General features: G+C 41.2%; 59 protein-coding genes (2 of these 59 cut by a window edge). 51 read left to right on the top strand and 8 right to left on the bottom strand.

The genetic code is table 11. The features are described 5' to 3' along the window. From lepA to H9631_RS00830, 14 genes are all read left to right on the top strand, one after another. Positions 1–289 carry the end of a translation elongation factor 4 gene (gene lepA, locus H9631_RS00890; RefSeq protein ID WP_191809362.1) on the top strand. It extends 1,550 nt beyond the left edge of the window, so 289 of the gene's 1,839 nt are visible here — the last part of the coding sequence; its start codon lies beyond the left edge, outside the window; it ends in the stop codon at positions 287–289. Between the two features lie 91 nt (positions 290–380). Continuing rightward, on the top strand, positions 381–1,511 hold the full coding sequence (hemW, locus tag H9631_RS00885) for a radical SAM family heme chaperone HemW (RefSeq protein ID WP_191809361.1): 1,131 nt from the start codon (positions 381–383) through the stop codon (positions 1,509–1,511). Between the two features lie 114 nt (positions 1,512–1,625). Next, entirely contained in the window at positions 1,626–2,657 is a 1,032-nt protein-coding gene (gene hrcA, locus H9631_RS00880) for a heat-inducible transcriptional repressor HrcA (protein WP_191809470.1), read from the top strand. Between the two features lie 269 nt (positions 2,658–2,926). After that, the gene (gene grpE, locus H9631_RS00875) at positions 2,927–3,532 is read left to right on the top strand and encodes a nucleotide exchange factor GrpE (RefSeq protein WP_318246750.1); all 606 of its coding nucleotides are present in this window, start codon (positions 2,927–2,929) and stop codon (positions 3,530–3,532) included. 34 nt (positions 3,533–3,566) lie between these two features. Beyond that, complete coding sequence (gene dnaK, locus H9631_RS00870; protein WP_191809360.1) at positions 3,567–5,408, top strand: molecular chaperone DnaK; 1,842 nt, start codon at positions 3,567–3,569, stop codon at positions 5,406–5,408. A gap of 215 nt (positions 5,409–5,623) precedes the next feature. After that, a complete protein-coding gene (dnaJ, locus tag H9631_RS00865; RefSeq protein ID WP_191809359.1) occupies positions 5,624–6,745 on the top strand; it encodes a molecular chaperone DnaJ in 1,122 nt (373 codons plus the stop codon). Positions 6,746–6,762: 17 nt separating this feature from the next. Beyond that, the gene (gene prmA / locus H9631_RS00860) at positions 6,763–7,695 is read left to right on the top strand and encodes a 50S ribosomal protein L11 methyltransferase (protein WP_191809358.1); all 933 of its coding nucleotides are present in this window, start codon (positions 6,763–6,765) and stop codon (positions 7,693–7,695) included. Positions 7,696–7,710: 15 nt separating this feature from the next. Next, the gene (locus tag H9631_RS00855; protein ID WP_191809357.1) at positions 7,711–8,463 is read left to right on the top strand and encodes a 16S rRNA (uracil(1498)-N(3))-methyltransferase; all 753 of its coding nucleotides are present in this window, start codon (positions 7,711–7,713) and stop codon (positions 8,461–8,463) included. 4 nt (positions 8,464–8,467) lie between these two features. Continuing rightward, positions 8,468–9,817 carry a tRNA (N(6)-L-threonylcarbamoyladenosine(37)-C(2))-methylthiotransferase MtaB gene (gene mtaB, locus H9631_RS00850; protein ID WP_191809356.1) on the top strand — a complete coding sequence of 450 codons (1,350 nt, stop codon included), beginning with the start codon at positions 8,468–8,470 and terminating at the stop codon, positions 9,815–9,817. A 63-nt stretch (positions 9,818–9,880) separates the two neighbouring features. Continuing rightward, positions 9,881–10,537: a deoxyribose-phosphate aldolase gene (gene deoC, locus H9631_RS00845; protein ID WP_191809355.1), complete on the top strand. Its 657-nt coding sequence runs from the start codon at positions 9,881–9,883 to the stop codon at positions 10,535–10,537. A gap of 100 nt (positions 10,538–10,637) precedes the next feature. Continuing rightward, positions 10,638–11,579, top strand: a complete 942-nt coding sequence (locus H9631_RS22665; protein WP_318246749.1) for a LytS/YhcK type 5TM receptor domain-containing protein — start codon at positions 10,638–10,640, stop codon at positions 11,577–11,579. Positions 11,580–11,650: 71 nt separating this feature from the next. Further along, entirely contained in the window at positions 11,651–12,376 is a 726-nt protein-coding gene (locus H9631_RS22660; RefSeq protein ID WP_318246753.1) for a sensor histidine kinase, read from the top strand. Next, positions 12,360–13,091: a LytR/AlgR family response regulator transcription factor gene (locus H9631_RS00835; RefSeq protein ID WP_191809354.1), complete on the top strand. Its 732-nt coding sequence runs from the start codon at positions 12,360–12,362 to the stop codon at positions 13,089–13,091. The genes H9631_RS22660 and H9631_RS00835 overlap by 17 nt, the downstream gene beginning before the upstream one ends. Before the next feature lie 152 nt (positions 13,092–13,243). Beyond that, on the top strand, positions 13,244–14,695 hold the full coding sequence (locus H9631_RS00830) for a carbon starvation CstA family protein (RefSeq protein ID WP_191809353.1): 1,452 nt from the start codon (positions 13,244–13,246) through the stop codon (positions 14,693–14,695). A gap of 277 nt (positions 14,696–14,972) precedes the next feature. Here H9631_RS00830 and H9631_RS00825 read toward each other — a convergent pair whose 3' ends face one another. Further along, positions 14,973–15,893: a Na/Pi symporter gene (locus tag H9631_RS00825; RefSeq protein WP_191809352.1), complete on the bottom strand. Its 921-nt coding sequence runs from the start codon at positions 15,891–15,893 to the stop codon at positions 14,973–14,975. Between the two features lie 169 nt (positions 15,894–16,062). Here H9631_RS00825 and rpsU point away from each other — a divergent pair, with 169 nt between their 5' ends. The 27 genes from rpsU (at position 16,063) to H9631_RS00690 (ending at position 43,231) form a co-directional block, all read left to right on the top strand. Then, positions 16,063–16,236: a 30S ribosomal protein S21 gene (rpsU, locus tag H9631_RS00820; RefSeq protein ID WP_039238310.1), complete on the top strand. Its 174-nt coding sequence runs from the start codon at positions 16,063–16,065 to the stop codon at positions 16,234–16,236. Positions 16,237–16,248: 12 nt separating this feature from the next. Further along, positions 16,249–16,695, top strand: coding sequence for a GatB/YqeY domain-containing protein (locus H9631_RS00815; protein ID WP_120114931.1), 447 nt, complete (start codon positions 16,249–16,251; stop codon positions 16,693–16,695). A 479-nt stretch (positions 16,696–17,174) separates the two neighbouring features. Beyond that, the gene (locus H9631_RS00810; protein ID WP_191809351.1) at positions 17,175–18,476 is read left to right on the top strand and encodes an NfeD family protein; all 1,302 of its coding nucleotides are present in this window, start codon (positions 17,175–17,177) and stop codon (positions 18,474–18,476) included. Between the two features lie 340 nt (positions 18,477–18,816). Further along, a complete protein-coding gene (gene floA / locus H9631_RS00805; RefSeq protein WP_191809350.1) occupies positions 18,817–19,812 on the top strand; it encodes a flotillin-like protein FloA in 996 nt (331 codons plus the stop codon). A 147-nt stretch (positions 19,813–19,959) separates the two neighbouring features. After that, positions 19,960–20,454 carry a hypothetical protein gene (locus H9631_RS00800; protein ID WP_191809349.1) on the top strand — a complete coding sequence of 165 codons (495 nt, stop codon included), beginning with the start codon at positions 19,960–19,962 and terminating at the stop codon, positions 20,452–20,454. A 210-nt stretch (positions 20,455–20,664) separates the two neighbouring features. Beyond that, on the top strand, positions 20,665–20,949 hold the full coding sequence (yqfC, locus tag H9631_RS00795; RefSeq protein ID WP_191809348.1) for a sporulation protein YqfC: 285 nt from the start codon (positions 20,665–20,667) through the stop codon (positions 20,947–20,949). 12 nt (positions 20,950–20,961) lie between these two features. Continuing rightward, positions 20,962–22,140 (top strand): sporulation protein YqfD, encoded by a 1,179-nt coding sequence (yqfD, locus tag H9631_RS00790; RefSeq protein ID WP_191809347.1) that lies wholly within the window; start codon positions 20,962–20,964, stop codon positions 22,138–22,140. Between the two features lie 12 nt (positions 22,141–22,152). Next, positions 22,153–23,127, top strand: coding sequence for a PhoH family protein (locus H9631_RS00785; RefSeq protein WP_191809346.1), 975 nt, complete (start codon positions 22,153–22,155; stop codon positions 23,125–23,127). Positions 23,128–23,242: 115 nt separating this feature from the next. After that, positions 23,243–25,414: an HD family phosphohydrolase gene (locus H9631_RS00780; protein ID WP_191809345.1), complete on the top strand. Its 2,172-nt coding sequence runs from the start codon at positions 23,243–23,245 to the stop codon at positions 25,412–25,414. Next, positions 25,411–25,884 (top strand): rRNA maturation RNase YbeY, encoded by a 474-nt coding sequence (gene ybeY / locus H9631_RS00775; protein ID WP_191809344.1) that lies wholly within the window; start codon positions 25,411–25,413, stop codon positions 25,882–25,884. The genes H9631_RS00780 and ybeY overlap by 4 nt, the downstream gene beginning before the upstream one ends. Beyond that, positions 25,814–26,257: a diacylglycerol kinase family protein gene (locus tag H9631_RS00770; protein WP_318246748.1), complete on the top strand. Its 444-nt coding sequence runs from the start codon at positions 25,814–25,816 to the stop codon at positions 26,255–26,257. The genes ybeY and H9631_RS00770 overlap by 71 nt, the downstream gene beginning before the upstream one ends. 300 nt (positions 26,258–26,557) lie before the next feature. Further along, a complete protein-coding gene (locus tag H9631_RS00765; protein WP_318246752.1) occupies positions 26,558–26,995 on the top strand; it encodes a cytidine deaminase in 438 nt (145 codons plus the stop codon). Positions 26,996–27,011: 16 nt separating this feature from the next. Next, entirely contained in the window at positions 27,012–27,911 is a 900-nt protein-coding gene (gene era / locus H9631_RS00760; RefSeq protein WP_191809468.1) for a GTPase Era, read from the top strand. Positions 27,912–28,004: 93 nt separating this feature from the next. Next, a complete protein-coding gene (locus H9631_RS00755) occupies positions 28,005–28,151 on the top strand; it encodes a YqzL family protein (RefSeq protein WP_160705464.1) in 147 nt (48 codons plus the stop codon). A gap of 61 nt (positions 28,152–28,212) precedes the next feature. Beyond that, positions 28,213–28,965 (top strand): DNA repair protein RecO, encoded by a 753-nt coding sequence (gene recO / locus H9631_RS00750; protein WP_191809341.1) that lies wholly within the window; start codon positions 28,213–28,215, stop codon positions 28,963–28,965. 646 nt (positions 28,966–29,611) lie between these two features. Then, positions 29,612–30,505 carry a glycine--tRNA ligase subunit alpha gene (gene glyQ / locus H9631_RS00745; RefSeq protein WP_120115107.1) on the top strand — a complete coding sequence of 298 codons (894 nt, stop codon included), beginning with the start codon at positions 29,612–29,614 and terminating at the stop codon, positions 30,503–30,505. Continuing rightward, complete coding sequence (glyS, locus tag H9631_RS00740; RefSeq protein ID WP_191809340.1) at positions 30,498–32,564, top strand: glycine--tRNA ligase subunit beta; 2,067 nt, start codon at positions 30,498–30,500, stop codon at positions 32,562–32,564. Before glyQ ends, glyS begins: the two co-directional genes overlap by 8 nt. Positions 32,565–32,807: 243 nt before the next feature. Continuing rightward, positions 32,808–33,443, top strand: a complete 636-nt coding sequence (locus H9631_RS00735; protein WP_191809339.1) for a helix-turn-helix transcriptional regulator — start codon at positions 32,808–32,810, stop codon at positions 33,441–33,443. A 26-nt stretch (positions 33,444–33,469) separates the two neighbouring features. Beyond that, on the top strand, positions 33,470–34,276 hold the full coding sequence (locus H9631_RS00730) for a pyruvate, water dikinase regulatory protein (protein WP_191809467.1): 807 nt from the start codon (positions 33,470–33,472) through the stop codon (positions 34,274–34,276). A gap of 435 nt (positions 34,277–34,711) precedes the next feature. Then, complete coding sequence (locus H9631_RS00725; RefSeq protein WP_318246751.1) at positions 34,712–35,167, top strand: YaiI/YqxD family protein; 456 nt, start codon at positions 34,712–34,714, stop codon at positions 35,165–35,167. 24 nt (positions 35,168–35,191) lie between these two features. Beyond that, the gene (gene dnaG / locus H9631_RS00720) at positions 35,192–37,000 is read left to right on the top strand and encodes a DNA primase (protein ID WP_191809338.1); all 1,809 of its coding nucleotides are present in this window, start codon (positions 35,192–35,194) and stop codon (positions 36,998–37,000) included. A gap of 34 nt (positions 37,001–37,034) precedes the next feature. Then, entirely contained in the window at positions 37,035–38,168 is a 1,134-nt protein-coding gene (gene rpoD / locus H9631_RS00715; protein WP_191809337.1) for an RNA polymerase sigma factor RpoD, read from the top strand. Between the two features lie 616 nt (positions 38,169–38,784). After that, positions 38,785–39,927 carry an acyl-CoA dehydrogenase gene (locus H9631_RS00710; protein WP_191809336.1) on the top strand — a complete coding sequence of 381 codons (1,143 nt, stop codon included), beginning with the start codon at positions 38,785–38,787 and terminating at the stop codon, positions 39,925–39,927. Between the two features lie 147 nt (positions 39,928–40,074). Continuing rightward, a complete protein-coding gene (gene cccA, locus H9631_RS00705; RefSeq protein WP_191809335.1) occupies positions 40,075–40,431 on the top strand; it encodes a cytochrome c550 in 357 nt (118 codons plus the stop codon). Between the two features lie 65 nt (positions 40,432–40,496). Further along, positions 40,497–41,195 carry a tRNA (adenine(22)-N(1))-methyltransferase gene (locus H9631_RS00700; protein ID WP_191809334.1) on the top strand — a complete coding sequence of 233 codons (699 nt, stop codon included), beginning with the start codon at positions 40,497–40,499 and terminating at the stop codon, positions 41,193–41,195. Beyond that, positions 41,192–42,310 carry a Nif3-like dinuclear metal center hexameric protein gene (locus H9631_RS00695; RefSeq protein ID WP_191809333.1) on the top strand — a complete coding sequence of 373 codons (1,119 nt, stop codon included), beginning with the start codon at positions 41,192–41,194 and terminating at the stop codon, positions 42,308–42,310. The genes H9631_RS00700 and H9631_RS00695 overlap by 4 nt, the downstream gene beginning before the upstream one ends. 519 nt (positions 42,311–42,829) lie before the next feature. Beyond that, positions 42,830–43,231 (top strand): GNAT family N-acetyltransferase, encoded by a 402-nt coding sequence (locus H9631_RS00690; RefSeq protein WP_225220772.1) that lies wholly within the window; start codon positions 42,830–42,832, stop codon positions 43,229–43,231. Positions 43,232–43,526: 295 nt separating this feature from the next. Here H9631_RS00690 and H9631_RS00685 read toward each other — a convergent pair whose 3' ends face one another. Together H9631_RS00685 and vrrA are read right to left on the bottom strand one after the other, a co-directional pair. Further along, a complete protein-coding gene (locus H9631_RS00685; protein WP_191809332.1) occupies positions 43,527–44,483 on the bottom strand; it encodes a 4-hydroxy-3-methylbut-2-enyl diphosphate reductase in 957 nt (318 codons plus the stop codon). A gap of 117 nt (positions 44,484–44,600) precedes the next feature. After that, a complete protein-coding gene (gene vrrA, locus H9631_RS00680) occupies positions 44,601–45,134 on the bottom strand; it encodes a VrrA/YqfQ family protein (protein WP_191809331.1) in 534 nt (177 codons plus the stop codon). Between the two features lie 371 nt (positions 45,135–45,505). Here vrrA and H9631_RS00675 point away from each other — a divergent pair, with 371 nt between their 5' ends. After that, positions 45,506–46,822, top strand: a complete 1,317-nt coding sequence (locus H9631_RS00675; RefSeq protein ID WP_191809330.1) for a DEAD/DEAH box helicase — start codon at positions 45,506–45,508, stop codon at positions 46,820–46,822. Positions 46,823–46,851: 29 nt separating this feature from the next. Next, positions 46,852–47,757: a deoxyribonuclease IV gene (locus H9631_RS00670; protein ID WP_191809329.1), complete on the top strand. Its 906-nt coding sequence runs from the start codon at positions 46,852–46,854 to the stop codon at positions 47,755–47,757. 42 nt (positions 47,758–47,799) lie between these two features. Here H9631_RS00670 and H9631_RS00665 read toward each other — a convergent pair whose 3' ends face one another. Continuing rightward, complete coding sequence (locus H9631_RS00665; RefSeq protein ID WP_191809328.1) at positions 47,800–48,054, bottom strand: DUF2624 domain-containing protein; 255 nt, start codon at positions 48,052–48,054, stop codon at positions 47,800–47,802. Positions 48,055–48,204: 150 nt separating this feature from the next. On the opposite strand from H9631_RS00665, the gene H9631_RS00660 reads away from it, so the two are divergent. From H9631_RS00660 to H9631_RS00650, 3 genes are all read left to right on the top strand, one after another. After that, entirely contained in the window at positions 48,205–48,942 is a 738-nt protein-coding gene (locus tag H9631_RS00660; RefSeq protein ID WP_191809327.1) for a metal ABC transporter ATP-binding protein, read from the top strand. Between the two features lie 210 nt (positions 48,943–49,152). Continuing rightward, on the top strand, positions 49,153–50,004 hold the full coding sequence (locus tag H9631_RS00655) for a metal ABC transporter permease (RefSeq protein WP_191809326.1): 852 nt from the start codon (positions 49,153–49,155) through the stop codon (positions 50,002–50,004). A 9-nt stretch (positions 50,005–50,013) separates the two neighbouring features. Beyond that, positions 50,014–50,442, top strand: a complete 429-nt coding sequence (locus H9631_RS00650; RefSeq protein WP_160705481.1) for a Fur family transcriptional regulator — start codon at positions 50,014–50,016, stop codon at positions 50,440–50,442. Here H9631_RS00650 and H9631_RS00645 read toward each other — a convergent pair. Continuing rightward, complete coding sequence (locus H9631_RS00645; protein WP_191809325.1) at positions 50,439–51,023, bottom strand: 5' nucleotidase, NT5C type; 585 nt, start codon at positions 51,021–51,023, stop codon at positions 50,439–50,441. The genes H9631_RS00650 and H9631_RS00645 overlap by 4 nt on opposite strands. Before the next feature lie 149 nt (positions 51,024–51,172). Here H9631_RS00645 and H9631_RS00640 point away from each other — a divergent pair, with 149 nt between their 5' ends. After that, entirely contained in the window at positions 51,173–51,496 is a 324-nt protein-coding gene (locus tag H9631_RS00640; RefSeq protein ID WP_191809324.1) for a hypothetical protein, read from the top strand. Positions 51,497–51,911: 415 nt separating this feature from the next. On the opposite strand, the gene ispG is transcribed toward H9631_RS00640, so the two are convergent. The 3 genes from ispG to H9631_RS00625 form a co-directional block, all read right to left on the bottom strand. Next, a complete protein-coding gene (ispG, locus tag H9631_RS00635; RefSeq protein ID WP_225220771.1) occupies positions 51,912–53,033 on the bottom strand; it encodes a flavodoxin-dependent (E)-4-hydroxy-3-methylbut-2-enyl-diphosphate synthase in 1,122 nt (373 codons plus the stop codon). A 119-nt stretch (positions 53,034–53,152) separates the two neighbouring features. After that, the gene (locus H9631_RS00630) at positions 53,153–53,497 is read right to left on the bottom strand and encodes a hypothetical protein (RefSeq protein WP_191809323.1); all 345 of its coding nucleotides are present in this window, start codon (positions 53,495–53,497) and stop codon (positions 53,153–53,155) included. A 66-nt stretch (positions 53,498–53,563) separates the two neighbouring features. Next, positions 53,564–54,073 (bottom strand): DUF1189 family protein, encoded by a 510-nt coding sequence (locus H9631_RS00625; protein ID WP_191809322.1) that lies wholly within the window; start codon positions 54,071–54,073, stop codon positions 53,564–53,566. Between the two features lie 168 nt (positions 54,074–54,241). Here H9631_RS00625 and H9631_RS00620 point away from each other — a divergent pair, with 168 nt between their 5' ends. The 4 genes from H9631_RS00620 to H9631_RS00605 all read left to right on the top strand — a co-directional run. Then, positions 54,242–54,727: a DUF456 domain-containing protein gene (locus tag H9631_RS00620; protein ID WP_191809321.1), complete on the top strand. Its 486-nt coding sequence runs from the start codon at positions 54,242–54,244 to the stop codon at positions 54,725–54,727. Between the two features lie 104 nt (positions 54,728–54,831). Further along, a complete protein-coding gene (gene sodA, locus H9631_RS00615; protein WP_191809320.1) occupies positions 54,832–55,437 on the top strand; it encodes a superoxide dismutase SodA in 606 nt (201 codons plus the stop codon). A 157-nt stretch (positions 55,438–55,594) separates the two neighbouring features. Further along, on the top strand, positions 55,595–56,809 hold the full coding sequence (locus H9631_RS00610; RefSeq protein WP_191809319.1) for an MFS transporter: 1,215 nt from the start codon (positions 55,595–55,597) through the stop codon (positions 56,807–56,809). A 141-nt stretch (positions 56,810–56,950) separates the two neighbouring features. Continuing rightward, a protein-coding gene (locus tag H9631_RS00605) for a peptidoglycan D,D-transpeptidase FtsI family protein (protein ID WP_191809464.1) crosses the window boundary here: on the top strand, positions 56,951–57,671 show its 5' end (the start). Its footprint extends 1,322 nt past the window's final position; 721 of the gene's 2,043 nt are visible here — the first part of the coding sequence; its start codon is at positions 56,951–56,953; its stop codon lies beyond the right edge, outside the window.

Genomic DNA, 57,671 nt, shown 5'->3' with positions numbered 1-57,671 from the left:
AGGGAAAGTAATAGTGGAAAAATTGAAAGATCTCATTCCGCGCCAACAGTTTGAGGTTCCTGTTCAAGCGGCAGTCGGTCAGAAAATTGTTGCAAGATCCACCATCAAAGCCATGCGGAAAAATGTTCTCGCGAAATGTTACGGTGGTGACATTTCCAGGAAGCGGAAGCTTCTCGAGAAACAAAAAGAAGGAAAGAAACGTATGAAACAAATAGGGTCTGTTGAGGTTCCACAAGAGGCGTTCATGGCTGTGCTGAAAATGGATGACTCCGGGAATAGCTCTAAATAAAATTATTGGCGCATGAAGAGAAAGGGAAAGTAATCTTTTACTTGTGCCCTTTCTTTTTGCTGCAAATCAAGTTTAACAAGGTTGTGACAAAATGAATTCAGCCTATATCCATATACCTTTTTGTGAACACATCTGCCATTACTGTGATTTTAATAAATTTTTTATGAGCGGACAGCCGGTTGATGAGTACCTGCAGCTCCTCGAAAAAGAGTTTGACTTATATCGGGCTCAATTTCCGGACATGAATCTGAAAACGATATTTGTGGGGGGCGGCACGCCAACAGCCTTAAATGTACAGCAGCTTGACGCCCTATGCTCAGCAATACGAAAAAAACTTCCTTTCTCTAAGGACGGGGAATTTACTTTTGAAGCCAATCCGGGAGACTTGACGTTAGACAAGCTTCATGTTCTTTCAAATTATGGTGTCAACAGGCTCAGTTTTGGTGTTCAATCCTTTAATGATGAATTGTTGAAGAGAATTGGACGGTCCCACGAGGTGAAAGATGTTTATCGCTCTATCAGACATGCACAGCAGGCCGGTTTTTCAAATTTAAGCATTGATTTAATCTACGCATTGCCAGGCCAGACAGTGGAAGATTTTTCAGACACTGTACAAAAGGCGATTAAACTAGACCTGCCGCATTATTCGGGATATTCCTTAATCGTTGAGCCGAAGACTGTTTTTTATAATCTGATGAGAAGGGGCAAGCTTAAATTGCCAGGAGAAGATCAGGAAGCAGCCATGTACGAGATGCTAATGAACCAAATGGAAAAAAACGGGTTTCAGCAGTATGAAATAAGTAATTTTTCCAAGCCGGGATTTCAGAGTATCCATAATCTCGTTTATTGGAACAATGAAGAGTATTATGGGTTTGGTGCGGGAGCACATGGATATATGAAGGGGGTCCGTTACTCAAATTATGGACCTTTGAAAAAATATATGGAACCACTGGAGAAGGGTGTACTCCCAATATTTGAGCAACACCAAGTGACTGATCGTGAAAAAATGGAAGAAGAAATGTTTCTCGGTTTAAGAAAAAGGATTGGAGTCAATATTCCCGATTTTATTAAGAAGTTTTCTATTAATCCAATGGTGCTATTCCAACAGCAGATAAAAGATTTGACTGCAAAAGGCTGGATTGAAGAGAAAAACGACAGCATTCGACTTACCCGCCAAGGCCTTTTTCTTGGAAATGAAGTGTTTCAAACCTTTCTTATTTAATCAAAAGTCACAAGTGAAACGAGGATAAATTCGTTGACATCAATAGGTCATTTTGTTACTTTTATATTAGATTTAGCACTCATGCTGATAGAGTGCTAACAGGGGTGATGAATGGTGCTTACAGATCGGCAATTACTCATACTGCAAGCCATTATTGACGAATTTATCAGATCAGCCCAGCCCATCGGATCGGGAAAATTGTCCAAAAGAGAAGAAATAAATCTAAGCTCTGCAACAATACGGAATGAAATGGCTGACCTGGAGGAGTCTGGGTATATTGAAAAAACCCATACTTCATCAGGGCGGATACCTTCCGAAAAAGGGTATAGATATTATGTAGATCATCTCTTGGCACCAAAAATGCTTCACGCTCATGAAAGACAGCTAATCCATTCTATTTTTGCGGAGAGAATATATGAATTGGAAGACGTTGTTCAGCGATCTGCCAGCGTGTTGTCAGAACTGACAAATTACACGACTATCCTTCTTGGCCCGGCTGTCAAAGAAAATAAGCTGAAGCGTCTGCAAATTGTTCCCCTTTCTGGAGGAATGGCTGTCGCAGTGATCATAACAGATACCGGGCATGTGGAAAATAAGCTTTTTTCATTACCAGAAAACCATCCACCCGAAAATATTGAAAAACTGGTTAATATTTTGAATGAAAAACTGGCCGGAGTACCAATTTCAGAGTTGCGGGTTAAAATTGAGTATGAAGTGGCGGAGATTCTGAGACAGAATATCCATCAATATGATACTTTGCTGAAATCCATTTTAAAAACACTGGACGTTCCAGGCAATGAAAAAATATTTTTCGGTGGAAAGACAAATATGCTTAATCAGCCGGAATTCCACAATATTAATAAAGTCCGATTATTAATGAACATGATTGAAAAAGAAGAGGGGATTTATGAACTTTTTAAACATATTCCCCATGGGATACATGTTACGATTGGAAAAGAAAATAAAAATATGGCCATGGAAGATTGCAGTCTGATAACGGCCACATACTCCATCGGCCCAGAGCCCGTCGGGTCAATCGCCATATTGGGGCCGACTAGAATGGAATATTCCAGAGTGATCGGTTTGCTTGATTTTTTAAGCAGGGATATGAGCGAAGCATTGACGAGGATGTTTAACGAAAGTTAAACAAACCGGAATGGAAATTAGCTCTACTGCTAATTTCCCTTATTATTGAATAGGCGCTTACGCTTTTCGATTGTCTAGCTTTAGGCGGCAGGGGCTCGAGGTCGCTTCGGTCAGACCAATGAAGTCAAAAAACAACTTCACTGGTCTGCCCTCCGACGGATAGGATGTGCTAGTGCCACCGATGCGACAGGACGTCGCGATCTGAGGCGGCCAGCGCTTGTCGCCCCTAAGCGCCGCCTATCGCATTTTAATTTAAGGAGGTGAAGACATTGCAAGAAGAATCAAAAGAAACACTGAAGCCGGAAGATTTGAATCAAGAAAATACGGCAGAAAATAATGATGTAAAGCATGAGGAGCTTAGCGGACAAGAGATTGAGCAAGCTGATGATGTTCAGTCTTCAAATCAAGAAAATGAGCAAGAGCTGGCGAATAAAATCAAAGAGCTCGAAGCGCAGCTTGAGGAGAAGGAAAGCCGCTATTTGCGCCTGCTTGCTGATTTTGACAATTTCCGCCGCAGAACTAAGCTTGACAGGGAAGCGGATGAAAAATATAGAGCGCAGCACTTGATCACGAATCTTCTTCCTGCAATCGATAATTTTGAAAGAGCCATGCAAATCGATCCTGATAATGAGCAGACGAAGGCGTTGCTTGAAGGCGTTGGAATGGTTTATAGAAGCATCATTGAAGCTTTAAAGACCGAGGGCGCGGAGCAAATTGAGGCTGTTGGCAACCAATTCGATCCAAACCTTCACCAAGCGGTAATGCAGGCTGAGGAAGAAGGAACGGAAGAGAATGTTGTCTTGGAAGAATTCCAAAAGGGATATTTACTGAAAGATCGAGTCATAAGACCATCAATGGTTAAAGTGAGCAAATAGTCAAGATACATATTGTTAAGGAGGTCATATAGGCATGAGCAAAATTATAGGTATTGACTTGGGAACTACAAACTCATGTGTGGCAGTGCTTGAAGGCGGGGAGCCAAAAGTTATTCCGAATCCGGAAGGAAATCGTACTTCTCCTTCAGTTATTGCTTTTAAAAGTGGAGAGATTCAAGTAGGGGAGGTTGCTAAACGTCAGGCAATCACTAACCCGAATACAATCATGTCCATCAAGCGTCATATGGGCACAGACTTTAAAGAAGAAATTGAGGGAAAAGAATATACTCCTCAAGAATTATCTGCTATGGTCCTTCAGTATTTGAAGTCATACGCTGAAGATTATCTTGGAGAAAAAGTGGATAAAGCAGTTATCACTGTTCCAGCTTACTTCAATGATTCACAGCGCCAGGCAACAAAGGATGCCGGAAAAATAGCTGGTCTTGAAGTGGAAAGGATCATTAACGAACCGACAGCTGCAGCTCTTGCTTATGGTTTAGAAAAAACAGATGAAGACCAAACGATTTTAGTATATGACCTTGGTGGTGGTACTTTTGACGTTTCCATTCTTGAACTTGGGGATGGCGTATTTGAAGTATTAGCGACTGCAGGGGATAATCGCTTGGGCGGAGATGATTTTGACCAAGTCATTATTGATTATCTAGTACAAGAATTTAAGAAAGACAATGGAATTGACCTTTCTCAAGATAAAATGGCTTTGCAAAGATTAAAGGACGCAGCAGAAAAAGCGAAAAAGGATTTATCTGGAGTTACACAGACACAAATCTCTCTTCCTTTTATCACAGCAGGAGAAGCGGGACCGCTTCATCTTGAAGTCACTCTAACTCGTGCGAAATTTGAAGAAATGTCTTCTGTTCTTGTAGAAAAGACAATGGGGCCAACTCGTCAAGCTATCAAAGACTCCGGAAAATCAGCTGCTGAAATTGATAAGGTTATCCTTGTTGGTGGATCTACACGGATACCAGCTGTTCAGGAGGCTATTCGCAAAGAAACAGGTAAGGAGCCTCATAAGGGCGTAAATCCGGATGAAGTAGTAGCAATGGGTGCGGCCATCCAAGGCGGTGTCTTGTCTGGAGATGTTAAAGATGTCGTACTTCTTGATGTTACACCATTATCACTTGGAATCGAAACAATGGGCGGCGTCTTCACAAAATTGATCGAAAGAAATACAACAATCCCAACATCCAAGCAACAGGTATTTTCTACTGCAGCGGACAATCAGACAGCTGTTGACATCCATGTATTGCAGGGTGAGCGTCCGATGGCTGCAGACAATAAGACGCTTGGAAGATTCCAATTGTCTGATATTCCACCTGCGCCACGAGGCATTCCACAAATCGAAGTCAAATTTGATATCGATAAAAACGGTATTGTCAACGTAAGCGCGAAAGACCTTGGAACAGGTAAAGAGCAAAACATCACTATTAAATCTTCTTCAGGACTTTCAGAAGAAGAAGTTGATCGCATGATCAAAGAAGCCGAAGAAAATGCGGAAAAAGACAAGCAGCGCCAAGAAGAAGTAGAGCTCAGAAACGAAGCCGATCAATTAATTTTCACAACCGAAAAAACGTTAAAAGAACTTGAGGGCAAAGTGGACGAAGCTGAAGTTAAGAAAGCGGAAGAAGCGAAAGATGCTTTAAAAGCAGCTGTAGAGAAAAATGACACAGCTGATATCCGTGAAAAGAAAGATGCTCTTCAAGAAATTGTTCAAAACCTCTCCGTTAAGCTGTATGAAGAAGCAGCAAAACAAGCTCAGGCTGAGCAGGGAGACGGGGAAGGAACAAATGCCGGCGGAGACGACAACGTTGTTGACGCAGAATTTGAAGAAGTCGATGACGATAAAGAATCAAAATAAACATGTCTTGAAAGTCAAAGCCCGTCCGAACCGGGCTTTGACTTTTATTCATGGGGTTTTTTTACACAGGTAATCGGAAGCAACAGCATACTGAAAGGCGCTTGACTGGAATCGTTTTATAATAATGAGGCTAACAAAAGTCTCTTGCGCTTTTCTTACATAGATCTAATATGATAAAATGAACGTTATGTGAAAAGATTCGGGAGTGTGGAAACATGAGCAAAAGGGATTATTATGAAGTGCTTGGCGTTTCGGAAGATGCTTCGAAAGAGGAAATCAAAAAGGCATATAGAAAGCTTTCGAAGAAATATCATCCGGATATAAATAAAGAGCCGGGTTCCGATGAGAAGTTCAAGGAAATAACGGAAGCTTATGAAGTGTTGAATGATGATCAAAAGAGGGCTCAATATGACCAATTTGGTCATGAAGGACCACAAGGTGGATTTGGAGGCTTTGGTGGCGGGTCTGATTTTGGTGGTTTCAGCGGATTTGAGGATATTTTCAGCAGTTTCTTTGGCGGCGGCCGCAGAGACCCTAATGCGCCTAGGCAAGGGGCTGACTTACAATATACGATGACTCTAACTTTTGAAGAAGCCATCTTTGGAAAAGAAACAGTCGTTGAAATTCCTCGCGAAGAAACGTGCGAGACCTGTAATGGATCAGGTGCGAAACCTGGAACAACACCTGAAACGTGCCAGCATTGTCACGGAACAGGTCAGTTAAATGTGGAACAAGAAACGCCTTTCGGAAGAATCGTTAACCGCCGGGTATGTCATCATTGTCATGGAACTGGAAAAATTATTAAAGATAAGTGTGTGACATGTCATGGGGAAGGCAAAGTCAAGAAAAGGAAAAAAATCAATGTGAAAATTCCTAAAGGCATTGACGATGGCCAACAGATGCGTGTATCCGGTCAAGGGGAACCAGGTGTCAACGGAGGGCCTCCTGGAGATCTCTTTATCGTCTTCCATGTAAGACCACATGAATTCTTTGAACGGGACGGGGATGACATTTATTGTGAAATGCCGATAACCTTTGTCCAAGCTACACTGGGAGATGAAATAGAAGTTCCTACATTGTATGGTAAAGTGAAGTTGAAAATTCCAGCTGGCACTCAAACAGGAACAAGGTTCAGACTGCGTGATAAAGGTGCTCAGAATGTCCGTGGCTTCGGTAAAGGCGATCAGCATGTCCTTGTGAAAATTATCACTCCGTCAAAACTGAACGAAAGACAAAAAGAGTTGCTTCGCGAATTTGCAGAAATAAGCGGAAACGTTCCTGATGAACAGAACGAGAGCTTTTTTGGAAAAATGAAACGTGCTTTTAAAGGCGATTAAATGAATGGAGCAGTCAAATGAATTGGACTGAAATCAGCATACTCACTGCCAATGAGGCTGTGGAAGCGGTTAGCCATATTTTATACGAGGCAGGAATCAGCGGACTGGTAATTGAGGATCGAGCTGACTTTTTGCGAGTGAGAGAAAATCGGTTTGGGGAAATATATGAACTGGATCCCGATGATTTTCCAGAAGAGGGAGTCATCATCAAAGCTTATCTTGCCAAAACGTCACTTTTACATGAGACGCTTGATGAAATTAAAAAGAATATTGCCAACCTGAAGAACTTTAATATTGACATAGGAGAAAATAAACTCGGCCTTTCAGATGTTAAAGAAGAGGATTGGGCAACAGCTTGGAAGAAATATTACCATCCTGTCAATGTTTCTGAGCGGTTTACAATTGTACCTACCTGGGAAGATTATACACCTTCTGATGAAGAACTCATTATCGAACTTGACCCAGGGATGGCATTTGGAACTGGCACTCATCCGACAACTGTTATGTGCATACAGGCACTTGAGAAAACAGTGAAAAAAGGTGACAGTATTATTGATGTGGGGACAGGTTCCGGGGTATTGAGCATAGCTGCGGCACTGCTTGATGCAAAGGAAGTAAAAGCACTGGATCTGGATGAGGTGGCTGTGGAAGCCGCGCGCCAAAATATTTCTCTAAACCGTGTGGCGGAAGTAGTAACAGTTGAGAAGAATGACCTTTTAAACGGTATTACTAAACAAGCAGATATCATTGTTGCGAACATTTTGGCGGAAGTAATCATTTCCTTTGCTAATGAGGCCGCAAAAGCAGTTAAAAAAGGTGGCTTTTTCATAACCTCAGGCATTATTGAGCAAAAGTGCGAGGAAGTAAAGACAGTGCTTCAAGATGCCGGCTTTACCATTGAAGAAACGATTAGAATGGAAGATTGGGCAGCATTTATTGCCAGGCGTTGAACTAGAGGTGAAGAAATGCAGCGGTATTTTATAGATGAGCCATTTAATGGCCAGGAACGGGCAATTATTTCTGGAACAGATTTCCATCATATCACCCGCGTCATGAGAATGAAGCAGGGTGATACCCTTTATGTGGTTTTTGAGAGTGGGGAAGCAGGAACAGGGGTTATCGAAGGAATAAGAGAGTCTTCGGTAGAAATTCGAGTGGCTGAATGGGAAGCAAAAGTAAAGGAGCTCCCAGTCCACGTGACGATTGCGAGCGGGTTGCCAAAAGGGGATAAATGGGAGTGGGTCATACAAAAAGGCACCGAACTGGGCGCTTCACAATTTGTCCCTTTCATTGCTGCTCGCTCCGTTGTAAAATGGGAAGAGAAAAAAGCCTCGAAAAAGCTTGAAAGATGGAAGAAGATAGCCAAAGAGGCAGCAGAGCAATCACACCGGCAAAGAATTCCGGAAGTTTCGCAGCCTCTCTCATTCAAACAACTTCTTACTTTTAGAGACAGCTTTGACTATACGGCGGTTGCATATGAGGAAGCAGCGAAAAATGGAGAAAAGAGCGGCTTGGCACGAATGCTTGCTTCAGCTGAACCCGGTAGCCGTATTTTATTCGTTTTCGGCCCGGAAGGCGGGTTTGCAGAATTAGAAACCGAGCAACTAAAATCTCATGGTTTTGATCTGGTTGGATTGGGACCGAGGATTTTAAGGACGGAGACAGCTCCATTATATGTATTATCCGCTGTTTCCTATCATTTTGAATTAATGAGGTGATATGATGTCCCATGTGGCATTTCATACATTAGGCTGTAAAGTCAACCACTATGAAACGGAAGCTATTTGGCAACTGTTTAAAAAAAATGGATATGAGCGGGCGGAATTTGAGGATACCGCCGACGTTTATGTCATCAATACATGCACCGTCACCAATACTGGTGATAAAAAAAGCCGTCAGGTTATCCGCCGTGCAATCCGTAAAAATCCTGATGCTGTTATTTGTGTGACAGGGTGCTATGCTCAAACTTCACCTGCGGAAATTATGGCAATTCCTGGTGTTGATGTTGTAGTCGGGACACAGGACAGGGTAAAAATGCTTTCTTATATTGAGCAGTATAAGAAAGAGCGCCAACCGATTAACGGTGTGGGCAACATTATGAAAAATCGTGTGTATGAGGAATTGGATGTTCCGGCATTCACTGACCGTACACGGGCTTCCCTTAAAATTCAGGAAGGTTGCAACAATTTCTGTACATTTTGTATCATTCCATGGGCGCGAGGCCTTATGCGTTCCCGTGATCCCCAGGAAGTCATCCATCAGGCACAGCAGCTTGTAGATGCAGGGTACAAAGAAATCGTACTGACTGGCATTCATACAGGTGGCTACGGTGAAGACATGAAGGATTACAATCTTGCTGGTTTGCTTCGCGATTTGGAAGCAAACGTCAAAGGATTGAAAAGACTTCGAATATCTTCCATTGAGGCCAGCCAGTTAACAGACGAGGTAATTGATGTTATCGACAAGTCTAAGCTTGTGGTAAGGCATTTGCATATACCTCTCCAATCTGGTTCAAATACTGTATTAAAGAGAATGCGCCGTAAGTATACAATGGAATTTTTCGCCGAGCGTCTGGAGCTTTTAAAGAAAGCATTACCTGATTTGGCGATCACTTCAGATGTGATTGTCGGTTTTCCAGGTGAGACGGAAGAAGAATTCATGGAGACTTACAATTTTGTAAACGAGCATAAATTTTCGGAGTTACATGTATTTCCTTATTCTATGAGAACAGGCACTCCGGCAGCCAGAATGAAAGATCAGATTGACGAAAGCGTGAAGAATGACCGCGTTCATCGCTTGATTTCACTTTCGGATCAGCTGGCTAAAGAGTATGCTTCCAAATTCGAAGATGAGGTCCTTGAAGTCATTCCCGAGGAGCCGTTCAAAAATAATCCAGATAGCGGCCTGTATGAAGGATACACAGACAACTATCTAAAAGTTGTGTTCCCAGCGACCGAAGAAATGGTCGGCAAGCTTGTAAAAGTCAAAATAACAAAAGCGGGATATCCGTATTGTGAAGGACAATTTGTCCGTATAATGGATGAAGATGCCCCTGCTTCTATGGTAGTATAAATTAAACTGCAGCGCATCGCTGCAGTTTTTTTCAATAATAAAAACAGGAGAGGATTAGAAAACATGCTTCCAAAAAATATTGCTCAGATGATTGATCATACTTTGTTAAAGCCCGATGCAACGAAAGAACAAATTAAAGCTTTGTGTGAAGAAGCCAAAGAATACCAATTTGCTTCTGTTTGTGTAAACCCAGTGTGGGTGGAAACAGCGGCAGTCTCTTTAAAAGAAACGGATGTAAAGGTTTGTACAGTTATTGGATTTCCGCTGGGAGCTTCCACATCTGATGTGAAAGCATTTGAGACTAAAGATGCAATAGACAAGGGTGCGCAGGAAGTGGATATGGTAATCAATATCGGGGCCTTAAAGAGCCGAGACCTTGATATTGTGAAAAAGGATATCCAAGCTGTCACGGCTGCGGCAAAAAATAGGGCGCTTGTTAAGGTGATCATTGAGACCTGTCTTTTGACTGATGAAGAGAAACAGATCGCTTGTGAAATCTCCAAACAGGCTGGAGCAGATTTTGTAAAAACCTCCACTGGGTTTTCAAGCGGAGGTGCTACAGAACAGGATGTTGCACTCATGAGGAAAACAGTCGGAAGTCAAATGGGAGTGAAGGCGTCTGGCGGCGTTCGGTCACAGGAGGATGCCGCGAAGATGATAGATTCTGGAGCAACAAGGATAGGGGCAAGCTCAGGGGCTAAGATTGTAAAGGGAAATTAATAATTTTATACCGAAGCTGACATAAAAAACTCCAGACCGGATTGATAACAGCCGATGATCAGATATTAAGTGTCTATTATCATTAAAAAGGAGCGTTTTTATGTTCGAACTGTTCATTACGATGCTGGAACGGCTGGGTATTATCGTAACAATCGCCTTTATTTTAACGCGTTTTAAGTTTTTTAGAAATATGGTTTACCTGGAGAAGCTTGATCGCAAACAGCAGCTCACAGCGATTATCTTCTTCGGGTTTTTTGGAATCATAGGAACATATACTGGTTTGAGACTGAGCACAGAGACTTTGAACATTGACCGCTGGGTTATTGATCTTTCTGCAGATGAAGCCATCGCGAATTCTCGGGTGATCGGTATTGTCCTAGCGGGGATGCTTGGTGGATACAGGGTTGGAATCGGTGCTGCGCTAATTGCGGCCATTCATCGCTTTACATTGAGTGGTTTTACAGCGCTTTCATGCGGTCTTGCTACTATTTTTGCCGGGGTGCTGGCCGGTATGTTTCACAAGAAAGACAAGCAGGTAAAACTAAAATCAGCTTTTATGATTGGAGCACTTGCCGAAGCGATTCAAATGCTGATTATTTTACTTATTTCCCGACCGTTTGAAAGGGCTTTAGCTTTGGTAGAAGTAATTGGCATGCCCATGATTATTGCAAATGGATTGGGCTGTGCCCTTTTTCTGCTTATCATAAAAAATGTGATAAATGAAGAAGAGAAGGCTGTGGCATTACAGGCGCAAAAAATTTTGCGCATTGCCGACCAGACACTTGTCCATCTTCGCGATGGTATTACAGCTGCATCGACACGTGCAGTCTGTCAAATTATACATAATGACATTCAGACGAGCGCTGTTGCCATGACAAACCTGACCAATATATTGGCCCATGTCGGCGTGGGGGAGGATCAGCGGAGAGAAGGTCCCGTAGAAAAAGCGTTTATAAAGAATGCTATAAAAAGGGAGAAATTATTGTCGAGCAATATAAGGAGAAAGGCAACCAATTCGGTGCTGCGGTCATTGCTCCCTTAAAAATAAGAGAAGATACAGTTGGAACCCTCATCTTTTATTTCCGTTCCGAAAAGGAAGCCAACCATGTGGTGATGGAATTGATTTCGGGACTGAGTATGATCATCAGTAACCAGCTTGAAATGGCAGAAGCGGATAAAGCCTATCAACTGGCGAAGGAAGCAGAAATTATTTCCTTGCAAGCACAAATCAGCCCGCACTTTCTATTTAATACACTAAATACGGTTATTTCTCTTATTCGCAATGACCCTTCCAAAGCAAGGAAATTATTAGTCTCTCTTTCTCACTTTTTAAGGCAGAATCTTTCCGTTACGACAACCAGCATGACAACTCTTGAACAGGAATTAAAGCATACAAAGGCCTACCTTTCGATAGAGCAGGCCCGATTTGTCGATAAACTAAAGGTTTTCTATGTTATAGATGAAGATATACTCTTGCACTCCATCCCGCCGATCACATTGCAGCCGCTTGTAGAAAACTCTATTAAGCACGGATTTAAAAACAAGGAACGTGATTGTCTTTTAAAAATTTTAATCAAACAGGATAATTGCAATATTTACATTGCCGTCGAGGATAATGGAAGTGGAATGAGTGAAGAACGCAGGGAGCAAATAGGTATGGCGCCAATTGAATCCGAGAATGGAAACGGTTTGGCTTTATACAATGTGAACCGCAGATTAATCATGACTTTTGGTAAGTCGGCAGCATTAAAAATCAACAGCAGTGATGGCAAAGGCACAAGTGTTGCATTTTTCATTGAAAATGAAGGGGAAGCGATTACGAATGGACAGGCCCATTAAAGCAATCATTGTCGATGATGAATTATATAGCCGCGATGAATTGAAACACTTATTAAGTGCTTTTAAGAGCATACAAATAGTTGGTGAAGCCGAATCAGGGGAATCGGCTGTCATAAAAGCTTTGCAATTTCAGCCGGATGTTGTGTTTTTGGATGTTGAGATGCCAAAGATGAATGGAATGGAGACTGCCAAGGCGTTAAGGAAATTAAAAAAGGCTCCTTTAGTGGTCTTCGCGACAGCTTACCCTCAGTTTGCAGCAGAAGCTTTCCGCTTTGATGCAATTGATTACTTGCTTAAACCATATGACGAAGATCAGCTTCAAGAAACGATTGAGAGAATTGAAAAAAACTTTGTTTCTGCAAAAAGGATTAATCAAGGAATATATACAGGAAAGCTTGCTGTTGAGGCCAATGGAGAGATTGACTATCTAGAGCCGAAAGAGATCCTTTATCTCTTCAGGGATAAAAAGTTAACCAGAATTATTGCGAAAAACGGAGAATACGTCTTAAAAACTTCATTGAAGGACTTAGAAAGCCGTCTTAATCCATACTGTTTCTTTCGAATTCATAAAAGCTACCTAGTCAACCTAGAATATGTTTCTCGCTTAACACCATGGTTTAATGGGGCTTATCAGCTTGAACTGGAGGGCAGAAAAGAACTTTTGTCGGTAAGCCGAAATTATGTAAAGGCATTAAGGGGCAAATTAGAAATTTAAAACATGGAAGTTTGCACCTTAATGGGCTATGTAAGCATCTTAATCCAATATATCCACCTTTTATTCTGATATCCAACTTCGTTTTCCTTTTCTCTATTATACTATGTATGTAAACGCATTCATATTTTAATAAAGAAGGGGGAGGCAGGCAAATGTATACATTTTTTGCGGGAATCGTACTTTTGATCATAGGATATTTTACCTATGGGAAATTTGTTGAAAAGGTTTTTGGTGTGAAAAATGAACGGGATACACCTGCATATGTGAATGCTGATGGAGTGGACTACATTCCAATGAGCACTTCTAAGAACTCCATGATTCAGCTTCTGAATATTGCTGGTACCGGACCCGTTTTTGGTCCGATCATGGGAGCTCTGTATGGGCCTGTTGCTTTTATCTGGATTGTCATCGGAGCGATCTTTGCTGGAGCTGTGCACGATTATTTGACAGGGATGATTTCCATCCGTAATCGGGGAGCTCATTTACCTGAACTAGCAAGCAAATTTTTAGGAAAAGTGATGAAGCATGTTGTTAATGTGTTTGCGGTTTTGCTTCTTCTTTTAGTTGGTACTGTTTTTGTTTCAACTCCAGCCAGCCTGCTTCATGTTTTAATGAATGGAAAAGTAGCGCTTGGTGTCATTATCGGAGCCGTTTTCCTTTATTATATTTTGGCTACCTTAATGCCTATTGATAAAATTATCGGACGATTTTATCCTTATTTTGGCGCGTTGCTTTTAATCAGTGCTGCTGGGGTGGGTGTCGGTCTAGTTGTTACCGGGGCACCGATTCCTGAGCTGTCTTTGAAAAATTTTCACCCAGATCATTTACCCGTTTTCCCGTTAATCTTTTTTACGATTACATGTGGAGCACTTTCAGGCTTCCATGCAACACAAACGCCGATTATTTCGCGTACAACAAAAAAGGAAAATCAAGGGCGTAAAATTTTTTACGGCATGATGATTGCTGAAGCGATTATCGCAATGATTTGGGCAGCTGCCGGGATGAGCTTGTTTGGCGGATACGAAGGTTTGAATGAAGTATTGGCTGCAGGCGGCCCTGGTGCTGTTGTAAGTGACGTTTCTGTGGCTATGCTTGGAGCAATTGGGGGAACTCTTGCTATCTTAGGGGTTGTGGTTTTGCCGATTACATCCGGTGACACTGCTTTCCGGAGTGCGCGCATGATCATTGCAGAATATTTTAATATTGCTCAGAAAAAATTCAGCAGCCGTCTGTGGATTGCTATTCCACTTTTTGCAATATCCGTTATTCTGACACAAATTGATTTTAATGTGCTATGGAGATATTTTAGTTGGGCAAATCAGTCAACTGCTGTCATTGCCTTATTTGTCGGAGCCATGTATCTCTACGTAGCAAAGAAAAATTACTTTATTTCTCTTGTACCAGGAACATTTATGCTTGTCATGGTCATTACCTATATTTTAAATGCACAAATCGGCTTTAATCTTCCAATGAATATTGCGTGGGTTGGCGGTTTTATCGGTACTGCCATACTGTTGGTTCTGTTCTTTGTTGCCGCGAAGAAAAATCGAGCAAATCAGCTTCCGCTTGATGAGGATATCTCTGATTGGAATAGGGTAGCTTAATGGGGTGCTGTGGTCCAGAATATCGCAAACTGGTTAATAAGAAAGAAAAAAGATTGAACGCAAAGGGAAGGGAATCTCTCCCTCCCTACATTAAGATTCTAAGTCTTGCTATACTTGTCGGAGCCATCGGGCTAATCATTATCTTATAAAAAACATGTTTTCCTGTAAAAAATGCGCGCGAATTACCGCGTGCATTTTTGGGAATGATATTATACAGACAAGGTGGCATAGAAAAAGCCAATGAAGCGAGCTAGTGCGCATTTTCTCTTCCTTAAGGTTACTTTTTATGAAGCTTCATGATGAATTGTCCGAACTGGCGGGCAAACGGAAGTACGGCCAATGAGCAGATAATATTGAATATTACGCTTGCGTGTGCTAACTGAGTTTCCGGGTTTTCTGTCAAGGAGATGCTCCAATCAGCCAGGTTCGCTATGAACGGCAAAAAGACTAGGACGCCTATAATATTTAGCCATAAATGGGCATAGGCAGTGAGTCGAGCTTCATTTCCCGCACCGATGCTTGCCAAAAGGGCTGTAGAGCAGGTGCCGATATTGGAGCCCATCATAATGAGGATGCCAGTTTCTAAACTGAAGACTCCAGATCCGATAAAACTCATGGCAATTCCGGTAACAACGGTTCCAGACTGAATAATAGCGGTCAATAACCCCCCCATTATAAAGGCGAAAAAAATATTTCCCTCCATATTTTCAATCAAACCATGCACATGGTCAATGTTTGTCAGTGGACTGGATAGCCAACCAAAGCCGTTCATAGAAGCAAAAATGATTCCGATTCCCATAAAAATAAAACCGGTGCTTCTAATTTTTGCGCTTCGAAAAAAAAGACAGACAGTACCGGCAGCAAGCAGTGGAAAAATAATGACGGATAAATCAAAGGACAGAATTTCCAAAGTCACTGTAGTCCCAATATTTGTACCGAGGACTATCCCGATTGTCTGCGGAAATGTTAGAATTCTTGCAGAGACAAGGCCAACCGCGATGACAGTTACGGCTGAACTACTTTGAAGGGCAACTGTCATGAAAATACCAGCAATAAAACTTTTTACCGGCGTGCTGGTTACATTCCGGAGCCAGAGTTCCAAACTGCTCCCAGATAAATTGAAAAGCCCTATTCTCATCCAGGTCATGCCCAGCAAGAAACATCCGGCTAAAATAAAAAATAAAAGAATGTAGAGCATGTCCTCACCTCTATTGAATGATATGGGATTAAATCTTCGGACATGCAAGAAAATCTAAATCAGATATACAATCCATTGACCTTAAATAATTGTTATAATATAATTGCTAAGTACATGGATTTTGTTCCATTGGCATGTGATTGCTACGTTCGGAGGGAGGGAAAGTTAGATGTCAAAAACAGTAGTTCGCAAAAATGAATCTCTTGAGGATGCTCTTCGCCGTTTTAAGCGTACTGTTTCTAAAACAGGGACTTTGCAAGAATATAGAAAACGCGAGTTTTATGAAAAACCAAGCGTAAAACGGAAGAAGAAATCTGAAGCAGCAAGAAAACGCAAATTTTAAGAGGGTGGACCAATGAATCTTCTCGATCGTTTAAACGAAGATATGAAGCAGGCAATGAGAAATAAAGAAAAAGAAAAGCTCTCTGTCATTCGCATGCTCAAGGCTTCATTACAAAACGAGGCAATTAAGCAGGGCAACAAGCAATTATCAGAAGATGAAGAGTTGACAGTCCTTTCTCGCGAAGTGAAGCAGCGTAAAGATTCCCTCCATGAATTTGAAAAGGCTGGACGTGAAGATCTCGCACAGAAAACTAGAGAAGAGCTTGAATTTGTAAGTTACTATATGCCCGAACAATTGTCCGAAGAAGCAGTGGAAGAGCTCGTTCGTAATGCGATTGCTGATACAGGAGCTTCATCCAAGGCGGATATGGGCAAAGTGATGGGAGCTTTGATGCCAAAGGTAAAAGGTAAGGCGGACGGAGCACTTGTCAGCAAACTTGTTCAAAGGCATCTGTCATAAACAGGAATAAAAGCCGGAAAGCAGCGCTTTCCGGCTTTGTTACGTGCGCTTAGTAAAGGGATGTAAAATCCTAATCCTGAATGATGAAATGCGCAACAGTTCATGGATAAATGGAATTTGAAGAAGTGGTCTGCAAATGTTCGGTCTGAGGAATACAACTTTTCGAAAAAAACAAAACTCTTTCGCGTTATTGAGGTGCTGAACCATTACGTTGGTATTCAGAGACCTGAGGTAGATGAGGGAAGCAATAAAACAGGGATAGCTTTTCACAAAGCTTTATGACCAGCCAAAGGCCCCGTGAAACAGTTTCGCTCATCTCATCTAGGCATAGAAAATAGGCTGGTCGCTGGAAAAAACTAATTACCGTAGATCTTTGCGCAATTCCTTGAAGTTTTAGATATAATATAATTATAGATATTGAAACTTTTTCCCTTGCAAATCGTAATGTAAATGACGGGTTTTTGAAGGGAGGGGATATTGTGAAAAGGATTTTTGCTTCTATTTTTCTCGTTTTGGCGGGGCTCATCATCATTCTTCCCGTTCAAGCTGAGGGCAAGGAAAAGAATGTACACGTCATCCCGATAAAAGATGAAGTAGAAAAAGGCCTTTATGCTTTTTTGGACAGGGCTATCACTGCAGCAGAGAGGGACGATGCGGATCTGATCGTTTTTGACATGAACACTCCGGGAGGAGCAGTGGATGCTGCTCGTGATATTGGAAATAGGATTGCCAATACGGAGGTGAAAACGGTCACATTTGTAAATTCATGGGCCATCTCAGCAGGTTCGTATATAGCCCTTCATACTGATTATATCTATATGACGCCAAATGCCGTCATGGGAGCGGCCGCAGTCATTGACCAGCAAGGCAATACTGCCGGGGAAAAAGCAGAGAGCATGTGGCTTGCGGCAATGGAGGCAGCAGCGAAAAGAAGTGAGCGCGACCCCGAAATCGCCAAGGCGATGGCTAGTAAGAAGGTCGATCTCCCTGATCTGAAGGAAAATGGGAAACTCCTGACACTTGAAGCTGATCAGGCATTTAAGGTAGGCTATTCTGAAGGAACCGTCAACAATTTGGATGAATTGCTCAAAGAATTGAATATGCAGGATGCTAAGGTTCATACAACCAAACCAGCTTTTGCAGAATCGCTTGCAAGGCTGATTACTAATCCTGTTGTAGTTCCGATTTTGCTGACGATTGCAAGTCTTGGACTTGTACTTGAACTATATACCCCTGGTTTCGGATTGCCTGGAGGAATGGGCATCTCCGCATTGCTGCTTTTCTTTTATGGACACTATGTCGCAGGTTTTGCAGGGTATGAAGCCATTCTATTGTTTGTTGCCGGGCTGATTCTGATTGCGGCTGAAATTTTTGTTGCAGGTGGAATTTTGGGAATCCTGGGGACGGTGGCAGTCATTGGGAGTATGTTTCTAGCGGGTGAAAATGTCGTCCAAATGGGAATGTCGATTGTCACGGCGCTGATCCTTGCGTTCATATTAATTATTATTATGTTAAAGGTGTTTGGTAAAAGAGTGAATATATTTAGAAAATTCATACTGAATGATTCGACGAATACTGAAAGTGGCTATGTTTCAAATGTCAACAGATTGGAATTAATCGGTCGTGAAGGAGTGACAGTCACGCCTTTAAGGCCATCCGGAACAGTTAAGATTGATGATGAACGCCTTGATGTCGTTGCAGAAGGCAGCTTTATTGAAAATGATACTGCAGTGAAAGTTGTGAAAGTGGAGGGGTCCCGAATAGTAGTCCGCCCTATATAACTTCATTTAGCAGAAGTCTCCTACTTCTGTAGTGGTGAGATGAATGCATATTTGTTGTTCCATTCAGTAGGGGTTCAACCCCCGGCTGAGTAAAGTCAGGGCCTCCGGCGGATGCCGCAGATTTTCAGAGAAAATGTATCGAGCGAAAGCTCGATACAATCTGGGCGTATACGCCAAGGCGCATTTGATAAAGAATGTTCGAAAGTTCCAAATGATAAACGTCGAAATTCTTTGCTGGCCTGTTTCAGCGTTACTCATGATAACATTGTCTTCCGCTTGCTTGGCTTTTGTTTCTGCACTTTGAACACACACACTAACGCAAAAATGAGGAGGAAAATGAATGCTTGGTGCTGACACACTGTTTTTATTAGTTATAATCGTAATAGCGATTATTGTAGTTTCTGTTTTAATCACCTTTGTTCCGATCGGGCTCTGGATTTCTGCCCTGGCCGCAGGAGTAAAGGTTGGTATTTTCACTTTGATCGGTATGAGATTGAGAAGAGTTATTCCAAGACGTGTTGTTGAACCGTTGATCAAGGCACATAAAGCGGGTCTTCCGGTCGCAACAAATCAGTTGGAAAGCCATTATTTGGCTGGAGGTAACGTGGATCGTGTTGTTAATGCCCTGATTGCAGCTCAGCGGGCAAATATTGAATTAACCTTTGAACGTGCCGCGGCTATTGACCTTGCCGGCCGTGACGTGCTTGAAGCGGTTCAGATGAGTGTTAACCCTAAGGTTATTGAAACACCATTTATTGCTGGTGTCGCCATGGACGGTATTGAAGTTAAGGCTAAGGCAAGAATTACTGTGCGCGCCAATATTGATAGGTTAGTCGGGGGAGCAGGGGAAGAAACTGTTATCGCCCGTGTAGGTGAAGGGGTTGTTTCCACAATCGGTTCTAGTGACAACCATAAGAAGGTCCTTGAAAATCCTGATATGATTTCTCGGACAGTTTTAGCTAAGGGACTTGATGCAGGAACTGCATTTGAAATCCTTTCGATTGATATCGCTGATGTTGATATCGGGAAAAACATCGGTGCCCAGTTACAGACAGACCAAGCAGAAGCGGATAAGAAGATTGCCCAGGCGAAAGCCGAAGAAAGAAGGGCAATGGCTGTAGCGAACGAGCAGGAAATGAAGGCTCGCGTCGAAGAAATGAGAGCGAAAGTGGTAGAGGCCGAAGCCGAAGTACCGCTTGCTATGTCCGAAGCGCTTAAGTCAGGAAACTTGGGAGTAATGGATTACTTATCACTGCGCAATATTGATGCAGACACAGATATGCGGGATTCCATCGGAAGAATGACAAAGCCGAAGGATAACAATAAGCCGGAGTAAGTTCTTAATTATTAAAGGATAGGAAAGCTCAAGCAATACAAAGACGACACTACAGTTACTGAGAACCAGATCCTAGGGAATCGTCTTGTTTGCTAATGTTTAAACAATCGCTTATGGGTTTCTTTCAATTGAAAGGGGGTAACTCCTTTGGAACAATTTTTGCCGATTATTATCATTGCTTTAATCAGTTTCTTTGTAAACAAGGCAAGTGAGCAGAAAAAACGGGCTGCCAATCAAGAAAAGCCTAAGGGCTCAAACAGCAGACCGGTGCAGCCTAGACAACAGGAAAGGCCGGTATCTCCTGTCAATCCTAAGCCGATCCATGAAAAGCCACAGCCTGTACGTGTTGAGAGGCCGCGCAGCCTAAAAGAGGCGGCAGAGATATTACTGTCTCAAATGCAGCCTCAGGTTGAGGAAAAAAAGGCAGAGGCAGAAAATAAAATGGAGGAGCTCAAAAAAGAGGCAGCAGCTTATAAAGAAAAGGCTATTGAGATTCAAAGAAGAGCGGAAGCCGTCAAAGAGAAAAAGCCGGCAGACGCTCAGAACGAACCTTTTTTTCAACAGAGCGATATTGTCAAAGGAATCATCATGTCAGAGGTTCTGGGGCCTCCAAGAGCTAAAAGAAGATATAGACAGCATTAAACAATAAAAGTGTAGGACGCTGTTCATTGGCGTGCGTGACAACCAAGCTGGCAATTATCCAACTACGCTGGGAATTGTTTTCATGCATGGAGGACTGACGTTTTGCTTAGATAGATCTGATGATTAAAAAATTCGATACTTTTCTTTAACGTTAAAGTGATGAAACCCCCTTTCAACTCATACATATGAGATGAAAGGGGGTTCTTTTTCATGGCGAAAAAATGGACACACCGATTTCGCAAGTGGGCGTTAGAAAAAATGGAATTGCCGCCCGATGTAATGATGGACCTCCCTCGTGTAACGATCATTGGTCAATTGCACATATATATCGAGAATCATCGGGGGCTTCTCGCATTTTCAGATAATGAGGTTCGGCTGCTTCTTAAGCAGGGGCAGATTCTGATAAAAGGTAACTCCTTTATCATCAAAACAATCCTACCTGAAGAAATACTGCTGGAAGGAAAAATAAGTGAAGTTTTGTACTTGAAAGAATAGGAGTGGCACAATATGAAGAACCGTTGGATCACATTTCTATCAGGACGGGTACTGGTTAAAGCAGATGGACAAGGATTGGAGCTTCTGCTGAATAAAATGACGAGGGACGGAATTGCGATATGGAGAGTGAAACGGTTTAAAACGGGTGCAATGCTTTTTTATATTTCACTTCAAGACATACATAAATTAAGGAAAGCTGCACGCCCATTTGAGTGCCGGATTTCCTTCGTACGCGGCGAAGGATCTCCTTTTTTATTGAAGAGATTATTCAAAAACAGTGGTTTTTTCGGAGGAATGATCATATTTTTTATTTTGATCACTGTACTTTCCAACATCACGTGGGGGATAGATATTAAAGGGGCCAACCCCGAAACGGAACATAAAATCAGAAAGGAACTTACAAAACTGGGAATCAGTGTCGGTACCTCTCACTTTTTAAATCAAGATCTGGAAAAAATACAGCGTAAATTAACTGAACGTGTTGATAATATTACCTGGATTGGTGTTGAGTTGAAGGGGACAACCTTTCATTTTCAAGTAGTGGAGAAAACAGAGCCTGAAGAACAGGAAGCGCGCTCCCCGTCCCATCTTATCGCGACAAAAAAAGCGGTTATAGAAAAGCTGTTTGTTGAAAAGGGCAAGCCGCTGGTTAAAGTGAATCAGTTTGTTGAAAAGGGGCAACTTCTTGTTTTGGGAACGATAGGAAAAGGGGACACAAAGAAAACAGTTTCGGCACGAGGAGAGGTTTGGGGAAAAACATGGTATCAAACGCATGCCGAATTCCCAATCCAATCAACTTTTCAAGTCTTTAGCGGAGAAGAAAAAAGAACACATGCCTTAAAATTCGGTTCTTTTTCAGTGCCGGTTTGGGGATTTGGGAAGACAGGATTCAAAAATTTTGAAGTGGAGACAGAAGTGTATCCAGTTCGTTTTCTCGGCTGGGAGCTTCCGATTGCTTATGTGGAGAAAACGACAAGAGAAACAGAAGAATATGAACGATCACTTACAAAAAAGCAAGCTCGGGAGGCTGCCAGAGAGCTGGCAAGAAGGGACCTGATCAAAACTATTGCAGAAGATGCCCGTATAGACGACGAGATTATTTTGCATGAAGAGGTAGAGAATGGTAAAGTTAAGCTGACAATCTATTTCCAAGTGATAGAAAATATTGCAAAAGAAAAACCGATCACTTAAGGAGATTTACAAATGACAAAAGAATTCATAACAAATCAAATACAATTGGACAGCGATGATGAAACACCTGTTTTATTTGGAAATGGTGACAGCAATTTAAAGATGCTTGAAGATGCATTTGACGTAAAAATCGTGACACGTGGAGAAACGCTGAATGTTACGGGAGCACCTGAAGCCGCATCCCTCGCAGAGGAAACGATCAAGCAGCTGCTCGCTGTAATGAGGAGCGGTATTCGAATCGGTCCAAGGGACGCTGCTTACGCTTCTCAAATGGCAAAGCAAGGAAAAATAGAGTATTTTTCGGAATTGTATAGTGAAGAAATTACCCGAAATGCAAAAGGCAAACCTATTCGCGTAAAAACACTTGGTCAGCGTCACTACATCGAAGCAGTCCGAAAAAATGATTTGGTTTTTGGCATAGGTCCTGCGGGTACTGGAAAAACATATCTGGCTGTTGTGATGGCTGTGGCTGCATTGAAAAGCGGGAAGATCAACAAGATCATATTAACTCGCCCAGCGGTAGAAGCAGGAGAAAGTCTTGGCTTTTTGCCAGGGGATTTAAAAGAAAAAGTAGACCCTTATCTGAGGCCGCTTTATGATGCCCTGCATGACGTGTTGGGAGCTGAACATACTCAAAGGCTTATTGAAAGGGAAACAATCGAAATAGCACCCCTAGCCTATATGAGAGGGCGTACACTTGATGATGCCTTTGTCATATTGGATGAAGCTCAAAATACTACCCATGCACAAATGAAAATGTTTTTAACAAGACTTGGCTTCGGGTCAAAGATGGTCATAACGGGAGATTCGACACAGGTGGACCTTCCGCCAGGAGTAAAATCCGGTCTTGCGACTGCAGAAGTCATTTTACAGGGAGTAAAGGGCATTGCCTTTCTTCATTTTGAAGAGGGAGATGTTGTCCGCCATCCTCTTGTCGCGAGCGTAATCAAAGCGTATGCACAGAACGAAACCACCCCCGGACGTTAAGTTCGCGGGTTTCTTTTTCGGAATTTAGATAGTTTTAGGTAGTGTCTTTACTCTCCGAAACTGCTATATTTGAAATAGGAATCCTTTTTTCTAAAAAAGGCGGTGGAGGATAACAATGTACTTTCAAAAATATATAAAAAATATCCGAAAGATTCTTAGCTATAAGCTGTTTATGAGTCTCGTCTTTTTAGTACTGGGCCTTTTATTATTTGCGATCCTTTACACGAATGTTAAACCTGAGACCTATGATATGGAACTTTTTTCTGTCGCGGATAAAACGATCCGTTCACCGAAAACCATCGAAGATGAAGAGAAGACTGAGGAGGAACGGAAAAAAGCCGCGGGAGAGGTCGAAGATGTATATGTGTATAAAAAAGAGGTCGCTCAAAACAGAGTACTCCTGCTAACATCCATTTTTGATTTTGTAAATGAAGCAAATCAAGAAGGCGCAGATAAAAAAGAGAAAGAAGAAGGTAAAAAGGAAAAAGAGAGGACTCAGCTTGCTGCTGCCAAGCTTGCCTTATTGAAATCAAAACTTACAGCCGATGTTACTGAGGATGTTACCGAGAAGATCTCGGATCAGACTCTTACTCAATTGTTGGCGGCTAGTCCAGAAGAGTTGGAAAAGGCAAGAGGTGTCTTAATTAATAACGTCGAGTCGATCATGAACGACAAGATTCGCGAAGATCAAGTAAATAAAATAAGCACTGTCCTAATTGATAGAATCAAGTCAGCAAACTTGGAAAAAAATGTGGAAAATGCCTCTATTGAGCTTGGGAAATATGCTATTATCGCAAATGAAGTCTATGATGCAGGGCTCACTGAAGAAAGAAAGCAACGGGCCATGGATGAGGTGGAGCCTGTAAAAATCCTGCAGGGGCAGATAGTTGTTCAAGAAGGACACCTCATTGACAGGGATATTTATCGACAATTGGATACGTTGGGTCTGTTGAAAGGGAAACCGTCAGTAAAACCATTCATCGGTCTTGCTATTTTTGTTCTCCTTTCACTTGGTGCAATCTACATACCCTTTACAAAATGGAAAGAGCCGGAAGAAAAGAAACAGAGTTATGTGCTGATTTTCGGTATCGTCTTTGTAGGGGCTATTCTAGTAATGAAGCTCATTAGTCTAGTGGCGGGCTTGGATCAGTACGATCTTTCCTATTTATTTCCCGCAGCGATGGCTCCCATGCTGATCAGAGTGATGATCAATGAGCGTTTTGGCCTGCTGATGGCAATTATTTTGGCTGCATGTGGAAGTATCGTTTTCCATGACGGCATTTCGGGAACAATAGATGTGGAAATTGCGCTGTACATTTTATTTAGCGGCCTTGCAGGCATCATTTTTCTATCTGACAAAAATGAACGTTTTAATCTATTGCGTGCAGGTATGGTCGTTTCTGTTGTTAACGTGCTGCTTATTTTCTTCCTGCAATTTATTGGCAGCGGTCAAATGACCAACATGGAATACGTATATTTTATCATTAATGGTGCTGTTTCCGGTATTTTGTCAGCCGTTTTGACAATGGGGATTCTACCTTTTCTTGAAGCAGGATTCGGTATATTATCAACAATGAGGCTGATTGAATTATCCAATCCAAATCATCCTTTGCTCAAGAAGATTCTGATTGAAGCGCCAGGCACTTACCACCATAGTGTAATGGTGGCCAATTTAGCGGAGCTAGCATGTGAAGCCATCGGTGCAAACGGCTTCCTTGCAAGGGTTGGTGCCTATTATCATGATATTGGCAAGACAAAAAGACCGCATTTTTTCATTGAAAACCAAATGAAAATGGAAAATCCTCATAATAAGCTGGAGCCCGCAACAAGTAAGGATATTATAATTGCCCATGTTACTGATGGCGTGGCGGAATTGAAAAAGCATAAAATGCCTAAGGAAATTGTAGATATTGCAGAGCAGCATCATGGAACGACATTGTTAAAATTCTTTTATTACAAAGCAGTTGAAATTTTTGATGATGTAGAAGAAGCAGATTACAGATATCCTGGTCCAAAACCGCAATTCATAGAAGCGGCTGTCATCAGTTTGGCGGATTGTGTAGAAGCAGCGGTACGTTCTTTGAATCAGCCGACACCAGAGGCAATTAAGTCACTCGTTGATTCCATTGTTCAAGACCGGCTTCTGGACGGCCAGCTAAATGAATGCGATATTACAATGAAACAATTGGAAATTATTAAAAAAACGTTTTGCGAAACGCTGGGTGGTATTTTTCATTCAAGGATTGAATATCCGGGAAATAAAGAGCAGAAGGTGATGCAAAAATGAGTCTTGAGGTAGACTTCATTGATGAGACAGGCGAAGTAAAAGAAGAACATTTTCATTTATTGGAAGAATTGTTAAATCATGCGGCGGAAATAGAGAGCGTGGAAGATGGCAGTGAGCTTTCCATCACTTTTGTTACGGATGATTCCATTCAGGAGTTGAATAGAACCTATAGGGGGAAAGATTCCCCTACGGATGTTATTTCCTTTGCAATGGAGGATATGGGTGAAGGGGAAACGGAAATAGCCGGAGTTGAAAATTTACCCAGAATATTGGGGGATATTGTCATTTCAATTGAAACGGCGAAAAAACAGGCAGAAGAATATGGCCATTCCTATCTGCGGGAGCTTGGTTTCTTGACAGTGCATGGTTTCCTTCACCTTCTTGGATATGATCATATGAATGACGAAGATGAAAAACGTATGTTCAAAAAACAAGAGGATATTTTGCAGAGCTATGGCCTGGAAAGGTAGAAATGCATTCAGTTTTGGACGGCTTCTAGCTTCTTTCACTTATGCTATTCAGGGCTTGCGGCACGCTATTAAAACAGAGAAAAATTTTCAAATCCATTTATCCGCCGCCTTAATTGTTAGTATATGTGGTTTTGTTTTTCGATTGGGCAGAATAGAATGGGTTTTTATCCTTATCTGTATTTTTGGGATGATTGCTTTGGAATTACTAAATTCTGCGATTGAAAAAACTGTGGATCTAGTTACAGAGGAAATAAAGCCTTTGGCCAAGCAGGCGAAGGATATGGCGGCAGGAGCTGTTATGGTTTATGCTATCATGACGGTGGTGATCGGGCTTATTATTTTCATACCAAAAATCATGGAGCTGTTCCAATGAAGCTGACACATTGGACAGTTTTTTGTTTTGTAAATCGCTGAAAAAGCATATGGTAAGCAATTTTAACAACACTTGACTTCGAGGATTTGGTGGACATCAGAGCAAAGAACTAGATGTGAAAAATGCAGCGCTGACAAGACATTTACATTATTTCTGATCAATCTGTGCGCTGATGATTTTGTCTTTTGTTTGAAAGTCGAACCTCATTCAGATAAAATAATCTCACATCCAAAGGATGAAAAATGAATTTGCGGAAATTATCCAAAAATTTATTTGAAAAAAGATAACTTTTTTTATGAAATTGTAGTAAAATTAGAAGTAAGTTACAAGGAGAATCATCACATGAAGGAACAATTAATGAAAGAAGCAGTACGTGCCAAGGAAAAAGCGTATGTTCCATACTCAAACTTTCCTGTAGGGGCAGCACTGTTAACAAAAGAAGGAACGATATACCACGGATGCAATATTGAGAATGCTTCCTACGGGTTGACAAATTGCGCGGAAAGAACTGCAATATTTAAAGCGCTTTCAGAAGGTGATAGAGCCTTTGACATGCTGGCGGTTACGGCTGATACCGATCGCCCGGTCCCTCCATGCGGGGCATGCAGGCAAGTAATAGCTGAGCATTGTTCAGAAGATATGAAAGTCATTTTAACAAATAGTAAAGGGGATGTGCAGGAGTTTACAGTTGGGAATCTGCTGCCATTTGCTTTTTCGGCAGGTGATATGAATGAATAAAATGATTAAAGACGAAATGGAATTTAAATCAGGTTTCATCTCAATTATCGGACGGCCTAATGTAGGGAAATCAACCTTTTTAAACAGGGTGATCGGTCAAAAGATAGCGATTATGAGTGATAAACCGCAAACGACCAGAAATAAGGTTCAGGGTGTATTGACGACTAATGATGCTCAAATGGTTTTCATTGATACGCCAGGTATTCATAAACCGAAGCATAAGCTTGGCGATTTTATGATCAAGCTTGCAATTAATACATTCAGAGAAGTCGACCTCATTTTGTTCATGGTTAATGCAGAAGAAGGTTATGGACGCGGAGATGAGTTCATCATTGAACAATTAAAAAATGTTCAGACTCCAGTTTTTCTCGTTATTAACAAAATCGATCAGGTGCATCCTGACCAGTTGATTGTCTTAATTGATCAATATAAAGAGATGTATCCATTCAAAGAAATTCTTCCAATTTCAGCATTGGAAGGAAATAATGTGGAGCGGCTCATCCAGCAAATCCAAGAATATTTGCCTGAAGGTCCTCAATATTACCCTTCAGATCAAGTGACTGACCATCCTGAACGATTCATTGTATCGGAATTGATTCGTGAAAAAGCACTCCATCTTACAAGGGAGGAAGTGCCTCATTCCATTGCTGTTGTCATTGATCAAATGAAGAAGGAAGACAATAAGCAGCATATTCACGTCATGGCGACAATCGTTGTTGAACGAGATTCACAAAAAGGAATTGTTATTGGAAAACAAGGGAAAATGCTGAAGGAAATCGGACAGCGTGCTCGTAAGGATATCGAGAATTTACTCGGTTCGAAGGTTTTTCTTGAACTGTGGGTCAAGGTCCAAAAAGATTGGAGGAACAAGGCCACTCACTTAAGAGATTTTGGTTTTAGAGACGACGAATATTAAATTGGTTTGTTTTAGCAAATTTTATGTTGAATCATCCTGGGGTGCATGGACAAACATATTCATATAACCATCAAAAAGAAAGGCGGGATTCAAATGTATGAGTTTACTTGGAAGGTTTTTAAGAAGACGGGGAATATTGACATTTACCTGCTTCTAAAGGAACTGGAGAAAGAGGAACACATGATGAATACACTGCCGATTGCCAATAAGCCCGACGTGATCAATTATCCTGTTTCCTGACCGTCATTTACTTTTTTTTGAGCACCTGATACAGTATGATACTGTAAAAGGGGTTAGCGACATGTTGAAAAAATTTGAAGGCATAGTAATCAGAACTACAGATTATGGTGAATCACATAAAATTACAGCCATATACAGCAGGGAAGCAGGGAAAGTTTCCGCGATGGCAAGAGGAGCCAAAAAAACGAACAGCCGTCTTGCTGCCGTTTCCCAGCTGTTTACATACGGTTATTTCTTAGTTCAGACGGGACGCGGTCTTGGAACTTTACAACAAGGTGAGATCATTTCGCCACTAAGGGGCTTGAAAGAGGACATATTTAAAACCGCCTATGCTTCCTACATTGTAGAGATGGTTGACAGAAGCACCCAGGATAATGAATCAAATCCATATTTATTTGAATTGCTGCATCAATCGCTGAACTATATAAGCGAGGGTTATGATCCCGATATCATCACCCATATTTTTGAAATGAAAATGCTTCAAGTTCTTGGGCTTTATCCGGAAATGAAAAGATGCTCTTTATGTGGTGCATCTGAAGGCAACTTTGGTTTTTCTATCAAAGAAAATGGATTAATTTGCCATCGCTGCCAGGAGAGAGATCCGTATTATTTACCAATGAGCCAAAATGCGATTAAACTTCTGAGGTTATTTTATTATTTTGATTTGAATCGGCTCGGTACAATTTCAGTCAAGCAGGAAACAAAAAATGAGCTAAAAAAAGCGATTGATTTGTATTACGAAGAATATTCCGGCCTTCATTTCAAATCAAAGCGCTTTTTGGATCAAATGGATTCATTGAAGGATAAAATGTGAACAAGAAATTGATATCTAGTTTCGGCTTCGATCATTATTTACCGACAGAAGCCTCTCACTTCAAGGAATGTGAAGGATGTGTTCCCATGGGGAAAATGGAGATGAATGTTGGTTGGCGATAGCCAAGATATGTTGTATACTGGATGTAGAATGAATTCAAATGTGGTTTACCTCTGTTGCGTAAATAGAACGTACAGGTGGCTGGCTGACGCTCGCCTAACCTTTCAAAAGTCGCAAAAAGGATAATCATCAAAATCTGTGGCACGAAACCAAATGTCGCATAGTAAACAAGAATGCAATACCATAAGAAGCACATATCAACCGTAGGGACTACGGGGGTAGCCTTCTAAATAACTAGGGATTACTTGGTGTTTGGAGGAATCCCGCACTTTAAACGTGAGGGAAGTTCGATCTTTGTAACTATATATCCTGCTAAGACGGAAAGTAGTAGTTGTTCGATTCCATTTCAGCGAACCCGGGAAGGTGAAAGCCGGGCATGGTAATGACAGTGAAGGCAGTCCTGAGCGGGAAAATGGAAAGTGGCCGATATTTCGGCAAATAGGGTGGAACCGCGGGTTAACTCTCGTCCCTATGCTAATTAAGCATAGGGATGGGAGTTTTTTATTTGATGGAAAGGATGGATGACATGAATATCCAAGAAATGATTTTGACTTTGCAAAAGCATTGGTCAGATTACGGATGTATTTTAATGCAGGCATATGATGTGGAAAAAGGAGCAGGGACGATGAGCCCGTATACGTTTTTAAGGGCAATCGGTCCTGAGCCATGGAATGTGGCTTATGTGGAACCATCAAGACGACCAGCAGACGGCCGGTACGGTGAGAATCCGAACAGGCTTTATCAACATCATCAATTTCAGGTCATTATGAAGCCTTCACCTGAAAACATTCAGGAAATGTATCTGGATTCCTTAAGGAAGCTAGGAATTGATCCGCTTGAACATGATATCCGTTTTGTTGAAGACAACTGGGAAAATCCGTCACTGGGATGTGCAGGTCTCGGATGGGAAGTTTGGCTGGATGGTATGGAGATAACTCAGTTTACTTATTTCCAACAGGTCGGAGGTTTAGAATGCAAGCCAGTATCAGTTGAATTAACATATGGAATAGAACGTCTCGCGTCCTACATCCAAGAAAAAGACAATGTTTTTGATTTGGAATGGACGGACGGATTTACGATCAGGGATATTTTTTATCAACCTGAATATGAGCATTCAAAATATGCTTTTGAGACTTCCGATCAGGATTTACTTTTTACTTTATTCGGTATGTATGAAAAGGAATCAAAAAGACAAATGGAACTTGGTCTCGTACATCCGGCCTATGACTATATTTTAAAATGCTCTCACGTATTTAATCTTTTGGATGCAAAAGGTGCTATTTCCGTAACGGAAAGAACGGCATATATTGCCAGAATGAGAAATATGGCGCGTCATGTGGCGAAAACTTTTTATGAAGAAAGGGAAAAGCTAGGCTTTCCGATTTTGCAGCACACGAAAGGGGAATACAGCCATGAATAAACGCGATTTATTGCTTGAAATCGGTTTGGAAGAAATGCCAGCAAGGTTTATACGCGGTTCTATTCAACAGCTTGAAGAAAAGGTCAGGAACTGGATGGATGGAAACGGAATTGAGCGCGGCGACGTGTCAGTTTTTTCAACGCCAAGGAGATTGGCTGTCCTTGTAAAAGATGTGGCGGAATCACAGCAGGATACAGAAGAAGAAGCGAAAGGACCTGCAAAGAAAATTGCTCAGGATGAAAATGGCAATTGGTCAAAAGCTGCATTGGGCTTTAGCCGGTCTCAGGGAATGTCCCCAGAGGACATTTACTTCAAGGAGATCAAGGGAGTTGAATATGCCCATATTAAACGTTTTATAAAAGGGAAAAGGACCTTTGAACTGCTTCCGCAGCTCCAAAAATTGGTGGAGGACATGCATTTTCCAAATAACATGAAATGGGGAAGCCATCAGCTTCGTTATGTCCGGCCTATTAGATGGCTGGTTGCTTTATTTGGCAATGAAGTTATTCCATTTACAATTGCCGGAGTGTCCACTGGAAAGGATACGAAGGGACATCGCTTTTTGGGAGAAGATATATCGATTGACCGTCCCGAAGATTATGAAGAAGCCCTTCATTCTCAATTTGTAGTCGCGAATGCACAAAACAGAAAGCAGAGAATAATAGAACAAATAACGGAATTGGAAAAAGAAAATGGCTGGAGTGTTCCCATTGAGGAAGATTTGTTGGAGGAAGTCACAAATCTCGTGGAATATCCAACTGCTTTTTCTGGAAAATTTGATGATAAATTTCTAGGACTTCCGGAAGAAGTACTTATTACTTCGATGAAAACCCATCAACGCTATTTTCCTGTAAAGGACGAAAAGGGCAGCTTACTCCCATATTTTATCTCAGTTAGGAATGGCGGAAACAGCCATATTGATACTGTGGCTAAAGGAAACGAGAAGGTATTACGTGCAAGATTGGCTGACGGGGAATTCTTTTATGAAGAAGATCAAAAACTTGAAATCGCAGATGCTTTGAGAAAGCTTGAATCTATCATTTATCATGAGAAAATCGGTACATTGGCTCAAAAAGTCAATCGGATTCAAAAAATTACTCGAGAACTAAGCATCTTACTTGGGCTGTCAGAAAATGAAACACAATTGGCTGGCAGAGCTGCTGAGATTTGCAAGTTTGATCTTGTGACAAATATGGTGGGCGAGTTTCCAGAACTGCAAGGGATAATGGGAGAAAAATATGCTCTGCAAAAAGGAGAGGCCGAAGAAGTTGCTAAGGCTGTCAACGAGCATTATCAACCGCGTCATGCTCAAGATGATATTCCAGGTTCTCTTACTGGTGCAATTGTCGGAGTCGCCGATAAATTGGACACGATTGTAACGGCTTTTGCCATCGGTCTGATACCAACTGGTTCACATGACCCATATGCCTTGCGCCGAAACGCTATGGGCATTGTTAATATATTAAAAGGAATAAATTGGAATATCTCACTGGAGAATCTTCTCTGCAGGGTGACTAAAATTACCGAAGAAGACCTAAGCATTGAGAATGAAGAATTGGTTGAAAACCTCGTTCAATTCTTCAAACTTCGGATGAAGCATCTTCTTCAAGAACAAAATATCCGCTATGACATTGTTGAAGCAGTACTTGGCGGAGAACTTGGCAGCGTCCCTGATATCATCAGCCGAGCCAGTACCATAAATGAGCATAAAGATGAAGAGGGTTTTAAGGAAACGATTGAATCATTGGCTCGTGTTATGAACATCGCCCAGAAAGCGGAAGGCGAGGATGAAGTAAATTCAGCACTATTTGAAAACAACGAAGAAGAACAGCTCTACAACGAATACAAACATGTACTCGATACTTTTGCGACGGAAAATAATGCTGAAACTCGCTTTTCAGCACTAAAAATCTTGTCACCTGCGATTACTGCATACTTTGATCATACAATGGTAATGTCAGAGGATGAGAACATTAGGAAAAACAGGCTTGCCCAGATGAAAAAACTTTCTGATGTGCTTGGAAGCTTTGCCATGATGAATGAAATTCAAGTTAAATAAGGATATTTGTCTTTAAGATGTATGTCTTCGAGAATTATTTTTTCCTTCGATCGTTGTTTTACTAATGCAACCTTCTCGTTGACTGCTGGATTTATTTGGCTAGCTCAATCTTAAAAATAAGTTGTCATAATTGATGTAAAATACAACTTTTAAATGTGTACCTTTTATGGATGAGATTTTCTTTAATGGTTAAATAGTATATACTAATTCTAATAAGTATGTCTCATTTTCTATCCATAGGTGGTGAGCACGATCGAACTTAGCAAAAGGCAAGATAGGATATTGGAAATCGTCAAGGAAAATGGCCCGATCACGGGTGAACATATTGCGGAAAAACTGAATTTGACACGCGCTACTTTGCGTCCGGATCTGGCCATTTTAACAATGGCCGGATATTTGGATGCAAGGCCGAGAGTAGGGTACTTCTATACAGGAAAAACTGGGACACAATTGCTGACTGAAAGTTTGAAGAAGTTGACAGTGAAAGAATTTCAGTCCATGCCTGTTGTCATTCATGAAAATATTTCTGTATATGATGCAATCGTTACAATTTTTCTGGAGGATGTTGGTACTGTTTTTGTCACGGATAATGAGCATCATCTGGCTGGAGTTCTTTCCCGAAAAGACTTATTAAGGGCAAGCCTGGGTAAGCAGGAGCTATCAACATTGCCGGTCAACATCATTATGACAAGGATGCCCAACATTACGATGTGTGAAAAGGATGATTTGTTGATTGATGTGGCTAAAAAGCTAATTGATACACAGATTGACGCTGTTCCCGTAGTAAAAAAGACAGATTCTGGCTACGAAGTCATTGGCAGACTTACGAAAACCAATATAACAAAAGCGTTTGTCGCGCTTGCTGAGCAAGAAGGTTAGTTGACATGACGGGAGATGATAAAATCATGACAGAACCGGTGATATATGTTGTATCAGACTCCGTGGGCGAGACTGCCGAACTTGTAACGAAAGCGGCATTGAGCCAATTTTCCGGGCCAAACGCCGCTATTAAACGCATTCCTTATGTTGAGGAGACGGAGAATATCGATGAAGTCATTTCGTTGGCAAAGATGAATAACGGAATCATCATCTTTACATTGGTCAAGCCGGAAATAAGAAATTATCTAGTTGAAAAGGCGCGGGTATCCAACGTACATGCGATTGATATTTTAGGACCGTTAATGACAACCTTTGAGACATTGTTTAACAAGAGGCCGCTGAACGAGCCGGGTCTCGTACGCAAATTGGATGCAGACTATTTTAAAAGAGTTGAAGCCATTGAATTTGCTGTTAAGTACGACGACGGGCGCGATCCAAGAGGACTCCTTAGAGCAGACATTATTTTAATTGGAGTTTCTCGGACATCGAAAACGCCTCTGTCGCAATACCTTGCCCATAAAAGATACAAAGTGGCAAACGTTCCTGTTGTTCCTGAGGTTGATCCGCCAGAGGAATTGTTCAAAATTGATCCGAAAAAATGTATTGGGTTAAGAATCAGTCCGGAAAAACTCTATGAAATTCGGAGGGAACGATTACTGACTTTGGGGCTGGATGATAATGCCATCTATGCAAACATTGAAAGGATCCGGCGTGAAATTGAGTATTTTGACAGGATTGCTGAAAAAATCGGCTGTAAAATAATTGATGTAACAAACAAAGCGGTTGAAGAAACGGCTAATATTATTATTAATTTTAAATTAAATAGCAATTGAGCGCTTAAGCAGCGCTTTTTTTCGTGAGTAAAGAAAATATAGCTAGTTATGGAAAAGCTTATTCAAGAAAGCGTATGTTACCGCCTTTGCAAAGGAAACCTTTCACGATGTAGTTGAAATTGGCAGCTTTGCTGTGATGACTAAGGAACACCCTCATTAAAATTTGCCTTGTTCTTGTCTCCTGAGGCAGCGCAATGCTTTCGCTTTTTTTATTAAAAAGATATCAAGTTATATCACTAGGCAAATTTGGGCAAATACGATATAATAAAAAATTGTGTTTATGGAAAATAAATGGGTTAGAGTGCCGGTATAAGGAATACACTATTTATTGTGATTATATTTAACCGCGCAACTCCATTTTTTAAAAAAGGGTTTAAAAATAAGAAGGAATCTGCGGAGGGATGCAGAATAAATAATTATGCCCATAAAAAAAGGGTGATATTTGTCGATGCGGATGCCTGTCCAGTAAAAGATGAAATTTCTGTTATTGCGAAAGACCTAAAGTTAGAGGTGTTTTTTATTGCCTCGTATTATCATAAACCTTCGAACATGAATGAAGGTGAAAATTGGACTTTTGTCGATCCGGACAGAGAAGCGTGTGATCTGTATATCCTAAACCATATTAAACGGGGAGATATCTTAGTTACGCAAGATATTGGGCTGGCAAGCCTTACTCTTCAGAAAGGCAGTTTTGTCTTTTCACCCAGGGGGACGGAATACAGGGAAGAAACGATAGATACGGCGCTTGATTTCCGCTATTTGGCCGCAAAAGACCGTGAGCGGGGAAAGTTTTCGAAAGGACCGAAACCTTTTACGGGCAAAGATCGTAATCTATTTCTAACCGTTTTCGGTGATTTTTGTCGAAATATGGTTGAGAGGAAGCTGAAATAAAGAATAGGTGGGGATGTTTAGACAGTGGCTGCAAGAATCCCAGAGGAAAAGATCAATGAACTCAGGCAGTCTGTGGACATTGTTGATGTAATAAGTGAATATGTCCAGCTGAAAAAACAAGGACGAAATTATTTTGGGTTATGTCCGTTCCATGGTGAAAATACTCCTTCTTTTTCCGTAGCACCTGAAAAACAGATCTTTCATTGTTTTGGATGCGGTGCAGGTGGAAATGTATTTAATTTTCTTATGGATGTGGAAGGCATCTCTTTCCAAGAAGCGGCTTCGATTGTAGCAGATAAAGGCGGTATCCCTATCCAAATTGAGCAGCCCGATCGAAAGCGGGATGACGATTATCCTATAGAGCACCAAAAAATGATTGATGCTCATGAACTTTTGGGTAAACTATACCATCACCTCTTACTGAATACAAAAGAGGGTGCAAATGCGCTTGAGTATCTTCTTTCCCGTGGATTTACAACCGAGGGTATTAGAAAGTTCAAAATTGGTTATTCTTTGCCTGAATGGGATATGGCCGTGAAGTACTTAACAAAACGGGGATTCATAGAGGAAGACTTGGAAAATGCAGGACTGATCATTAAAAGGGAAAATAACGACGGATTTTTTGATCGGTTTCGAAACAGAATCATGTTTCCTTTGCTTGATTCCAAAGGCAGAATCATCGCTTTTTCAGCGCGAACTCTTGACAGTGAGGATTCACCAAAATATTTGAATACCCCAGAAACGCCTATTTTTAATAAAAGCTCGCTTCTTTATAATTACCATGGAGCACGGAGCGAAATCCGGAAACAGGGATATGCGGTCTTATTCGAAGGATTTGCCGATGTTATATCTGCTGATCAAGCCAACGTGAAAAATGGCGTTGCTGTAATGGGGACATCCTTCACAAAAGAACATTTTCAGATGTTAAGAAGGCTGACAGACACCATTATACTTTGCTTTGACTCGGATCAGGCGGGGATTGAAGCCTCTAATCGTGCCGGATCATTGCTTGTTGATCAGGGAATGGAAGTTAAAGCGGCTATGCTCCCTAAAGGGCTGGATCCCGATGATTATATCCGAAAATACGGACCTGAAAAATTCCGGACGGACGTAGTAGGGAATGCACTGGTATGGACAGCTTTTAAACTTCATTATTACAGGTTCGGAAAAAACTTGCAAAATGAAGGGGATAAGCTGAAGTATATAGAAGAAGCCATGAATGAATTGAGCAAGTTAACAAATCCCATTGAACGGGATTTGTACACAAGGCAGATAGCCGACGAATTCTCCCTTTCTCTAGAAGTACTTGAAAGTCAACAAAAAAAGTTGGTTCAGATTGAAGGAAGAAAGCAACAAAAACCACCAGATGGGTTGGTTCAGGCTCCACCAAAGAAGAAAAAAGTGGTGGCAGCCCATCTAACAGCGGAAAGGCTACTAATAGCCAGGATGATCCGTGATGAAGAAGCTACTTTTCGAATTATGGCCATGCTTGAAAATCAATCATTCCATTATGATGAACATCAGGCCATTATCACATATTTGTTAGGTTACTATGCTGCGGGGAATCCCCCCGACCCATTGCACTTTCTGGATCATCTTCCAGATAAAAAGCTCCGGGCCATTGTCACCGAGATTGAAATGATGGCAGTGGATAGCGAGGACACCGAGCAAGAATTAAAAGATTGTGTCAATTATGTGTTGAATCATTCAAAGATGTTAATGATAAAAGAAAAACAATTGGAGCAAAGAGAAGCGGAGCGAAGCAATAATGTCAAAAAGGCATTGGAAATTGCACAGGAAATTATTGATCTCCGCAAATCCTTAAGTATGTAACCGGGTGCGCAAATGTTTGGAAGGAGGGGGACGTATGGCTGAAAAAGCACGTTCCAACGTATCAGAAAATGAACTAACCCTCGAGCAGGCAAAAGAGCAATTGCTTGAACAAGGCAAGAAGCGAGGGACTTTGACATATGAACGCATTGCAACTAATCTCGCCCATTTTGATTTGGATTCCGATCAGATGGATGAATTTTATGAAATGCTGAGTCATCAAGGGGTTGAAGTTCTTGAAGAAGATACTGATGATGAGGATGCAGATCCTGATGTTAACGACATTCAAAAAGAAGATGAAGAAGAATTTGATTTAAATGATCTAAGCGTCCCTCCCGGAGTTAAAATAAACGACCCTGTTCGTATGTATTTGAAAGAAATCGGCAGAGTGGACCTTTTATCAGCGGAAGAAGAAGTAAAGTTGGCTGAGAGAATTGAACAAGGGGACGAAGAAGCGAAGAAAAGGCTTGCTGAAGCAAACTTGCGGCTTGTTGTCAGTATTGCCAAGCGATATGTAGGACGTGGTATGCTCTTTCTCGATTTAATACAGGAGGGCAACATGGGCTTGATTAAAGCCGTAGAGAAATTTGACCATAGAAAAGGATTCAAGTTCAGTACGTACGCCACATGGTGGATCAGGCAGGCGATTACACGTGCCATTGCGGACCAGGCAAGAACGATACGTATTCCTGTTCATATGGTTGAAACCATTAATAAATTAATCAGAGTGCAGCGTCAACTGCTCCAGGATCTTGGCCGGGAACCAACTCCGGAAGAAATTGCAGAAGAAATGGATCTGACACCTGATAAAGTCAGAGAAATCTTAAAGATCGCCCAAGAGCCTGTTTCACTTGAGACACCAATTGGTGAAGAAGATGACTCTCATCTTGGAGACTTCATTGAAGATCAGGAAGCGACTTCTCCATCTGATCATGCCGCGTATGAACTGCTTAAAGAACAACTCGAAGATGTTCTTGATACATTGACCGACAGGGAAGAAAATGTACTTCGTCTCCGTTTCGGACTTGATGACGGTCGTACACGTACATTGGAAGAAGTCGGTAAAGTATTCGGTGTAACTCGTGAGCGTATTAGACAAATCGAAGCAAAGGCTCTAAGAAAGCTGAGACATCCGAGCAGAAGCAAACGTTTGAAAGATTTTCTCGAATAAAAGATACAACGCGCTCCCGTCAATCCCGGGGGCTTTTTTTTGAAATGAAAAAAGTACAGCATAATTTAGGATGGCTATTCAAACCAGTATGTGCTCTGTCAAGCTTCGTCTAAGGCAGCTGTGTGTGAAAGTATTAATACAACCTAGCGAAGTGACAGGACGTCGCGTATTGAGACTGCGCCGTACAAGGAAGTACAAGTGCAAGCTAAGCGATAGGACGTCGCGTATTGAGCTTGCCCAGCCCCACAACAAGGCATTAGTTTGATGGGGCGGTTATGTTTCGTAATCAGAGGCGTCCAGTACTATTATACGTACGCTTCTTTTTTTGGTGTATCTGGGCGCAAGCGCTTTATTATTTAAATTTGACACTTATTTTACTTAATCCATTCTGCTTTTGCAAACCGAGATTTTGACTCCTTTTGTCGATAGATTTTAAAGTGTGTAAAAATAATATTTTAAAATAATTTTTATCATGTGTTTTATGCTGATTAATAGACCAAAAAAATATATTGATAAAATGATTTTTATTTTAAAATATGATTGGTCTTGAGATAAAAAGGAAAAAAGAGCTATAATGAAAGGTGAAAGCGGATACAAATGGCAGGAGGAGGGTAAAATGAATTTCGACTTAACTTCTGAACAAAGTATGATCAGGCGCACTATCAGAGAATTTGCTCGAGAAGAAGTTGCACCTGGTGCCGTTGATCGGGACAGGAAATGTGAGTTTCCAAAGGAAGTTTTTACAAAACTAGCCGGCTTAGGGATGATGGGACTACCGTTTCCGGAAGAATACGAGGGAGCAGGGGCTGATACTGTAAGTTTCGCCATTGTGACGGAAGAATTAAGCCGTGTATGTGCATCGACCGGAATTACTTATTCTGCCCATATATCGCTTGGAGGCGCCCCTATTCATATGTTCGGAACAGAAGAGCAGAAGGAAAAGTATTTGGTTCCGATCTGTAGAGGAGAGTCATTGGGTGCATTCGGTTTGACAGAGCCAAACGCTGGATCGGATGCAGGAGGGACGCAGACGACAGCAGTTCACGAAGGGGATCACTACATCATTAACGGAAGCAAATGTTTTATTACAAACGCTTCTTATGCAAGGCATGTGGCGCTGACAGCCATAACTGGAAGAGAGAACGGAGAAAAACAAATCAGCGCAATCATTATTCCTACTGATGCAGAAGGGTTCACTATTGTTAATCAATATGAGAAAATGGGATTGCATGCATCAGACACGACTGAATTGATACTCGAAAATGTGAAAGTCAGAAAAGATCATTTACTGGGAAAGGAAGGGGAAGGTTTTAAGCAGTTTCTTAAAACGCTTGATGGAGGAAGAATCGGAATTGGGGCAATGGCAGTCGGAATAGCTCAGGGCGCCTATGACAAGGCCTTGCAGTACGTTAAAGAGCGCAAGCAGTTTGGAAAGACACTTTCTCAGTTTCAAGCTACGCAATTTAAAATAGCCGATATGGCAATGAAAATTGAAGCGGCTCGGAACTTAGTGTATAAGGCTGCTTGGCTGAAGGATCAAGGAAGGCCTTTTGGCCAAAGCGCATCAATGTGCAAGTTATTTGCCTCAGAAGTATGTATGGAGATCACAAATCAAGCTGTCCAGCTTCACGGTGGTTATGGCTATATGCGTGAATATGAAGTGGAGCGGATGATGAGAGATGCTAAATTATTAGAAATTGGTGAAGGCACTTCTGAAGTGCAACGTATGGTAATTGCAAGAGAAGTCGGGTGCTATTAAGTGAAAAGCACTCTTTAATTTGTCCAAATATCGAAAAAAGAGGAAACATCGACATAAAGACTTTCCCTTCGGCTCAATTTCGAGTAGAATGTAGATGTTTGCATAATTTATAATTATCAACTGTTCATTACATAAGGAGGGTAAGTTATGAAACGCAATCCGCTTGTTCCATATTATTTAATTATGGTTTTAGGCCTTGTTCTCGTATTTTTCCTTGGTATTAAAGGAATGGGAGATGCAAAAGAAATCGCAAAAGAAAAAGAAGGCGGCGGTCAAGAGCAAGCCGAAGAGTTCGATCCGGAACAATATGCCCAAGGAACATGTATTTCATGTCATGGGGAAAATCTAGAGGGATCTGGTTCCATTCCAAGCCTTCATGGTACAGGACTATCCAAGGATGAAATAGCTGACATTCTTACCAACGGTAGAGGCAACATGCCTGCCGGATTGGTACCTGCTGAAAATATCGATCAGATGGCAGAATGGTTGGCAGACTTGAAATAACACACTAAAAAAGTTCTTTGCTAAAAGGCAAAGAACTTTTTTTATAAAAGAAGGTGCGGTTTTGTATGAACGAGAATCAACTGTCGAAAAGACTTCATTATGTTGCTTCATATATAAAAAAAGGAATGAAAATAGCAGATATCGGTTCTGATCATGCCTATTTACCATGCTATGCTATTAAACAGGGAACAGCTTCCTTTGCTGTAGCTGGAGAAATTGCGGAAGGTCCCTTTCAATCAGCCAAAGAGCAGGTTGAAAAGGTTCAGCTTGGTCACCTAATTGACGTAAGGAAGGGCGACGGTTTGGAAGTAATCGGGCCGAATGAGGTCGACTGCATTGTCATAGCTGGTATGGGAGGCCCATTAATAGCTCAAATTTTAGAGAATGGCAAAGAAAAACTGGACGGCGTGTCAAGACTTGTTCTGCAGCCAAACATTGGAGCAGCGCATATAAGGCGCTGGTTATTGGAAAATGGATGGAAATTGATTGATGAACACATTTTGGAGGAAGACGACAAAACTTATGAAGTTCTTGCTGCCGAAAAGGGAGTTCTATCTAGACCATACAATTCGGATGAATTGCTCTTAGGACCATTTTTACTAAAAAAGAAAAACGAGGCCTTCCAGAAAAAATGGCTCTCTGAGCTTAGGGTGTGGCAAAATATATTAAATAGCATGGATAAAGCAACGGATCGTCCGGAGACAGAGAAGAAGAGGCAGGAGCTATTAAAGAAAATAGCTATTGTGAAGGAGGCGTTGAAATGAAAGTCGTGAACGGTTTTCAGGTCATTGAAATGCTGGAACAGTTTGCCCCTAAAAAGTATGCAATGGATGGGGATCCCATTGGTCTGTTGATTGGCACATTAAACAAAAAGGTTTCTACTGTTTTAACAGCCCTTGACGTATTGGAGAATGTTGTAGACGAAGCGATTGAAAAAAAAGCCGATTTGATCATTGCGCATCATCCCATCATTTTTCGTCCATTAAAAAAAATTGCTTTGGACGAACCTGGAGGAAAGTTGATTGAAAAGCTGATCAAGCATGATATTGCTGTCTATGCAGCTCATACCAATTTGGATGTCGCTAAAGGCGGGGTAAATGATATGCTTGCGGAAGTACTAAGATTGAAAAATACTTCCGTGCTTGTACCTACATATGAAGAGAAAATAAAGAAGCTGGCTGTATTTGTACCAATAGATCAGGCAGATCAAGTTCTAAAGGCGCTGGGAGAAGCGGGAGCGGGTTTCATCGGAGAATATAGCCATTGTTCCTTTTCAACAAAGGGTACCGGCAGATTTTTACCTGGAAATGAAGCAACGCCTTTTATTGGTGCGAGGGGTAAAATGGAGGAAGTTTCGGAGATTAAGGTTGAAACGGTTTATCCAGAGTCCATAGAGAGAAAGGTTGTCTCAGCAATGATGAAGGCCCATCCTTATGAAGAGCCGGCATATGACCTTTATCCACTTAGTCTTAAAGGAGAAGAGCTTGGACTTGGACGAATCGGCGAGCTTGCGGAAGAGATGACACTTCGGGAGTTTGCAGATCATGTGAAGGAAGCACTGGATGTAGATGGTGTCCGAGTAATCGGGAATACTGAGGATACAGTCAAAAAAGTCGCAGTGCTCGGAGGAGATGGGAATAAGTATTTTCAGCATGCTAAAAGAAAAGGTGCTGATGTTTACGTGACAGGCGACTTTTATTATCATACCGGGCATGACGCTATGAATATCGGATTAAACATCGTGGACCCAGGGCATCATGTTGAAAAAGTGATGAAAAAAGGATTGGCAAATATACTTGAACAGCGTTCAAAGGAACTGGGATATAATGTGAAATTTATTCCCTCTAAACCGGATACTGATCCGTTTACATTTCTTTAAGGAAAGACTAAAAGAAAAGTTATAGTAAGGAGGCAGTCCCTTATTTCCACAGCGATTTGAGGGTTCTATCCGCCTTGAGATAAAACCAGATATTGTCTCTCTTTAATGTTAAGAAAGGCCAGGATACCTGATTATAGGTTCCAGGCCTTTTTATTTGTATTGGAAATTCTACGCTTGTGTATTCTTTGTTAATCAGATTATGCTGCGTCCATCGACTAGCAGACTTCGCGTCTCCTCCTACATAAGTCAACACCGGTTCCGACATATAGGAAACAATAGTGCAGGCGAAGGACAGGACGTCGCGATTTGATCCAGCCGACCTCAACCTAAACGGAGCAGATAAGTCATTAGATCAGATTCCGAGTAGTTAATTTGATATTTTGAAACATGTTATAATGTAATCCAAGAGTGTATTGCTCTAATTTTAAAAATATTTGGAGGGAATGATATGAAAATAAAGCTAGCTACGCTAGATGAAGTTAGCCAAATAGAAATTTTATATCAAGAACTTTTTTTAAAATGTCAAACTTTCAGCCGAAATATATAAAGCCGGCTAAACAGGATGTAGAGTTTATTAGGAAGATAATCAATGAAAAGGATTCGGATATTTTAATAGCTGAGATCGATAATTGTACAGTAGGTTTTTTACTTATTCAAGAACTAATGACACCATCCTATACGTGTTTGGTTAAGTATAAATATGCTTATATTACAGATATAATTGTTGGAACCAAATATCAAGATCAAGGAATTGGTTCAGCTTTGTTATTAGAAGCAAAAAAATGGGCTGAAAATCGAAATTTAGATTACTTAGAGTTAAATGTGCTGTCTGAAAATATTGGCGCTATTACTTTGTATGAAAAGCGGGGATTCAAAGATGTAAGCCATACAATGCGCTATGAATTAATTGAAAAGACATAAGGATCATTAGTGTGTGGAGAAACTGTTTATTACAGATGTGTTAGTACAATAAGGAGTATTAAAATAATCAAACTTTTTTCAAAAGGAGTTCTTCTATTTACTGTTAAATGTTAAATAAAGGTTGGAAGAGAACTTTTTACAGCAGGGGATCGATGCGCTTCGGTCAATCCAATGAAGTAAAAAGAATGTCTCCACCGGATGGCTCTCCGGCGGCCAGGTATTTTCCTAGTACCGCCGGCCAGCACTTGTCCCCTTAAAACGCCGTCAACCACATTTCAGCTTAGCGCTTTTGTTCTTACTGCGTATTTATTTTCGGTTTTCTGACCTTAGGTAAGATTTTGGTTAATGGTACTTTATTTTCACGTGTCCAAGTATCGGGATTAATCGGATCGAACTGTTCAAGAAAATTGATGACTTCTCTGACAATTGGCGTTGGAGTGGACGCTCCGGCTGTTACCGCTACTGTCTTAGCATCTTTAATCCATTCAATTTTAATTTCTGAAACATCTCCAACCCTATATGCATTTGTTCCGGCAATATCCTGTGAAACCTGAGCAAGGCGATTGGAGTTGTTGCTCATTGGATCTCCAACAACAATCAATACATCGGCTTCACCGGCCTGATCCGCAACTGCTTCCTGGCGAACTTGTGTGGCAAGGCAAATTTCTTTGTGTTTTTCGGCGTGCGGGTATTTTTCTTGGACTCTTTCCATGAGTTGTGCTACATCCCATTGGCTCATGGTTGTCTGGTTTGTCACAATGATTTTATCATTATTGATATCGAGCTCTTCTACATCCTCCAAAGATTCTACGAGATGTACAATCTGCGGAGCAACACCTACTGCACCCTCTGGCTCAGGATGCCCTTTTTTTCCGATATAAATAATATCATACCCCTCGTGCTCTTTCTGCCTAATCAAGCTATGGGTTTTGGTGACATCCGGACAAGTTGCATCTATAGTAGTTAGCCCTTTTTTCTTGGCAAGTTCCCGCACTTCCGGAGAAACACCGTGAGCAGTAAAAATCACTGTTCCTGTATCCACTTGCTCCAGTATCGACTTTCTATTGGGGCCGTCGAGGGTAATAATTCCGTCTTCGGCAAATGCGTCTGTTACGTGTTTGTTGTGGACGATCATCCCTAAAATATAGATTGGGCGCGGCAGCGTCTTGTCCAAAGCTGCGTTTCGCGCTATGACCATTGCATCAACTACACCGTAGCAATATCCGCGGGGTGAGATTTTAATGATTTGCATGTATATCCTCCTGACTATTGCCAGGCAAAAGCCTGAATCATGATGACGCTAACCATATTATATAGAACTACTGTCGAAAAGCCAACAGCCGTTCCAATTGTGAACGGCTGTTTAGAATTATATATACAATTTTGGTGTGGATCTTCCCCGTTGATACGAGCTCAGATTCTCATGTGAAGATTCCTGTTCAAGCTCCCCTGATTCAATAAGGAGGGGCTTACTAGAACTTTCTGAGGCTTTTTCATCTGTATCTGTCTCATCGGTACTATCTTTAAACCCTTTATACAATTTCCACATAGCTGGGAGGTTTCTAACGAGAGGGCCATATTGTTGTACCATTGGCCCGATTTGCTGAGCAGTCCTTAATACTTGCTGGGTATTGTTTAAAATTGATTGGATACCACCGGGGTTGGTCAATCCCTGCAAAAAGGAACCTCCGCCCGCTTGGGGAGCCCTGGCAAACATTCCAGCAGCAGATCTTCCAGCTTGTGAAGGGGCCTGGCGCTGAAATAAACGGGATAACATGCCGCCGCCCCTGTTCATACCTTGGTTGGGTGAAGCACTAGACGGTCTGAAGGCTCCCCCACCCCTTTGTGGGCCTGGAGGGCCAAACATTCCCATGGGCGGTCTGTTGAAATTTCTTGGCTGCATATTTATACCTCCTTTCTTTTCATCTTTTCTGACAGGGTATGCACAATCCAAAATTATGTCCTATAGGTGGATTATCTAGAACTGTTACAATGTTGTAGTTGCTGTATGAATCATTTATAATAAAAGCTTAGCAGGTAGATCTTATAAGTTTTGAGACACTTAACGATTGAGTTTACTGGCCGGCGAAGTTGGATGTTTCCCGCGGCAGAGCTCAGTCAAGGAAGCTTTGGAATATTATATTCAAGCCACATGAAGCAGACTAAAGAAGGCTCTTCGAGGTGAGTGAAATCAGTTGCTTGGCTGAAATCCTTATCCTTGGAAAGTTTTAAGCTTAAAAAAACATTTCTGCTTTTTATTAAAGGAGTGAGCCAATGGCTGTTTACAGTTTTGAAGAATATAGATTCAAACCATTTATCGATGAAGCTATAGGCAAGCTGGGTTTCCGGCAGCCTACATTGATTCAAAGAAAAATGATCCCTCTTATATTGAAAGGACAAAGTGCCATCGGCCAATCGCAGACTGGATCAGGAAAAACACATGCGTTTCTGTTGCCTATCATTCAAAAGATTGAGCCTTCGAAACGTCAAGTTCAAGCAGTGATTTTGGCCCCTACAAGAGAACTGGCGAGTCAAATTTATCAGGAAGCTTTAAAAATCACTGAGGCCAATGAAGGGGAAGAAATTTCAGTTCGAAACTTCACAGGCGGAACGGACAAGCAGCGAACAATTGAAAAGCTGAAACAGCAGCCGCATATCGTAATCGGTACTCCCGGACGGATTTATGATCTTGTTAGAGAACAGGCGTTATTCGTCCATAACGCTTCCATGCTTGTGATTGATGAGGCTGATCTTATGTTTGACATGGGCTTCATTCATGACGTGGACCAGATAGCAGGAAAAATGCCTGAAGGTCTGGAGATGTATGTCTTTTCTGCGACAATACCTGAAAAGCTGAAACCTTTTTTAAAAAAATATATGGAAAATCCCATATTTGAACATGTGACACCAAGCCGATTGGTAGCCGAACAGATTGAGCATGTTCTAGTTCCTTTGGGTAGCCGGACTAAAACAGATCTTCTCGGTCAATTATTTCATGCCATCAATCCTTATCTGGCTATCGTTTTTATTAATACGAAGCAGATGGCGGACCAAGTAGCTGATCAATTAACAGGTCACGGGTTCAAAGTCGGAAGAATCCATGGAGGCCTAACTCCGCGTGAACGAAAGCGAATGATGAAACAGGTCCGCGACTTGGAATATCAATACATCATCGCGACAGACTTGGCAGCAAGAGGCATTGATATTCCAGGAGTAAGTCATATTATTAACTATGAACTTCCGAAAGATTTGGATTTTTATATTCACCGTTCCGGCCGAACTGCGAGAGCCGGTAATCAAGGTGTCTCCTATACAATATATTCACCGTCTGATGAAGATGCGATTGTTCGTCTGGAGAAAATGGGGATTCAATTTGGCCATCAGGATGTGCGTGGTGAAGAGTGGGTTGACCTTCCTGATCGAAACAGGAGAAAAAACAGAATGCAGCTTAAAGAAAAAGAAAGCGGCACGTCCAAAATATATGTGCGTAAGCCTAAAAAAGTAAAACCAGGCTATAAAAAGAAAATGGCCTCTGAAATTGAAAGGTTAAAAAAAAGAGAACGTCGTCTTCAAAGAAACAAAAAGAAATAATAGCTAATCAATGGAGAGGATGAGCTAGGTTGTTAAAAATAGGATCTCACGTATCGATGAGCGGAAAGAAAATGCTCCTTGCATCAAGCGAGGAGGCAGTTTCTTACGGTGCTAATACCATGATGATCTATACAGGGGCACCGCAAAATACAAGAAGAAAGAAAATTGAGGAGCTGAATATTGATGCTGGTACACTTCATATGAAGGAACATGGCATCAATGACCTGATTGTACATGCACCTTACATTATTAATATTGGTAATACAGTCAACCCGGCTACCTTTGAGCTTGGTGTTAATTTCTTAGGGACGGAAATTGAGCGGACGACTGCACTGGGAGCTAAGCAAATTGTTCTTCACCCAGGAGCTCATGTGGGCGAGGGAGCTGAAAAAGGGATCAGCAAAATCATTGAAGGATTAAATGAAGTACTGACAGCAGACCAGGAGGTCCAAATAGCTTTGGAAACAATGGCTGGTAAAGGCTCTGAGTGCGGTCGTTCATTTGAGGAATTGGCCCAGATCATCGACGGTGTGACACATAACGAAAAGCTGACTGTATGTTTCGATACATGTCACACCCATGATGCTGGCTATGATATTGTGAATGACTTTGACGGTGTTTTAGAAGAATTTGACCGCCTGGTCGGAGTTGACAGGATCAAGGTCGTTCATGTCAATGACAGCAAGAACGAACGTGGTGCCGGCAAAGACCGCCATGAAAACATCGGTTTTGGTCATATCGGTTTTGATGCTCTTGATTACATCATCCATCACCCGCAGCTTTCAGAAGTACCAAAAATATTGGAAACTCCTTATGTAGGAGCAGATAAGAAAAATAAAAAAGCGCCTTATAAGCATGAAATCGAGATGATTAAAGGTCGGCAGTTTGATACTGATCTATTGGAAAAAATAACTGGGGAATTGACTGTAAACTAATGTGTAAGCCTGCAAAAGCGGGCTTTTTCTTTTTTGTGTCTGCTATTTGGTAAATTGGATGAATAACTGATTCACTTCCTTGGCTGTTTTCGGCCCTGTTATTTTTGCGATTTCTCGAATGATTTTTGACCGGACATTGTCATCAAACAGGTCGAAATTTTTTCCGCGCATATACGCAGCGATTTTTTCTGCCTGGCGGGCAGTCAGTTGGATGTTGAATTCGCTACTGTATTTCATCAAATCATCAGCGGTAATCATATTAAGCTTATAATTCACCATATTTTTGATCAACTTCATGTTAAAAACCTCCTTACCCAATACTTATGTGTAAGGCCAGTCTACTGTGACATGAAAAAACAGCTCAATCATTTACAAAAGCGGAGAGTTCCTGTATACTTTTTACTTGTAAATAGGAATGATTCCTATTAGTAAAGGAATGGATAATCAATGAGTAATGAAAATGTGATAGAAATTAACAATGTGAGCTTTCAGTATGGTCGTGAAATCGTATTGGATCACATTCATTTAACTGTTCCAAAAGGTTCCTTTTTGGGGATTGTCGGTCCTAATGGTTCTGGAAAATCAACTCTCCTGAAACTCACTCTTGGGTTACTAAGGCCTGACGACGGTGAAATTTTATTATTCGGTGAAAAACAATCACGATTCAAGCATTGGGAACGCATCGGTTTTGTTTCCCAAAAAGCGAATTCCTTTAATACTGGCTTTCCGGCAACAGTGTTTGAAGTTGTGGCAAGCGGATTAACAGGTAAAATCGGGTTATTCCGTTTCCTCCGTTCCAAACACAAAATGGAAATCATTCAAGCAATCGAGAAAGTTGGCATGAAAGAATTCATGAACCGAAAAATTGGTGAGCTTTCTGGAGGACAGCAGCAGCGTGTCTTTATCGCTAGGGCAATTGTTTCTCGTCCTGAAGTACTTATTCTTGATGAACCGACTGTTGGCGTAGATGCCCAAAATGTTCACTCCTTTTACAAGGTTCTAAAATCTTTGAAGGAACAACTGGGAATCACGCTGTTGATGGTTTCCCATGATGTAGATGCATTGTTAAGCGAAGCTGATCATGTAGTTTATTTAAATAAGCGTGTACAGTTTTATGGTGATGTAGATGAATATAAGAGTATAAGAGGCGAAAGGTTTTCCATGGTTGACCAGCACGGTTCTTAGATTAACTTCATTCAGTAGAAGTTTCCCACTTCTGTAAGTGGTGAGATGAATGCATGTTCGTTTTCCATTCAGTGTGGGTTCAAACCCCGACTGGTTAAAGTTAAGCCTCCGCGGAGACATCAGATTTTCAGAGGAAATGTATCGAGCGGAGGTCGATAAAATCTGGGTGCAATACGCTAAGGCGCATTTGATTGAAGGTGGATGTTGATTTTGATTACAGCGATATATCAATATGAATTTTTACAAAATACTTTTATTACCGGACTTTTGATCGGATTGATCGCACCATTGCTCGGAACCTTTTTGGTCGTACGAAGGCTTTCACTCATTGCTGATGCTTTGAGTCATGTCACACTATCAGGAATTGCAGCAAACCTTTATCTCAGTAAAACGACTGTTCTATTCGCAGGACTTAATCCACTTTTTTTCGGCATGGGTTTTTCCGTGATTGGCTCTATATTAATTGAACGTCTTAGGACTGTCTATTCGCATTATCAGGAGCTCGCCATTCCGATCATTTTATCCGGCGGTATCGGGGTAGGTGTCATTTTTATATCCCTTGCTGACGGGTTCAACACTGAATTGCTGAACTATTTATTCGGAAGCGTTAGTGCGGTGTCGAGAACGGATTTATGGGTAATTGCTGCTATAAGCATTTTTGTGATTGGCATCGTAATTTTTCTCTACAAGGAGTTATTTTTACTATCTTTTGATGAAGAACATGCGAAAGCTTCTGGTATCCCATCTAAAGTGATTCATTTTATTTTTATCATTATGATTGCACTTGTTATTGCTGCTTCTATGCGGATTGTTGGAGTTTTACTTGTTTCTGCATTGATGACTTTGCCGGTTGCAGCGGGAATGAGGGTTGCGAACGGTTTTAAAAAGACGATTTTGATCTCGATTCTTTTTGGCGAAACAGCCGTGATCGGCGGACTGGTCAGTGCTTATTACCTTGATCTTGCGCCGGGAGGAACGATTGTTGTCATTTCCATTGCTATATTACTCGGAGCTATTCTTTATAAACGTATCTATCATAAAGTACAGCTGAAATTTCATTGAGGTGATATCATGCATATTACTGAAGCCATACAAATGGTAAAAGACAGTGGATATAAATTGACGGATAAAAGGGAGCAGATGCTAGGAATTTTTGCTGCCAATAATAAATACCTAACTGCTAAAGAAATTTTGGAATTCATGCAGGGTGATTATCCAAGAGTGAGCTTTGATACGATCTACCGGAATCTATCTCTATTCCTGGAGCTTGGTATCCTTGAGGCTACAGAGCTTGCTGGAGAGAAGCACTTCCGTTATACATGTGGAAATGAAGAGGGACACCACCATCATTTCATTTGTTTAAAATGCGGGCGCTCCAAAACAATTGATGCGTGTCCAATGGCTTATGTCACAGAGGATTTGCAGGGGTATGATGTAGCGGATCATAAATTTGAAATATACGGGAAATGTCCGAAATGCAAAAAAGAAGCTGTCAGTTAAGCTTCTTTTTTTATTTTGCTTTCGAAAATATTTTCAACCCAATTTTCAGCTTCATGCCAATTATGAACTCTAATGACATTTTTGGGGGAAGGTTTCCGGTTATATGGAGTATCAAATAAAATGACGGGGATGCTGAGCTCTTCTGAAATAGCAACAGCATTATCATGCTTATCTTCAAAAAATAGTTCGACATCATGCTTTTTGGCGGTAGAAATCTTGTCGTGTGATCCGATCAATTCAATATGGTGAAATGTTAGTTCATGTTGTTTGAACCAGGATTCGGTCACTTCAAACAATGCATTTCCTCTTGCGCTGATAAAGTATAACTCGTGCTGATCTCCCCATTTCTGAAGAACCTGCTTGGCGCCGGCTGCGATCGGGGATTCCGCATATATTTTAGGCTCTGTATTAATGAACCATTGATATAATGCTTCTTCGGGAATGTCCAAGCACTTAGTGAGCTCGTATTCTGTTAGGTCATCCAATGTGATATTTAAATTAAACGATTCATTTATGAAAGGTATTAAGGACGTAGGGGATGTTACTGTTCCATCAATATCAATGCCAAACCTTCTTTGCATACAAAATAACTCCTTTAAAATGTTGTTGTCCAAAACTTTAAGATTACATTTGTATTGTAACATAGATTCCTTCTTGTCAGATAGCGGATGAAAAGAAGGAAAGGGAGCACACTAATAATGACTGAAAAAGTGAGAAGGAGGTTAGGCTGGTGAAACAGCAACCAGGCGAAAAAGATAGTTTCAAGAAGCCTGATGTTCATAATTTTGAAGAAGAGACCGCAGCGGAAATCTCGCCAGATATTGGTTGGGGGGATGTAAGGGATATTGGATTTTCAGTTTCTGATTTTGCAGGCTACGCTGCCCTGCTCATAGGCGTGCTATCTTTCTTTTTCATGCCAGGGCTGATGGGATTGATGGCTGTAGTTCTTTCAGCTGCTGCGCTCGGCCAAGGCAAGTATCTAATAGGAGGATGGGCCATGGCCGTAGCTTTGCATTCCCTTGGATGGTGGTTTTTAATCGTTCCATACATGTAAGGAATTTAAAAACGCAAACTCCTGTTTATCGTCGCAAAGCTAGTTAGTCGCTGAAGAAGGCGTAGTTTGCCTTCCGCAGCGAGTGACTTATGATCTTGAGTAGATGGCACTCGGCAGGCTTAGAACGCGACATCCTGTCGCTGCGCTTGCACTAGCGCGTCCTGTGCGTCGGCAGGCTTAGCGCGACATTCTGTCATTTTACTTGCACTAGCGCATCCTTATGCGTCGCAACCAGACAAAAACAATGAGTCAAAACGAATTGATGTTGTCTTATTTATCATAGGAAGGAAAAGGGAGTCCGCCAGTCGATAGGTTCTGACATATCACAACCTGATAAATAAGTTATACTCAAGCATAGATTTTTACTTCCCTATACCCAAAATAAAAGCACGGTCGTTTGACCGTGCTTTCACTTTTATATATTTTGCTTTTCGGATTCTTTTTTCTCTGCCTCTTGCTTTTTAAAGTATTCTTCTGCCATTATATCGATTTCTTTTTTTAGTTCTTCAACCATTGTTTCTTCAGGAACCTTTCGGACGGTTTTTCCTTTTTTGAAGAGGAGCCCCTCGCCGCGTGCGCCTGCAATTCCAATATCCGCTTCACGTGCTTCCCCAGGTCCGTTTACTGCACAGCCAAGGACTGATATTTTCAGTGGTGCTTTGATTTTTTGGATATACTCTTCCACTTCGTTTGCGATACTGATCAAGTCAATTTCAATCCGACCGCATGTTGGACAAGAGACGAGTGTTGCAGCATTGGAAATGAGTCCAAAGTCCTTTAACAGCTCTCTGGCCACTTTGATTTCTTCAACAGGGTCTGCGCTTAAAGAAATTCTCATCGTATTCCCGATGCCACGGCTTAAAATAGCACCAAGACCAGCAGAGCTTTTTATCGTCCCTGCGAATAATGTTCCGCTTTCTGTAATCCCGAGATGAAGCGGATAGTCAAAGGCCGCTGCTGCTTTTTCATATGCTTCGATAGCCAATTTCACATCAGAAGCCTTTAATGAAACGATAATATCGTGAAAATCAAGGTCTTCAAGTATTTTTATATGGTGTAATGCACTCTCTACCATACCATCAGCTGTTGGATAGCCATATTTATTTAAAATATGTCTTTCCAGGCTTCCGGCATTAACGCCAATCCGAATTGGAATTCCTTTTTCTTTTGCTGCTTTTACAACTGCTTCCACTTTTTCTCTTTTTCCGATGTTGCCCGGGTTGATCCGGATTTTGTCCGCACCGCCTTCGATGGCTATCAATGCAAGACGGTAATCAAAATGAATATCAACAACCAACGGAAGGTTGATTCGTTTTTTGATTTCAGAAATGGCATTTGCCGCTCTTTCGTCAGGGCAGGCAACCCTCACAATTTGGCATCCCGCTTCTTCAAGGCGCCCAATTTCTTTTACTGTGGCATCCACATCATGTGTTTTGGAAGTCGTCATGCTTTGAATGATAACTTCATTACTGCCGCCAATTGTTAAGTTTCCCACTTTTACGGGGCGTGTTTTGGAACGATGTATGATAGTACCCAAAGGTCATTCTCTCCTTTATTAAATATAGAGACGCTTGTCCCTATTTTAAATCGAAACAGGTATCTTACCCTGTTTATTGTATCAAGCTTTGCTTATGCTTGACAACAAATTGACTATATTTAGTCATCTTGTCGGCTATAGACAGGAAATTTATATTCCTTATTGGTTTGTATTTCATTCGGCTTCACACCATTATTTAATTTCTGAAAGTCTTGAATCAACTGATCGATTGGAACAGGGAGGGAGCCATGATAAATTGATTCTGCTATCGAAATGACGGTATCTCCAGACTTAGCTTTTTTTTCTTCATAGGGCATGATGTGAACCGGTGCAGATTGAGTTGAGCCGTTCATTTCGGATGAAGCAGTGGCGGCTTGGTCAATATGCAATGTCCCTATTTTTAAATCGTAATAAATGCTGTACATCAAAACAGCAACTGTGATGATTACTGCGACTTTTTTCAACTAAATCCCGCCTCTTTTATCAAGATGTCCCATATATATGCGACTGAGACGGGCTTTATTCGTTGATTAGTTTCTTCTTTTGGGCTTAGGAATAGCCCGGATGGCAGCCAGCATAATTCCGACCACGATGATTAGGGCTACTAGGAAGAAATAAGTCTCTTTAACTTTAAACAGATGAAGTAAACTGAAAATGACCACTGGCAGTGTAGCGCTACAAGCTGTCAGTCTCCAACTCTGCCTATATGGAAGCTTTCTTTCCATTCGTTTTGCAATGGGCTCTCCAATGCTTGCCAAAATGGTGATGGCCAAAAAAAGAAGTCCGGCATTGAAAATGTACGCAGCTACAGCAACAATTATAGTCATAAGTGTTTTTGATCCAGCATCTGATCCGGTTACTCCATAACCATTCATAAAATCATTGAAGATTATATTGTAGAAACCGCCGAGAGATAAGAAGAAAGCTAAAATAAATACAAGTTGAATCGACTTGCCGATTGTCAAAAACCTGTATTTAGCAATTTCTTTTGGTGAGTACAGGCTTTTGAAAAAAATAGACATGAGTGTAACATTTCTCAAAATCTTCACGTCCTTCAGTTACGTATATTAATTATTGTCGTTCTTCAAGTGGATGGATTCAAGCTTTTGTAGAAAGTTTGACAAAAAAGTCGAAAATAGGTTTACATAATATTATTTTTGCGTATAAACATATGTAGATGATTGTTAACAAGATGGGGGCTATGGAATATGGACATACTTTATTGGACGATTATCGCAATCATGATTGTATTGGCATTTGTTGGACTTGTTTATCCCGTCATACCGAGCGTTCTGCTATTAGTGGGTGCTTTTCTGTTGTACGGAGTCTTTTACTCTTTCTCGTCACTGAATCTTCTTTTTTGGATGATTCAATTGCTGCTTGTCGTCTTGATTTTCATTGCGGATTATTTGGCAAATCTTTTAGGAGTCAAAAAGTTTGGGGGGTCCAAGGCTGGAATATGGGGTAGTACGATCGGTCTGCTTCTGGGACCATTTGTTATACCGGTTGCCGGTATTTTGATAGGTCCGTTCATCGGAGCTGTTGCAGGAGAAATGCTGGTTAATCGTACGGAATTTAAATCCGCTATCAGGATCGGAGTAGGCTCTGTTCTTGGGTTTATCGGAAGTGTCATAACGAAAGCTTTCATCCAGCTTTTTATGGTCGGATATTTCTTATTCTTGGTGTTAAAATAATCAAGCATAAAATTTGAATGCTAAATTAATATTTGATACTCTTATGATGGAATACGATTGAATCGTTTAATGATTCAAAAAATTACATAGGAGGAGATTTAATCATGGCATACGAATTACCACAATTACCATACGCTTATGATGCATTGGAGCCTCATATCGATAAGGAAACAATGAATATTCACCACACAAAGCATCATAACACATACGTTACAAACTTGAATAAAGCTGTAGAAGGAAGCGATTTGGCAAACAAGTCTGTAGAAGAGTTGATTGCTAACTTGGACGCTGTTCCAGAATCAATCAGAACTGCAGTACGCAACAATGGCGGTGGCCACGCTAACCACTCTTTATTCTGGAAACTGCTTTCTCCACAAGGTGGAGGAGAGCCAAGCGGCGACTTGAAAGATGCTATTGAAAGCAAATTCGGCAGTGTTGAAAAATTCAAAGAACAATTTGAAGCTGCTGGTGCTGGTCGTTTCGGTTCAGGATGGGCTTGGTTGATCGTTAATAACGGTGAATTAGAAATTACAAGCACACCTAACCAAGACAGCCCGATTATGGAAGGTAAGAAGCCGATTTTAGGCCTTGACGTTTGGGAGCATGCTTACTATCTGAACTACCAAAACCGTCGTCCAGACTACATGAAAGCATTCTGGAATGTAGTTAACTGGAACGAAGTTCAAAAACTATTTAACGAAGCAAAATAATTGGATATAATCACAAGTCAGATCACCTGTAATAGTGGGTGATCTTTTTTGTTATTGAAGGCACTCCAGTCTGTACGTCGATAATCAGGCGATTTTGCTTTTCCTAGTATAAAACATTTCCTTTCACAAAAAATAGTTTGTGTAAAGGAGTTCTGTCATGGTGAAAAAATTATTGGGAAAAGTGGAAGTGGAGAAGGACCTAGCGCTGCTCCTTCTGATTGGCGGCCTTTATTCGCTCAGCATCGCTCTGTCCAATACGTTTGTAAATATTTATTTATGGAAGCAGTCGGGAAAATTCATGGACTTGGCCCTTTACAATTTAGCGATTGTTTTTTTTCAGCCATTGACTTTCATATTGGCCGGAAGATGGGCAAAAAAAATTGACAGAGTGATTGTGCTGCGAATTGGAGTAGCGTTTTTGGCACTCTTTTTTTTGGTTGTTTTGATTTTGGGAGAAAAAGCACAAGCCCATTTGATGTTGTTGGGAAGTTTGCTCGGGATAGGCTATGGGTTTTATTGGCTTGCATTTAATGTTCTTACATTTGAAATTACAGAGCCTGAAACACGAGACTTTTTCAATGGTTTCCTTGGAACTCTTACTTCAGCCGGTGGAGTGATCGGGCCAATTTCTGCAGGTTTTCTTATTACCAGGTTTACATCTAACATTGGTTATACCATCATCTTTGCAGCTTCTTTGGCCTTGTTTGCATTGGCGGTTATTATCAGCTTCTTTATAAAAAGAAGGCCCGCGAAGGGTGTCTATTGCTTTGTACGGGTGTTGAAGGAAAGAAAAAATAATGAAAATTGGAAGCTTGTAACAAATGCCCATTTTTGGCAGGGATTCAGGGATGGCACTTTCATTTTTGTCATATCCGTTTTTGTTTTTATTTCCACAGGAAGCGAGCTTGCCTTGGGAACTTTTGGTTTAATCAATTCTGGACTTGCGTTTATCGCTTATTGGCTTGCTGGGAGGTTGATTAAAAACGACAAAAGGAAAAAAGCCATGCTTTTGGGGGGACTGCTTCTGTATTTGTCGGTTTTTTTGATTGCTTTTAAAATGACTTACCCGCGTTTGCTTATTTATGCCGCTGCCATAGCTATCGCATATCCGATCATGCTTGTTCCATACTTTTCCATGACGTACGATGTTATTGGAAAAAGTTGGAAGGCCGCTGAAATGAGGATAGAGTATATCGTTGTTAAAGAATTGTTTTTAAATTCAGGCAGGGTCGTTTCAGTATCAGCTTTCATAGCGGCTATCCTGTTCTTTGATGAACAAAAAAGCATTCCCATCTTATTATTAATCATTGGTGCTGGGCATGGAATAGCAGCTTTGCTACTTCAAAAAGTAAAAATAACCCTTTCTCCATAAACTTTTGTCATCTTTTTTTCTAACTCTGTAGAAAAATGGTGATTTTTCTTTTACAATAAGAGATACGGATGAGGAGAAAGGGCTGTAAAGATATTGAATAACAATAAGGAAAAAAAGAAGAAAACCCATGTTCCTTTCAGAATGAACATGCTGTTTTTTATTGTCTTTTTGTTATTTTCGCTGTTGATTCTCCGTCTTGGAGTAATTCAGATTGTATACGGTGAAGATGCGAAGCGGGAAGTTGAGCGGACGGAGGATATTACTGTCAATAAATCAGTTCCCAGGGGAAAAGTTTATGATCGAAAACACAGGCTAATTGTGGATAATGAGCCACGAAAGGCCATAACGTATACGATCCCAAACCAATTTGACCAAAAAGAGACGTTGAAAACTGCTAAGGCATTGGCCAAATTAATTAATAAAGATACGGATAAAATTACGGAGAGGGATAAAATTGATTACTGGCTCATGACTCACCCAGATGAAGCTGCTAAAAAAGTCAGCAAAGCTGAGCTTGAGAAATATAAAGACAAAGCGGATAAATTGTATAAGCTTCAGCTGGAGCGTGTAACGAAGGAAGAAATTGCTAGTCTTACACAGGAAGACTTGGAAGTATTGGCCATATACCGCGAGTTTACGGGTGGATACGCCCTTACCCAGCAAATTGTTAAAAATGAAGATGTATCAACTGAAGAATATGCGAAGGTAAGCGAAAGGCTCGCAGAACTTCCGGGTGTTGATACAACGACTGACTGGGAACGAAAATATGCTTACGAGGATACGTTGAGGTCTATTTTAGGCAATGTAAGCAATGGGTTGCCGAGTGAAAAAACGGATTATTACATGGCACGGGGGTACAACA

Origin of the sequence: Bacillus norwichensis, from assembly GCF_014836955.1 — a bacterium.
Taxonomy (GTDB): Bacteria; Bacillota; Bacilli; order Bacillales; family Bacillaceae_C; genus Siminovitchia; species Siminovitchia norwichensis.
The sequence above is the reverse complement of the archived record's forward strand: the minus strand, read 5'-3'. Positions and strand labels throughout refer to the sequence as shown.

Coding starts and splice junctions, on each gene's coding strand:
- hemW (WP_191809361.1), top strand. CDS start 381: ATGAATTCAGCCTATATCCATATACCTTTTTGTGAACACATCTGCCAT.
- dnaK (WP_191809360.1), top strand. CDS start 3,567: ATGAGCAAAATTATAGGTATTGACTTGGGAACTACAAACTCATGTGTG.
- dnaJ (WP_191809359.1), top strand. CDS start 5,624: ATGAGCAAAAGGGATTATTATGAAGTGCTTGGCGTTTCGGAAGATGCT.
- prmA (WP_191809358.1), top strand. CDS start 6,763: ATGAATTGGACTGAAATCAGCATACTCACTGCCAATGAGGCTGTGGAA.
- H9631_RS00855 (WP_191809357.1), top strand. CDS start 7,711: ATGCAGCGGTATTTTATAGATGAGCCATTTAATGGCCAGGAACGGGCA.
- mtaB (WP_191809356.1), top strand. CDS start 8,468: ATGTCCCATGTGGCATTTCATACATTAGGCTGTAAAGTCAACCACTAT.
- deoC (WP_191809355.1), top strand. CDS start 9,881: ATGCTTCCAAAAAATATTGCTCAGATGATTGATCATACTTTGTTAAAG.
- H9631_RS22665 (WP_318246749.1), top strand. CDS start 10,638: ATGTTCGAACTGTTCATTACGATGCTGGAACGGCTGGGTATTATCGTA.
- H9631_RS22660 (WP_318246753.1), top strand. CDS start 11,651: ATGGAATTGATTTCGGGACTGAGTATGATCATCAGTAACCAGCTTGAA.
- H9631_RS00835 (WP_191809354.1), top strand. CDS start 12,360: ATGGACAGGCCCATTAAAGCAATCATTGTCGATGATGAATTATATAGC.
- H9631_RS00830 (WP_191809353.1), top strand. CDS start 13,244: ATGTATACATTTTTTGCGGGAATCGTACTTTTGATCATAGGATATTTT.
- H9631_RS00825 (WP_191809352.1), bottom strand. CDS start 15,893: ATGCTCTACATTCTTTTATTTTTTATTTTAGCCGGATGTTTCTTGCTG.
- rpsU (WP_039238310.1), top strand. CDS start 16,063: ATGTCAAAAACAGTAGTTCGCAAAAATGAATCTCTTGAGGATGCTCTT.
- H9631_RS00815 (WP_120114931.1), top strand. CDS start 16,249: ATGAATCTTCTCGATCGTTTAAACGAAGATATGAAGCAGGCAATGAGA.
- floA (WP_191809350.1), top strand. CDS start 18,817: ATGCTTGGTGCTGACACACTGTTTTTATTAGTTATAATCGTAATAGCG.
- yqfC (WP_191809348.1), top strand. CDS start 20,665: ATGGCGAAAAAATGGACACACCGATTTCGCAAGTGGGCGTTAGAAAAA.
- yqfD (WP_191809347.1), top strand. CDS start 20,962: ATGAAGAACCGTTGGATCACATTTCTATCAGGACGGGTACTGGTTAAA.
- H9631_RS00785 (WP_191809346.1), top strand. CDS start 22,153: ATGACAAAAGAATTCATAACAAATCAAATACAATTGGACAGCGATGAT.
- H9631_RS00780 (WP_191809345.1), top strand. CDS start 23,243: ATGTACTTTCAAAAATATATAAAAAATATCCGAAAGATTCTTAGCTAT.
- ybeY (WP_191809344.1), top strand. CDS start 25,411: ATGAGTCTTGAGGTAGACTTCATTGATGAGACAGGCGAAGTAAAAGAA.
- H9631_RS00770 (WP_318246748.1), top strand. CDS start 25,814: ATGACGAAGATGAAAAACGTATGTTCAAAAAACAAGAGGATATTTTGC.
- era (WP_191809468.1), top strand. CDS start 27,012: ATGGAATTTAAATCAGGTTTCATCTCAATTATCGGACGGCCTAATGTA.
- H9631_RS00755 (WP_160705464.1), top strand. CDS start 28,005: ATGTATGAGTTTACTTGGAAGGTTTTTAAGAAGACGGGGAATATTGAC.
- recO (WP_191809341.1), top strand. CDS start 28,213: ATGTTGAAAAAATTTGAAGGCATAGTAATCAGAACTACAGATTATGGT.
- glyQ (WP_120115107.1), top strand. CDS start 29,612: ATGAATATCCAAGAAATGATTTTGACTTTGCAAAAGCATTGGTCAGAT.
- glyS (WP_191809340.1), top strand. CDS start 30,498: ATGAATAAACGCGATTTATTGCTTGAAATCGGTTTGGAAGAAATGCCA.
- H9631_RS00730 (WP_191809467.1), top strand. CDS start 33,470: ATGACAGAACCGGTGATATATGTTGTATCAGACTCCGTGGGCGAGACT.
- rpoD (WP_191809337.1), top strand. CDS start 37,035: ATGGCTGAAAAAGCACGTTCCAACGTATCAGAAAATGAACTAACCCTC.
- H9631_RS00710 (WP_191809336.1), top strand. CDS start 38,785: ATGAATTTCGACTTAACTTCTGAACAAAGTATGATCAGGCGCACTATC.
- cccA (WP_191809335.1), top strand. CDS start 40,075: ATGAAACGCAATCCGCTTGTTCCATATTATTTAATTATGGTTTTAGGC.
- H9631_RS00700 (WP_191809334.1), top strand. CDS start 40,497: ATGAACGAGAATCAACTGTCGAAAAGACTTCATTATGTTGCTTCATAT.
- H9631_RS00695 (WP_191809333.1), top strand. CDS start 41,192: ATGAAAGTCGTGAACGGTTTTCAGGTCATTGAAATGCTGGAACAGTTT.
- H9631_RS00690 (WP_225220772.1), top strand. CDS start 42,830: ATGTCAAACTTTCAGCCGAAATATATAAAGCCGGCTAAACAGGATGTA.
- H9631_RS00685 (WP_191809332.1), bottom strand. CDS start 44,483: ATGCAAATCATTAAAATCTCACCCCGCGGATATTGCTACGGTGTAGTT.
- vrrA (WP_191809331.1), bottom strand. CDS start 45,134: ATGCAGCCAAGAAATTTCAACAGACCGCCCATGGGAATGTTTGGCCCT.
- H9631_RS00675 (WP_191809330.1), top strand. CDS start 45,506: ATGGCTGTTTACAGTTTTGAAGAATATAGATTCAAACCATTTATCGAT.
- H9631_RS00665 (WP_191809328.1), bottom strand. CDS start 48,054: ATGAAGTTGATCAAAAATATGGTGAATTATAAGCTTAATATGATTACC.
- H9631_RS00660 (WP_191809327.1), top strand. CDS start 48,205: ATGAGTAATGAAAATGTGATAGAAATTAACAATGTGAGCTTTCAGTAT.
- H9631_RS00650 (WP_160705481.1), top strand. CDS start 50,014: ATGCATATTACTGAAGCCATACAAATGGTAAAAGACAGTGGATATAAA.
- H9631_RS00645 (WP_191809325.1), bottom strand. CDS start 51,023: ATGCAAAGAAGGTTTGGCATTGATATTGATGGAACAGTAACATCCCCT.
- H9631_RS00620 (WP_191809321.1), top strand. CDS start 54,242: ATGGACATACTTTATTGGACGATTATCGCAATCATGATTGTATTGGCA.
- sodA (WP_191809320.1), top strand. CDS start 54,832: ATGGCATACGAATTACCACAATTACCATACGCTTATGATGCATTGGAG.
- H9631_RS00610 (WP_191809319.1), top strand. CDS start 55,595: ATGGTGAAAAAATTATTGGGAAAAGTGGAAGTGGAGAAGGACCTAGCG.